Source organism: Parasutterella muris (genome assembly GCF_943193095.1).
Taxonomy (GTDB): domain Bacteria; phylum Pseudomonadota; class Gammaproteobacteria; order Burkholderiales; family Burkholderiaceae_F; genus Parasutterella; species Parasutterella muris.
Window position 1 is genome coordinate 1 of record NZ_CALPCV010000004.1, and the last position, 57,671, is coordinate 57,671.

Sequence of the window (57,671 nt, forward strand, 5' to 3'; positions counted from 1 at the left end):
AGCGGGGTTGAACCGTATTGCAAACTCCTCAGGATGTTCCAGGGCCAGAGTTCCCCGCGCGAGCGGGGTTGAACCGGAAATAATCGCTGAACGGAAGCGCAGGTATCAGAGTTCCCCGCGCGAGCGGGGTTGAACCGTATTGCAAACTCCTCAGGATGTTCCAGGGCCAGAGTTCCCCGCGCGAGCGGGGTTGAACCGGTTATATCTGGAGTACCAAGTTTAGTTTTTCTGAGTTCCCCGCGCGAGCGGGGTTGAACCGGGGATTGTGACAACTAAAACTTCGTTTAGTTGGAGTTCCCCGCGCGAGCGGGGTTGAACCGACATACATTGCCGCCAATGGTGGTCTGCCGATGAGTTCCCCGCGCGAGCGGGGTTGAACCGACATACATTGCCGCCAATGGTGGTCTGCCGATGAGTTCCCCGCGCGAGCGGGGTTGAACCGTTGACACCTGACGCCCAACGAGATAGACTAGCGAGTTCCCCGCGCGAGCGGGGTTGAACCGACAAAGCGGGGCTGATGGAATTCATCAATCTGGAGTTCCCCGCGCGAGCGGGGTTGAACCGGGGAATAATCTCGCCTGACTATGAACAGGTGTGAGTTCCCCGCGCGAGCGGGGTATATCTTATTTATCCTAGAAACGCAATGCCACAGTCGCAGAATCATCGAAGACTGTTTAACTACATACGGTAGCGCAGTCGTGAAAAAAACTAGTTCTCAACATCTAGAGAGAGCGGGCGGTAATCGGAATACCGACAAGAGGTTCTAATCTGATCGATTCAAAATCGTCTACTCTGGAAAGCTAAACGTTAAACGAGCTCACTAAAAAGAAAACCCGCCTCAAAATGATTGGCGGGTTGGATGTCTAAGGCGTAATCGGATTAGCCGACTTTGTCCAGAACCAGTTTTGTCAGAACTTCAACGCCGTTGCGCAGAGATTCCGGATTCATGGTCATGGTCGGGTTGTGCAGACCCGGTGTAACACCTGTGCCGACGCCAATGTAAGCAGCGTGGATGGAGGGTTTCTTCTGAACGAAATAGTGGAAGTCTTCGCCGCCGCCACCGCAGTCTTTAGCGAGTTTTTCTTCACCAAGGACTTCTTTAATCGTTTCTCGAACTTCTGTAACGAGATCCTCGTCATATTCCGCAGCAGGGATAACGCCGCCCGGGAAGGAGATTTCGCAGGTGCAGCCGACGCAGGCGCAGGCGTTTGTGATCGCGACCTTGAGTTTTTCAAGAAGCTCATCCATTGTCGCATTGTCCTGAGCACGGATGTCTAAGCACATACGGCCTTTATCCGGAATGATGTTGCTCGCTGTGGAACGGCAGTCGAGGGTTGTCACTTTAGCCGACCAGGCCTTATTCGGGTTGACCCAGAGGGAGTTCACCGCGTTAGTGGCCAGAACCGCAGCTTCTGCAACACTCTTGCCAAGATGCGGACGGGAGGCGTGAGCGACCTCACCGTGGATATCAACCCAGCAGAATGTGCTCGCTGTGTGGCGAACCGCTGCGCAGACTGTACCGTCGGGAATGTCCTGAATCGGACGAACGTGAGCGCTGAAAGCGTAGTCGACGTCATCAAGGACACCGTCTTCGATGCACTTAAGCGCACCAAAAAGTGTTTCCTCAGCCGGTTGGAAGAGTAGTTTTACACGGCCTTTCTTAACATTTCCAACGAGACGAGCAGCTGTGGCAAGACCCATAGCAGTGTGGGAGTCGTGGCCGCAGGCGTGAATGCAGACGTCTTTGCCGTCGATTTTGAAGGGCAGCGCGTCCATGTCGGCACGCAACATCACTGTGGGGCCGGGCTCTGTACCGTCGATGTAGGCCACAACGCCTGTACCGCCGACATTGCGGATTGGTTTAAGGCCAAGTTCGGTCAGTTTGGCAGCAACATAATCGCTGGTCTTCTTCTCCTGAAAGCCAAGCTCCGGAATTTCGTGGAGCTCAGTTCTCATGGAAACGACATCAAAATCATTAGGTTTCATGAAATCTCCTTTATTCAGATTTATTGACTGAGTCTTGTGTTTTTGTATCCTCTTTTCTGCGATTGGACCCCGCTGTCATATTAAAGCGGAAGAAGCGGCATTCAAGAGGGCCGTTGAAAAATACGATTTTTCTGGATTCGGACAGACGCATCTGTCTCGGAAGCATTCGGTCACTGGTCAGCATCCAAACCGTCCAGCCTGAGAAATGATGCTTCAGGTTGTCTGCGACGTCTTTCATCATGGAGGCGACACTGGCGGATTTCGGATTCGATTGTTCGCCATAAGGCGGATTGGCAACGATCAGTCCGGGTGTCTCTGATGAGGGAAGCACTTCGCGCGCGTCACAGGCTGAGAAACGAAGTTTGCCTTCAGAGAGCCAGCGGCCAAGTCCCGCTAGTTCGGCATTTTTTCCTGCACGATCGACAATCAGCGTGGAAATATCGCTTCCAGAGATATTGACGTCAGCATCCCAGTTAACAGCCATTCGGGCTTCTTTCTTCATCTGCTGCCAAGCGTTGGAATCAAAACCGACAAACTTCTCAAAACCGAAGCGGCGGTTAATGCCCGGAGCAATATTGGCGGCGATCGTCGCAGCCTCGATTAGAATGGTCCCCGAGCCGCAGAACGGATCCTGAAGCGCAATAGAGGGCTCCCAGCCGGCGAGACCGAGAAGGCCTGCGGCAAGGTTTTCTTTAAGGGGAGCTTCGCCTTTGGCTTCACGCCATCCGCGCTTAAAGAGCGACTCGCCGGATGTGTCAAGATAGACGATGCAGCTTTTTTCATTCAGATGGACATAGATCTGGATGTCCGGATTGTGCTTATCTACGTCAGGGCGTTCGCCGTCCTGGTCCGTGAAGTAGTCACAGACGGCGTCTTTTACGCGCAGCGTTGCGAAATTCAGGCTTCTAAGCGGGGAGTGACGTGCAGAAACTTCCACTTTGATGGAATTTCGTGATTTAAAGTACTGCTCCCACTTGATCGCCTTTACCTGACGATAGATGTCGTCTTCACTGCGGTAAGGCGATTCGGAAAGTTTAAGGAGAATGCGGGACGCATAACGCGTCCAGAGATTCACCTTCATCATTTGGTTCATTTCCGCGCCAAACCAGCATCCGCCTTTTTGTACACGGAATTTTTCAATACCAAGTTTCTTGAGCTCTTCAGCGAAGAGTTCTTCCAGTGATAACGGAATGACCGCGTAAAACGGTTTCAATAGTGTATTCACGAGACTTCTCAATAAGACTTTGACGAGATTTTAAGCTTTCCCGCCAAGAAAAAAATTAGTAGGAACACTTGCAGAATAAGAATTATTTTCTTAATTCGCCGTGTCCGTAAACAACATATTTCAAACTTGTCAGACCTTCGATTCCAACCGGGCCTCTGGCGTGAATCTTGTCAGTTGAAATACCGATTTCCGCACCGAGACCGTATTCAAAACCATCGGCAAATCGAGTCGAGGTATTCAGCATCACGCTTGAGGAATCCACCTCACGCAGGAATTTTTCCGAGTGCTGAAGGTTGTTGGTAATAATGGCGTCGGTGTGGTGTGAGCCGTAGGTGTTGATGTGCGCGATCGCTTCATCAATATTCCTGACGACCTTTACCGAGAGAATTGGCGCGTTGTATTCGGTACTCCAGTCCTCTTCTGCTGCGTCCTTGATGCCGGTGAGGCCTTTGGCGTTCAGAATAGACTTGGACTGAGGGTCACAGCGCAGTTCAACATTCTTCTTCAGATACAGCGCGCACATGACAGGCAGGAACTCCTGCGCGACGGACTCGTTCACAAGCAGCGTTTCCATCGCGTTGCAGGGCGAATAGCGCTGAGTTTTAGCGTTGTCGCAGACTTTTACGGCAAGCGACAGATCAGCGGTTTCGTCGACATAGGTGTGGCAGATGCCTTCGAGGTGCTTGATCATCGGCACGGTCGCTTCGCTCATCAGGCGAGAAATCAGACCTTTGCCGCCTCTCGGGATTAAAACATCCACATAGTGGCGGCAGCGAATTAATTCACCAACCAGATCGCGGTCCGGATCGGCAATGATCTGAACTGTGTCTGAGGGAAGTCCGCAGGCTTGAAGCGCCTGGGCGATCAAAGAAGCTAAAAAGGCGTTGGAGTGCTTGGCGTCAGAGCCGCCTCTGAGGATTGCGGCGTTGCCGCTCTTGATACAGAGCGCGGTGGCGTCAATGGTCACGTTCGGACGGGATTCATAAATAATCGCCACAACGCCGAGCGGTGTGCGCATTCTGCCCACTTCAATGCCGGAGGGCTGAGGACGGATGTCGACAACTTCGCCGATCGGGTCTCTGAGCGAGGCGATTTGGCGAAGTCCTTCAACCATCTGAACGACGACTTTATCTGTGATCGCAAGACGATCAAGAAAAGCGTCGGAGAGACCGGCCTTTGCGCCTGCATCCAAATCCAGCGCGTTGGCCTTCATCAGATCTTCCAAATTGTCGCCGAGAAGGTCCGCCAATTTGAGAAGGACAGCGTTTTTCTGCTGGGTAGACGCGTTTGCGATTTGGAAAGAAGCGGCTTTAGCCGCCCTTCCGATGACCGCGATTTTATCTGCGGCGCTAAGTGTCTCGGTCATATTAATTACCTCTTTTTAGCGGCGAGCAGCAGGCAGGCGGCTTTCAGCTCCTGCCAGGCGTTTCCGTCGCTTTTTTCTACAAATAGGCCTTTGCTGAGACGATCGACCTCGCTCAGGCGATGCAGTATCAGCTCAAGCCGTTTCAGAGTGGTTCGCCCTGCAGCTTTCTTCAGCGCGAAAATGTGGTTGCTGTCGATGCCGAAGCTAGAAAATTTCCGACCCTGCTTGTGGAGAATCATTCGGCGTACATCGTCGGAGAGCCGCCAAAGGAAGGAGGGAATCTGAGTGTTTTCCGCTTCGAGTGAATCGATAATTTTAGAAACTCTGCCCGCGTCGCCCTCGAGGAACGCGATAAAAAGAGTTTCCTGATCAAAACGCGAAACATCGGAGACGGCGTCGATCACATCATTGAGATCGATTTCCGGTTTTTGGCAGAGCAGTGTGAGTTTCTGGATTTCCTGTAGTGTCGCAAGCAGGTTGCCCTCGGTTTTTTCCGCGATAAAGTCCGCGGCTTCTGCTGAGAGCGCCTGGCCGCTGACAGCCTGAATCCGTTCGGTGATCCAAAGAGGAAGCCGATTTCTCGGGATCGGCTCCGCGCTGATTAATTTCGCATTATTTTTAAGCGCAATGAACCAGTCTTTCTTCTCGGTTGTCCAATCGTATTGCAGAAGGCTGACGACCACGATTTTGGTCTCATCGGCCGCCTTAATCATTGCCTTTACCGCCTCAGGGCCGTTTCGGCCGATTGTGGAGCGGGGAAAGGTGACTTCGATGAGGGATTTTTCTCCGAAGAGCGACATATCGCCGAGCGCCTCGTAGAGTTCGGAGTAATCGGCATTGCCTTCAAACGAGAATGACTTGCGTTCGGTATATCCGTTTGCGAAAGCCGCGCGCCGAATGGAATCCTGAGCCTCGATCGCAAGCAGCGGTTCGTCTCCTAAAATAAACCAAAGCGGCGGCAAAGCGCCGCCGGCTTTCGATTTAAGTAGTTGATCGACAGAATTTCTGACGGCCATTATTTTTTGGTTTCCGTTGCGAGTCGGAACTGTTCCTCAGAGATATGCGCCATCCGCGCCACCATCTGATGGATCAGGACCTGCTGCATTTCTTCATAGAGCAGGCGCTCTTCGTTGGCGATACCGTTGTAGTCGCTTTCGTCTTTAATCAGTTCGCGAGTCGCGTAGATCTGAGTTGCGGGCAGGATCTCATTGCCGTTTTGCGCGACGACACGGAAGGTATTTGTTAAGCGCAGGCTGTAGATACGTCCCCGGCCTTCCGAGTTGTATGCGAGCACCGCGGTTCCCCTGTTCTGTCCGAGGAATTCAAAAATCGCTTCCGCTTCATCACGGACCTTGACGACCTTCACATTCGTCTGGGCTTCAATGTTGCGACGGATTGTCGCCGCGATCAAAGAATTCTCGCCCATTGCGATGTAGAGCGTTGAAAAGGGCAGCGTCTGTCTGCCTCTGAGATGCCAGCCGCAGCCGGAGAGCGTGAAGAGACCCGCCGCGCCCGCGGCGATAAAGGCTCTTCTGCTGAGTGCAGCCGAGTGTGAGGATTCTGTTCGTATTTTAGCCAAAATTAAACCTTCGGTTAAGACGGGCCGGGCCGGTATCGACCGGCTCGGCCGCGCTGCGGGTTAAACGACGATATTCACCAGTTTGTTGGGAACAACAATGATCTTGCGCGCGGGTTTGCTGTCCATGAAGCGCTGTGCGTCAGGATTGGCAAGGGCCGCAGCTTCGACTGTCGCTTTGTCGGAGCCTGCAGGAACATTGATTTCTCCGCGCAGTTTACCGTTGATCTGGATCACGTATTTGATCTCATCGGCAATCAGCGCGTTGGTATCCACTTCCGGAACCGATGCGTCAAGGATAGAGGTGCCGATACGATCCTGATAACCGAGATCTTCGAAGAGCTGAGCTGTAATATGCGGAGCGATCGGGTAGAGGGTTCTCAGAAGAACGGAGAAGCATTCATTAATGACCGCTTTCGTTCCCTTGGCGTCTCTCTTTTTGATGCCTTCAAGCGTATTGAGCATCTTCATTGCGGCGGAGACCACGGTGTTGTACTGCATGCGGTCCAAATCGAAGAGAGCCTGTTTGAGCGAAGTATAGATATCGCGTCTGACAGCTTTATCTTCGTGGGACAGCTCGTTCACATTCAGCGGAATGTTTTCCGCGATGATGTCTCTGCAGCTGTAGCCGAAATTCCAAAGTCTGCGCATGAATCGGAACGTTCCTTCGGCGCCGGAATTGCTCCATGCGGCGCTCTGATCGGGAGGTCCTGCAAACATAACGAAGGCTCGGGCGGTATCGGCACCGTATTTGCCGATAATGACGGAGGGTTCCACGACGTTGTTCTTAGACTTGGACATCTTTTCGATGCCGCCGCTGATAACGGGCAGACCGTCTTCTTTGGCTGTAATCTTAATCGGGCGTCCCTTCGGGTCGTATTCAATATCGAGCTCGCTCGGATAGAACCAGCGCTTTCCTCCGCCCGGAAGTTCGCGATAGTAGCATTCGGAGGTGAGCATACCCTGAGTAAAGAGGCGCTTAAACGGCTCGTCGAACTTCACGAGACCGAGATCGCGCATGACCTTTGTCCAGAAGCGCGCGTAGAGCAGGTGCAGAACCGCGTGTTCGATACCGCCGATGTACTGATCCATCGGCATCCAGTAATCGTTGCGTTCATCGACCATACCGGTTTCGCAGTCCGGTGAGCAGTAGCGCATGTAATACCAGCTGGAATCCACGAAGGTATCCATGGTGTCGGTTTCTCGTTTCGCTTCAGCGCCGCACTTCGGGCAGGTGCACTTGAGGAATCTTTCGTCCTTATCGAGCGGATTGCCTGAGCCGTCAGGAATCAGGTCGTCCGGCAGAATAACCGGGAGATCTTTTTCCGGAACCGGAACGGGGCCGCAGTGCGGACAGTTAATGATCGGGATCGGAGTGCCCCAGTAGCGCTGACGGGAGATGCCCCAGTCGCGCAGACGGTACTGAACTTCAAGTCGGCCGAGTCCGAGCGCCTCGAGATCTTTAGCGACCGCTTCTCTGGCTTCTTCAAAATTCAGTCCGTTGTACTTGCCGGAGTTGATGCAGTAGGTGCCTTCCTTATCTGCATACCAATCGTGCCAGACGGTATTGTCGTACTCATGGTCTTCTTTAGCGATGACCTGTGTGATGGGCAGACCGTACTTGAGCGCGAAAGCGAAATCGCGTTCGTCATGAGACGGTACGCCCATGACAGCGCCTTCGCCGTAGGACATCAGGACGTAGTTGCCGATCCAGACTTCAACCGGTTCTCCGGTGAGCGGATGCTTCACAAAGAACCCGGTTCTGACGCCTTTCTTTTCCATTGAAGCCATATCGGCTTCGGAGACAGGGCCTTTGCGGCATTCTTCAATAAAGGCCTGCAGTTCGGGTTTGTCTTTTGCGAGTCTTTCCGCAAGCGGGTGTTCCGCGGCGATTGCGGCAAAGGTGACGCCCATGATGGTATCGGGGCGGGTGGTGTAGACACGGAGTTCTTTCTTTTCGCCGTCGATTTCATAGGGGAATGCGAAATTGACGCCGTAGGATTTTCCGATCCAATGTTCCTGCATACGGCGGACCTGTTCCGGCCAGCCCTCGAGTTGATCGAGGTCCTTGAGCAGTTCTTCGGCGTACTGAGTGATACCGAGGTAATAGCCCGGGATTTCACGCTTTTCCACCGGAGCGCCGCTTCGCCAGCCTTTTCCGTCGATCACCTGTTCGTTGGCGAGTACGGTATGGTCAACCGGGTCCCAGTTAACGATCTGAGTCTTGCGGTATGCGATGCCTTTTTCGAGCATCTTGAGGAACATCCACTGATTCCAGCGGTAGTAATCGGGCTTGCAGGTGGTCACTTCACGGGACCAGTCAAAAGCGAGGCCGAGCGGCTCCATCTGCGACTTCATATCCGCGATGTTGCTGAAGGTCCATTTGGAGGGCGCGACTTTTTTAGCAATCGCGGCGTTCTCAGCGGGCAGGCCGAAGGAGTCCCAGCCCATCGGGGTCATGACGTTCATACCGCGCATACGCAGATAGCGGTACATGACGTCATTTAACGTGTAGTTACGGACGTGTCCCATGTGCAGCTTGCCGCTAGGGTAAGGAAGCATGGAGCAGACGTAGAATTTTTTCTTAGGTTTGCCGTTGGCGTCTAATGCGTTTTCAACCGCTCGATAGACATCGTTCTTGCGCCAATGGGCTTGTTGTACGGATTCAACCTCCGCGGGATCGTATGTTTCTCTCATGAGACTCATTAACTTGTCGAACTAGAAAATGAGTCAATTATAGGTTATCCGTCTCGTCCATAGAGGACTTGCGAAGTCAAAGAAGCGTGTGCCTCTAATATATAGATACCGCTCGTTACATACCCGGAAAAATGGTTCCTCAGCGCGGAATTCAGGGCTAAGCGTAAAACTTGCGCGTCTTTCTCAAGGCAGTCTTCAGAATCGTTTGCTAGACTTTCGCATCTTTAAAAAAGAAGAAACGATATGAATGATCTCTTAGACTCTTTGAATCCGGAGCAAAAAGCTGCGGTGACGCTCGGTGAAAAATCAGCTTTGATTTTAGCGGGCGCCGGATCCGGGAAGACGCGTGTTCTGACGAGCCGAATTGCTTATCTGCTTCAGTCGGACATGGCTTATCCCAGTGAGATATTAGCGGTGACTTTTACCAACAAAGCCGCCAAAGAGATGCTGACGCGTTTATCGACCATGATGCCGGTGAATGTGCGCGCGATGTGGGTCGGTACCTTCCATGGGCTGTGCAACCGCATGCTGCGTCTGCACCACAATGAAGCGGGGCTGCCGGCTTCGTTCGCGATTCTTGATCAGAGTGATCAGCTTTCCGCGGTGAAGCGCATTATGAAGGCCAACGGCATTTCCGATGAAGAATTCAAGCCGAGAGAAGTCCAGAACTATATCAACCGTTGTAAAGAAGAAGGGCTCAGAGCCAAAGACGCGCCCATTAATTTCCAGCGCGGCTCTGCCTTTAGAGAGATCTATGACTTATATGAAAAGATTCTGGTTCGTGAAGGCGCCTGTGATTTCGCGGAGCTGCTTTTAAGAAGTTACGAACTTCTTAAAAACCATCCGCTGATTCTTGAGCACTATCAGAATCGGTTCCATTTCATTTTGATTGACGAGTTCCAAGACACCAACAAGCTTCAGTATCGCTGGATCAAGCTGCTTTCCGGCATTGGTGAGCCCGGGCGTCGTCCCAACAGTGTATTTGCGGTCGGCGACGATGATCAGTCGATTTACGCGTTCCGAGGCGCCAATGTCGGCAACATGCAGGACTTTGTGCGTGAGTTCAAAATCGGAGAGCCGATTCGCTTGGAACAGAACTATCGTTCGCAGGGAAATATTCTGGACGCGGCCAACGGTCTGATCGCCAACAATTCTCAGCGACTGGGCAAGAAGCTTTGGACAGAGGCCGGTGAAGGCGACAAAGTCCGGGTGTATTCCGCGCCTTCAGACGTGGATGAAGCCGCTTACGTGGTGGATACGGTAAAAGAGTATGCGGATTTAGGGACGCCCTATAAAGAGATGGCGATCCTTTATCGTTCAAACGCGCAGTCACGTGTTTTGGAAGCCGAGTTTACGCGCCGGGGCATTCCCTATAGTGTGTACGGCGGCCTCCGATTCTTCGATCGAGCGGAAATTAAGAACGCGATTTCATATATGCGTTTAGCGGAAAACACCGCGGATGACTCCGCTTTTCTGCGCGTTGTTAATCTGCCCGCCCGCGGAATCGGTGCCAAGACCATTGAAACCCTGATTAACTTTGCAGGCGACAACGGCATTTCTCTGTATGACGCCTGCGGTTATGCCAAAGGGGCGGCCGCGGCCAAGCTGGAAGTTTTCCGCGCCATTATTGAGGATCTGCGCGAGAAGAAGGACGAGCTGCCTTTATCGAAGTTTGTCGACTATACGGTAGAGAAGAGCGGACTGAAGGAAATGTATGAGCTTGATCCTAACGGTTCTGAGCGCCTAGAGAATCTGCGCGAGCTGACGTCAGCGGCGACCGGTTATGTGGATGCCGAAGCGATTGATGAAGAAGATGAAGAGGAGAGTGTTCGCGACGAGAATATGACTGCGCTTCAGGGCTTTTTATCGCACGCCAGTCTGGAAGCCGGAGAAAATCAGGCCAAAGCGGATCAGGACGCGGTTCAGCTGATGACGGTTCACGCATCCAAGGGTTTGGAATTTAATCTGGTTTTCATTACCGGCCTGGAAGACGGACTGTTCCCGCACGGGAACTCGATGGGCAGCAATAAGGATCTGGAGGAAGAGCGCAGACTGATGTATGTCGCGATCACACGCGCAAGAAAGAATCTGTACATCACGCTTGCCGAGCGTCGGATGCTGCACGGAACGACCCGATATTCTTCTCAGAGCATGTTCCTTAGGGAGCTGCCTGAAGAGAATCTCAAGTGGCTTTCCAAACCCGGGTATACCGACTCGGATGATTCTGACGACTACAGCAGCAGCGGATCCGGTTATGGTTTTGCGCGCGGAAGCAAGTTTAGCCGTCGCGGAAGCAGCGATTGGTCAAATAATAATTACCGCGAATCAGGACGCACTTACAATTCCAATATGCCTGAATGGGCAAAAGGCATACTTGGCGGAAAATTAGAAAAACAGCAAGAGAATAAAATACGAGCAAAAATCGACAATGGTTCTCCATATAAATCCGGTGATCGTCTGCTTCATGAAAAATTTGGAGCGGGAACCGTGCTCAGTACAAAAGGAGCAGGGGAGGAGTTAGTCCTTCAAATTAAGTTCGACAGCTCAGGTGTAAAAGACCTTTTATATCGTATTGCGAAGAAAAAGATATCGGACCTTTAAGTTGTAAAAATCCAGTTATTAGACGGCTTCTTGAATTAAATCAAGAAGTCATTTTTATTTATCTTGATTACTGCTCAAAGTAAAAAAAGAAGCATAGAACGTCGTTTAAGTTCACGTTGTGTAAATAAATTGTTACTAGATAAATCATTATATCTATAAGAAACAAATGATGTATACGAAGTCTTAGCATGGAAAGAATAGTGATAGATATAATGTCTACATAATTGCTAAAGTTAAAGTAAAACTTTAACTTGATGTACTCTGTTATATCTATTTGAAAACATTAGAAATAATTTGTATAAATCAGCTAAAGCACAATTGATGACTAAATGTAAATATATGTTATATTTGTATCGTTGGTTGTTATAGTCGCATATCTATAAAATACTTCACTAATACGAGTAAAATTTTATAAAATTATGTAAATTAAATAGATATACAGTTTAGAAATTTTTAACTAATCTAGTATTTTTATAAGATAATAATGAATATTTATTTAGAAAAATTATAATTATGTTATCTTATTGTTTATAGATAAATGTAGTTCTTTATGTTTAGTATTTATTGAATAACTATGAAAGCAGGATGCTGATGATGTAAACAAGAAGATAATGATTTGTACAATAGATATAAATATTAGCTGTATATTCTGTCTCATTACTATTATTTCAATATTGATTGAACTATTTCATATCAATTTATTTAATTATATAAATCAAAATTTCTATCTGTTGTATGGATAAATTTCTATTAATCTGAACAGGATAATTTATTAATCAAGATCTATATGATGAAAATTGTTTATCTACTCTGTAATTGAATGATCGAATTATTTAGATGCGGTTATTATGATATTTAGATTTCAGCGCGAGATGAGGCTGACTAAGAATAGTTGAAGAACACGAGTCCCCTCATGATAGATTTTTGATTTTGAAGCTGACTCATCGGCTGATGATGCGACTGTGATGTCCGCTCAGAATATAGTCAGGATTTTCTCATGGCCGGCGTCGACCGTCACTGTTCTCTGAACCGCTGACTTAATATGTCATTGATCTAAGCCGGCTGATAGCATGAAGGCGTTATTCTTCCGCAGGCTCTTCTTTAAGAGACTTGCGCTGTCTTCCGGGCGTGCCCTTCTGGTAAAGCGGAATAAACGGTGTAATCGCTGTCGGCAGCGGCGTAAACGAGTAATTGTCGCTTTCAAGCAGCTCTATCAAACGTTTGTTGTAAAAGACTCGATCGCGGCCGTCCTCGGTTCTGGACAGAATATTGGCGTGCGCTAAGTCATTGAGAATGTGACTTGCGACCTGTCTGCGTGTATTGATGTAGCTCGAAAGCTCACCGGTTCGGCAGGCCGGATGCATAAATATGGCCGGTAGGAAAGCAATGTGCGATGACAGACCGATATTCTTCAGATAGTCTTCCGTCTGATTGTATAAACGGTCAATACTGCGCAGCAGTTCAATACTCATCGAGGTCGCTTTCAGCAGTGTGCGAAGCATGTACTGAAGATATGGCGACCACTGACGCGTGCGCAAACCGTAAAGCCTTTCCTCAATTCCAAAATGCGCATTGGTGACGAGCGCTTTGCCAAGCTGAATGCAGGGCGCTGGGGAATTAAGATCGCGGCCCATGAGCGAAAGCTGCAGAAGAATCTGACCGATTCGTTCATTGTGACGGCTAAGCGGCGCAATCGCCATGAAATACAGATTGCACAGAAGCGAATGCACTAGCGGGTCGAGATCGTTCGGTGTGCGGCAGTAATTATCCCAGCGAACCAGTTCAAACTGAACCGCTTTACTGTCCGGGAATGGGTCCGGAGCTAAAAGACGCTCGCCGATGTCTTTATTCTGTCGCCACGTAATTTGGTCCGCCGGAAACTGGTTTGCGATCTGAATGATGGTTTTAACAGAAACCGGAGAGAAGGGCGCAGACTCCGCTCCGACGGTAAGCGCTTTAACATAATCGTCGAGAAGCACCAAAGACTCTACACCCGGATTCGGGACGATCTCCGAAAGAAAATAATCACTCAGGGAGACTTGATGATCCCGCTTCATGAGCTGATTCTTTGCCTCAACAATCGTCATCAGTCTTGATGAAGTTTCAGGGATGCGCGAAGTGGCAAAGCTGTATCTGAAATCGGAGAGTTCGCGGACAACTTTAAGGCATGTTTTTAGAATAAGTTCATTCTCCAACCCTTCCGAATTGGAGGGCGGCGGAAGACTTATCGTACCTTGAGAGGCCGCTTGTCTAATCTCTTGAAAGTGCATAGGTCCCGATTAGTTATGTTTCTATGTGTTTTTAAGTTTGGTATTGTAATTCAACCCGAGAATTAGTGGTTTGCTTCATCGCCTGAGCTTCAAAGCTCAGAGTCTCAGTCGCTCTCAAATTACCTTGTTGCAATTTGATAACATGCGAAAAAAAAACATGCTCATTTCGGCCGGAAAAAGTTTTATTATTCCGGTGTCGAAACCGGAGGATGACGTGAACAAACTTGGTACCAGACATCGTTTTCAGAAATTTGCGCCGCACAACATTACGCTTTCTTTAGAAGGCGCCCGCAGACGCTCGCTCTTCATGCTCGGCTATCAGCGTTATCAGACACGCGGAAAGCTCGACACAAGATCGCAGCCCTGGATGCAGGCGGACAAACTGAAAACGGTGATTTAACCTCAAGCTTTTCATCTCAGCAGGAGCCCGATTTATCGGGCTCCTGCTGCATCTGTTACTTAGCCAGACGAGAAAGTGCGAGTTTTGCCAGCACTGTGGAGGCAAGCGGAAGCACTTCGTCATTAAAGTCGAATTTCGGGTTGTGCAGCGGCGTTTTGTGTTCGTCGTCCACGATGCCGATACGGCAGATCGTACCAGGAATCTTTGCCTGATAGCGGCTGAAGTCTTCACTGGACATGTAAGGACCGATGGACGGGTTTACATTCTCTTCTCCCAGCATTTCAGTGACAAGCTTAATGGCGGATTCTGTCATTTCCTTGTCATTATTTACCGACGGAATAAGACGGATGTAGTCAACTTCAGCCGTGAGGCCGTGCGCCAGAGCGATTCCTTCAGCCATTCTGCGGATGGTTGTTTCGCATAAATCTCTGAGCTCGGGAAGAAATGTTCTTACAGTGCCCCCAAGCTGGACTTCTCCCGACACTACATTGTATGTGCCGACCATGCCTGCTGAGAAATAGCAGATAGAAACCACAGCGGATTCAAGCGGATCAACTTTGCGGGAAACGATGGTCTGGAGCGCCTGATAGAGTTCAGAGGCAGCAGGGATAGGGTCTACGCCCTGATGGGGTCTTCCTCCGTGCGTGCCCTTGCCTATCAGTTTGATCGCGAAGCTGTCGGAAGCGGCCTGGATATGTCCGACTTTAAAGCCGATCTGTCCCTTTTTGAGACCCGGTTCATCGTGCGCTCCGATGGTTTCTGCGACCTGATATTTTTCGAGCGCACCGCTGTTGACGATTGCAAGCGCACCCTGACCGGTTTCTTCAGCCGCTTGGAAGACGCAAAGCACGCGTCCCGCAAAATTCCGGTGAGCTGCAAGGTAGGCCGCGGCGCCGAGTAGCCAGGTCTGGTGACCGTCGTGGCCGCAGGCGTGGCAGCGCCCTTCAACTTGAGAAGACCATGGTTTGCCGCCGAAGTCCTTCATCTTGAGCGCATCAATATCGGCACGAAGAGCAACCGTTTTACCCGGCTCGCTGCCTTCAATGAGCGCAAAGAGAGAGCCTTTGCTCGTGGTCGTATCGATGTCTTTTTCCGCAACGCCGTGGCTGAGAAGGAATTCGTGAATTTTGCCAATCGTTCTTTCTGTCTCAAAGCCGCATTCCGGATGAGCGTGAATATCTCGGCGGAACTCTTTCAGCTCGTCATACATTGCTGTGATTTCCGGGAAACAGACGTCTTGTCGGACGGGGTTGTCCATGGGATTCTCCTGATAATGATTAGTTTGTAATATCGAAAGGATAGGCTTGTTGGGTAACCTTTTCAACACTTCGAGGTAATTTGTCAGTTTTTTTGAACAAAAAAAGATTTGCACAAAAATATTTTTTTATGCGGAATTTCCTGAAGATTTGTATTTTTATCGATAAAAAATGATTTTTCTAATACTACTTTTATCTAATACTGATTAAATGGGACGAGATAGAAATTATTTACACACTGATATAACCATGTGAATTTGTTAATTAAACAAACAAATTGAGATAAAAAATAAAAGGTCCCGTTTGGGACCTTTTTATTAAAATTCGGCTAATCGCCGATAATTTCTGCTAGGGAGGTTATTTTGAAATCGTCTGCCGTTTTTCCCTGCAGTTCAGCTTCCTGAAGCCAAACCGGTTTGCGGCCTCTGCCGGCCCAGGTCTGTCCGTTGGGGCCCATATATTTCGGCACAGCCGCTCCCTTGCGCATAATCCGTTTTAAACCGAGTTCGGCGGGCTGGAAATCAAATTTCTTAATAAGGTCTCTGCAGGTATTTAAAGCATCAAGGCGGTCCCTGCGTGAGACTTCTTTAATTCTCTCCTCCAGCGCTTCTCTTTCTTTCAATAAATCGTCTAACTCTGCCATTTTGGTTATCTCGCTCAATTGATTTTATAGCGGAAATATATCACATTTTTTATTAATTATTTTTAAAAATATTTTATTTTTAATTAAATATGTTTAAAAAAGTCTTTTTTGAAAATATTTTTGATAATTGTATAAAAATATCCGTAGATACCCGTTCAGGTGTCTAAAATCGCAAAAATTAACCTGATTTGTTAATCTATTCGGCAATCTGTGTGAACTGTGACTGTCGGAGGAATCTTGAAAAAAACGCTTTTATTAATTGACGGATCCAACTTTATCTTCCGTGCGTACCATGCGGTACCGCCTCTGACGACTTCCGACGGCCGCCCCACAAATGCGATCCGTGGCTTTTTATCCATGCTTCGCGTGTTGATGAAGGATGTGCCGACCGAGTACGTGGCCTGTGTGGTTGATCCGAAGGGAAAGACATTCCGCTCTGACATCTATCCCGAATACAAAGCCAACCGGCCGCCTATGCCGGAAGAATTAGCGGTTCAGATCCCTGTGATTTTTGAAGGCGTGAAAAAGGAAGGGATTCCGTTTCTTCAGGTTCCCGGTATTGAAGCCGACGACACGATCGGTACACTGGCCAAGCGAGCGACCGCCGAAGGCTTCACCGTCGTGATTGCCACAGGTGACAAAGATTATGCCCAGCTTGTTAATGAGGACGTCATCCTTATTAATACAATGGGCAAAGATAATACCTGGATGAACACAGAAGGCGTTATTCAGAAGTTCGGCGTGCCGCCCGACAGGATCATTGACTATCTTGCGCTGATGGGCGACAAGATCGATAACGTACCGGGTGTTCCTAAGTGCGGGGAGAAGACCGCTGTTAAGTGGATCAATGAATATGGTTCGATGGACGGCGTGATTGAGAACGCGGACAAAATTAAAGGCAAGATCGGAGAAAATCTTCGTAATTCACTCGAATTCTTACCGACCGCGCGCGCACTGGTGACGATTAAAACCGACGCGGATTTGTCTGAGGAGGTGCCGACCTTTGAAACGCTCAGGCTGCGGGAACCCAATCGCGAAGAGCTGATGGATTACTACAACAAGCTCGAATTCAGAACCTGGGCTCGCGAGCTGAAAAAATCTTCGGCCGCGGGCGAGGTTAAATCTCTGGACTCTGCTTCTTCAGCCTCTAAACGCGCTGTGGTCGGCGCGGCTCCGATTGAAGGCGAGACGCTGGATCTCTTTGCTTCGGAGTCTCAGGCCGCGCCCGAGCGGAAACTCACGATTATTCAGGATGAGACTCAGGCTAAAGAACTCGCTCAGCATCTAGAAAAGCTCGCAGGTCAGGAAGAGATTTCCATGTATGTGATCAGTGAAGGCGAGGGACAGCAGAGTCTTCAGCCTTTGGGCGCCGCATTCGGCAGAGAAAACGGTGAGAGCTGGTACGTCCCGATAGAAGACGGCATTCTGATGAGTGACGCGATTGCGCCGGAAGTGTTTGGCGATATTTTTAAGAATGTGCTGAATAATCCCAAGCTTGGCAAAGCGGGCTATGACATTAAGCAGACTCGCCATGTTTTTGCCAACGTCGGTCTGACGCTGGAAGGCATGCAGGACGATGTCATGCTTCAGAGTTATGTTTTGGAAGCGCATCGCTCGCACGCGATCGAAAAGCTTGCGATGAACTGGCTTCAGTATGAGCTCGCAGACGAGGAATCTCTTTTAGGCAAAGGAGCCAAGAAGAAGTCTTTCCGTGACGTCGGTACGGAAAAAACAGCTGAGTTTGCTTCTCAAAGGGCTTATGTCATAGCCCGACTGAATCGCCTCTTTAATAAAGCGCTTTCAGACGATAAGAAGCTGGAATCGATTTATCGGGATATTGAACTTCCGATTTCTCTGGTGCTCTTTAAGATGGAGCAGAACGGAGTTTTGATTGACTCCATGCTTCTCAATAAACAAACGGCAGAACTTCAGGCTCAGCTGAAAGAACTGGAAGAGAAGGCTTACGAGGCCGCAGGAGAGACTTTTAAACTTTCGTCTCCGAAGCAGCTGGGCGAAATTCTGTTTGACAAAATGGGCGTCGTGATCGCGGGCTCAAAGCCCAAGAAAACGGCTTCCGGCAACTACTCTACGAGTGAAGAGGTACTTTCCGAGCTTGCGGCGGACTATCCGCTCGCCAAGATCGCACTGGAATACCGTACATTGAGCAAGCTCATGACAACCTATACGGAAAAACTTCCGCATATGGTGGATAAGAAAGATGGCCGCATTCACACGACGTTTGAGCAGGCGGTTGCTGTGACGGGTCGTCTCTCCTCAACAAACCCGAATCTGCAGAACATTCCGATCCGCACAGAGGAAGGACGCAAGGTTAGGGAAGCGTTTATCGCCGCGCCCGGCTGCAAGCTGATCAGTGCGGACTACAGCCAGATTGAGCTGCGTATCATGGCGCATCTTTCTGAGGATCCGGGGCTGGTGGACGCTTTTAAACATAATGCGGATATTCATACGGCCACAGCGGCGGAAGTTTTTGGTAAGGCGCGTGATCAGGTAACGCCGAACGACAGACAAATCGCCAAAGTGATTAACTTTGGTTTGATTTACGGTATGAGCGCTTTCGGGCTTGCGAAGAATCTCGGCATTGATCGTCAGGACGCTAAGAACTACATTACAAAGTACTTTGCGCGTTATCCGGGCGTTCGCGACTATATGGACCGGATTAAAGCGCTGGCCGATCGACAGGGCTATGTTGAAACAGCGCTGGGCAGAAGGCTTTGGCTTCCGGACATGCGTGCGGGCGGTATGCGCAGGGCTGCCGCGGAGCGAGCCGCCATTAACGCGCCGATGCAGGGTTCAGCGGCAGACTTGATCAAGCTTTCCATGATTGCGGTTCAGAAATGGATTGAAGACAAAAAGCTCAAGAGCAAGCTGATTCTTCAGATTCATGACGAATTGATCATGGAAGTTCCTGAAGACGAAGTGGCATTGGTCACGGAAAATCTTCCGAAGATCATGGATTCCGTTGTAACGCTTCATGTTCCGCTGATCGCCGAAGTCGGATCAGGCGACAACTGGGAAGCGGCTCACTAGAGCGTCCTTCGAGAAGTCAGACAGCAAAAAGCCGAGCGTGGAGCTCGGCTTTTTGCTTTTAACTGTTTGATTAATCGCAGGCTTTAGCCTTTTCCGGCACAAGGCGGCCGACTTCTTTCTTATCGGCGTCGAGCAGGATCAGCTGCTTATCTGCTTTTTGCAGGTAGTGGGTACGGCTAAGCAGGTTAAGGAAGTTTTCTTCCTGTTCCATATATTCTTTAGCGCAGAGTTTGCGTGTCATTCCCATGCCGGACAGATCAATTTTGCCGTCCGCATCCAGCTGATATGTACCGGTGAGATAGTTGCATCCCGGTTCTCCGGAGATCTTGCCGTCTTTATGAAACGTGATCGTAGCGGGGAGTTCGCACTTAGAGGACTGTTCTTTTACAAGAGGCATCCAGGAATTTGCAGAAATATCTTCCGCTGTGATGGCAAACGCAGAAGCAGCCGTCGCGGAAAGAACCAGAGTCGCAATGATTTTATGCATTTTTATATAACCTCCATTTGTTGATTCCTAGCTTAATAGAAATCAAAAAAGCTCAGGGTTAAAGCGGATCTTTAATGTGCAACCAAATTTATCCATAGGCTGATCGCTTGAATGAAGGACGAATAAATCGACTGGCGCAGCCCTTTGGAAAATTGCCTAACCTAGATTTAGTTTGCTCGAAGACGTCAGCGAGAAGGAAGACGCGGTCTGTGGGAAGCGCATTGAAAAGAGGAAAATCAGCGAACACAAAAAGTAATCGGATCACTCAAAACGCTGTGTAATTATTTGACTATTTATCACTTTTTTAGAAAAAAGCGGATTAGCGATCTGTCAAATAACTGAGGCTGGGTGTGATGACGCGGCAGTGATATTCCGGCATCCATGCAGTATTTCTTGATTTTTACTTCGGCGATTAAGCGGCTGTCGAAACGAAAACGCTCAATTTTCACGATCACGCACTTGCGGAAGCAGGGAGGCGGCAGATTTTAGACAATCAGAGCTTCATAATTTCCAGGGAGTGGTTCTCAGCTATTTTGTTCGGGTCGCGTAGAGGATTAGGGAAAAATTACACCGGGACAGTTCTCGGATCTTTTTGTGACAGGCAAACGAATCGAATCCTATCCGCGGTCGGTACGACGAACGCTATTCGACCTTTGGCTGCAGAAGCACCTGAAACACAAGTCTTGAACTGAGCTCGAGAACAATGTATTTTGAAAATAGGGAGTTCTGCCGCCTTGAAACAGAAGGATGCAGATTCCTCAAACCAATGTCCCAATAGTAAAAGCAATAAAACACGCACCCCCGAGGAGTAAATCATGAAAGTTACTGCCGTCTTCTTCTCACCCACCTGTAATACAGAAAAATATGTCACAGAAATGGTTCAGGTGACCGGAGAAATGCCGGAAGTTATTAATGTGACGTCACGAGACAGTGAGGAACGTGTTTTTGGTCCGGATGAGCTGGTGGTTTTCGGCGCTCCGGTCCATGGAGGTCTTATTCCTGAAATCGCTGCAAGACGCTTTTCCAAGTTCAAAGGAACGCGCACTCCGGCTGTGATCGTGGCTTCCTACGGTAATCGTCACTATGACGACGCTTTGGTTCAGATGCAGGATATTTTGAGCGCCCAAGGCTTTTTACCTCAGGGAGCCGCCGCGGTTATCGGACGTCATACCTTCGGCGAAATACAGACGGACCGACCCAATGCGGCAGACCTTGAAGAAGCGCGTGATTTTATGAAAAGACTTCTTGCTTCAGAACGTAAGGAAGAAGCCTTAGCGCTGCCCGGAAATCGGCCGTACCTCGCAAAAGGCGTTAAAGGACGCTTCCGTCCCCAAACCAAAAAAGAACTTTGCGTCGGATGCGGCATGTGCGTGAGAGATTGTCCTGTAGGCGCGATTGCAGAAGACTGCGCGACAATCTCTGAGGAATGCATTTCCTGCTTCCGCTGCATTCGACATTGTCCGATGAAAGGTAAATTTGCGGACTCCGATCTTTACAAGCAAGTGGCTGCAATGATGACGGAGAAACTCGCGGTGCCTCGTCCCAACGAATTTTATCTGTAGTCTGTGACGCCTGATTATTCGACTAAACGAATCTTGTTGGTAAATTTTTGAAGAGGAAGTTCGGTTTTGCGGGACTTCCTCTGTGCTGTTTGAGTACGCGCAGCCGTATCTCGGCAGGCGGTTTTACGTTCAAATGAAACGGTGTCCAAGGCTCACAGCCTTTCTCGAAAGCGGACGAAGGATCAGGAATAAAAAAGGCCTGCGTCGGAGCAGACCTTCAGGAACATTCTTCTTAACTAATCGGCCGAGTGTCCGGCTCAAAGACAGAACGCCACATAGGATAGAGCGAACCGTAAGAAAGGGCTGTGATGAAGAGGGCCCAAATGATAACCAGCATCTCGCCGAAGCCGCCGAGTGAAGAGCAGACCACCGCGCCTCCGGTCGCCATGATGAAAAGAAGCAGGCCGAGTGTCACAATCGGACCGAGAATTCGGAAGCAGACAATGAGACTGAAGAAGAAGGCTTTAGCCATCGGCATGCCGCGCCAGGCGATCAGCATCGGAGAAAAGCAGGTGACGCCAAGAAGGGTAACGTAGAGAACGCTGCCGACAATTAAACCGGCCCAGGGAAGGTGCGAGAGGATACTAGCGGTGTCATAGACACCGTTGACCGCTTTCCATTGCTCAATCGCAGGGGCGGAAAGCGCCTGAACGATAAAGTTGATCACAATAACGCACAGGCCGTAAATCAGCCCGAGAAGAATGAGCTTATTGCGTACCGCGGGATTTTTAAAGCCTTCGGCATAACAGCCGATCGCGGTCGGGATGCGTCCCTGAGTCAGCTCTCGTCCGCATCCTGCGAAGGCGAGAGCACTGAAGGGCGTAATAATCGAGCTGATTAGAATGCCGACATAGGGAATTTTGAGATATTCGCCGGGAATGTTGGCGATGAAAAGCAGAAGAATATAAATGCCGAGTACACCGAAAATGGCAAGCGGAGCCTTGGCCATAATTCGGCAGGACTGCCTCAGCCATTCCATGCCCGTGCTCATGGGCAGACGATTATTGTTCATGAAATCAAAATAAAACTAAATCCAAGGAAGATCCGACGCTTTGGCCTTCCTGCGTAAAAGCAGAATCTTCTCGAAGTGAGAAGGATCATGCGGCTTAAGCAGGGAAGCAGGACGGGGCATGTAATAGTCGTACAGCCGAGAAACCCAGAAGCGAAGCGCGGCGCGTCGAAGCATATCCTGCCAGAGTTCTCGGTCGGCTTCTGTAAGCGCTCTGACAGAGTTGTAACCATCTATAAGCGCCTGTGCTTTAGGCATATCGATTTCACCGGTTTCCAGATTGATGCACCAGTCATTGAGTACGACGGCAAGATCGTAGAGGAAAGGGGCATTGCAGGCAAAGTAAAAGTCGATAATTCCGCCGAGTTTTTCTTCTTTACCGTTCACTTCGATCAGTGAGTTGTTGCGGAAAAGGTCGGCGTGGACTGCTCCGTTGGGAAGCGCTTTATAAGCGGGAGAGTTTTCCAGATCAACCTGGTAGGAAACTTCTTCTTCAAGAAGTTCATAAAGGCGTTCGGGAAGATAAGGCTTTAATCCCGGCATCACGGAGAGCCAGAATTTGGATCCTTTGGTATTTTCCTGAACCAGCGGAAAATCTTCTACAGCCGAGTGCATCTGAGCTAGAACGGCGCCAAGCTCTCCGCATACCTTCGCCGAAGGAAGCTCAACGTATTGTCCGGGGATGCACGCTGCGATACAGCAGGGTTTGCCGCAGACCTCTGAGGAAAGACTGCCGTCTTTAGCGGGGATCGGCGCGCTGACATTTAATCCTTTCTTACCGAGGTGATGCGTGAGCTCTAAATAGTAAGGAACCTGCTCCTTATTCAGTCGCTCAAATACGGTAAGTACGTATTTGCCTTTATCCGTGTCGAGATAGAAATTGGAATTCTCGATTCCGGAAGAGATGCCTTCGAAACGCTGAGCTTCTCCAATGTCATATTGATTCAATAGACGGTTCAGCTCTTCTCGGCCGATCTCCGTAAAAACAGCCATCTTTACTCTCTCAATTAAAATCCGAAATTAATAAATTTAGGTACCGTCATATCACCGTCTTTGTTGCCGCTCGGAGTCTTGTTGGACGGCACTTCACGTGTCATCACGTAAGGAATCTGAGTGGACATCGGCGTCACTTTAACTTCCGTGACCTGATTATGATTGTTCACGGTTTCTTCGATCTTTGTCTTCGGCCACATCGAGGTATCGGAAGTGCGGACTTTCGCTTTGTCGAGGTCCGATCTGGCTTTGTCCATGTTTTCCTTGGCGACTTCTTTTTCCTCGTGCTTGTTGGCACGCTGATTCATGTCCGTAACGCGTTCTTCAACGGTTCTTGCCTTAGCGTTGGGATTCTGAATATTGTCCGGCGCGTCATTAATGGCGGGCGGCGGAGCGTCGAGCTGACCGGCGGACGCGGTAAACATAAAACCGGCGCTTAGCAGGACTGAAAGAAGGGTTGTCGCTTTCATAATAGTTTTCCTTTTAAAGCATTGTTGCAAATTATTTTAGAGGATTAAAAATCCTCCGTCAGCAAATTGGTGTGTAGTTTGGGCGGCTTGCGGCGGCGCATGCCGCCGACGGGATTGTGCTTTTTATGTAAGATTTTCTAATTCATTGAGCCTTAAACGAAATATTCGTTCGTTAGAATTCGTGCACATCATCAAATAAATCTTCTGCACCAACCCTTCATAACGGAGTCTTTATGTCGACGCTGACCTCCTCAGAAATTCTCGATGCAACAGTCCGAATAGGCGCTTCTAAAGCGGGGCAGAGTCCGCTCTCGAGAGCTGCCAACACTTTTTTAGCGGGTATGTACATCGCAATAGGCGGCTTTTTAGCGATTCGCGTCGGTCTGACGCTGCCGTGGGAAACCTGGGGTGGGTTTGGCAAATTTATGTTTGGTGCGGTTTTCCCGCTCGGGCTGATGCTGGTCGTTCTTTGCGGCGCGGACCTTTTTACCGGCAGTTGCATGACGCTGACCACCGCCAGAGCTCGGAATCAAATTACCTTGGGTCAGGCGCTCTTTACAGGGGCGAGTTCCTGGATTGGAAATTTCGCGGGCGCGCTTTTTGTCGCGTATTTCATTGCCTACCTTTCGGGTCTGATTTTTGATGCCGCGGGCGGCACGCTTCCTTATGCGAGCGCGGCTGTCAACCTTGCCAATGCGAAGAGTTCTTTAGGCTTCACGGAAGCTTTTCTGAGAGGCGTGGGCTGCAACTGGCTGGTTTGTCTTGCGGTGTTTGCGGCGGCCGCCTCTACCGAGACCGCCGGCAAGATCGCCGCTCTGTGGTTCCCGACGATGGCGTTCGTCGCGCTTGGCATGGAGCACTGTATCGCCAATATGTTTTTTATTCCCCTGGGTATTCTCACAGGCTCCGATCCTCGCTACACAGCGCTTGTCGAGGCCGGGAAGGCGCTGCCGCTTAAAGCGGACTTCTATTCTTTCTTTGTATCGAACCTTCTTCCGGTGACGCTCGGAAATATTGTAGGCGGCGCCGTACTGGTCGGCATGCTTTATTTAGCCGCCAACAAGAAGTAGCGCTTGCCTCTTCGCGGCAGAACGAATGGATCTTTGCCGAGCTGATCGGCGAAAGAGAAGACAATTAGCTGAGAAGAAGAGGGCGCAGCGTAACGCACTGTTTTGTAAGATCGGCCCCTATAAACGATAAGCCTCCGTGCATTTTGCGGAGGCTTTCGTTCGTCTAGGCGGAGAGTAAGCGCACGAAAAGGCACACGAGAGCTTTTATCGCACCGCGTCCTTAATTGCCTCAATATTCATTTCGCAGCAGCGATAACCGGCATTAATGGACTCTTCTGCGCGGTATGTTTCCAACAAACCGATGTCGGCGACTTTCGGGCAGAGGATTACTTCGGGAGGGTCGCCCGCCAGACGGGTTTTAGTGATTCTGTCCTGCGCAATATTAATAGAGCGGGAAATCGTTTCAAAGAAATCCGGAGGCTGAGGTCCGATCGGTTCTTTATTTTTTTTCGGCAGAAGCTTTTTAGCCTTAGCAACAAGTTTTGCGATTTCTCCCGTTTTTTTCTCTTCATGCATGACATCGACTCTGCGCAGCAGATCGTTATTCAAGTTCACCGCGATCACGATGTCCGCGCCAAGCGCGCGGCAAAGCGATACCGGAACCGGATTGACGATGCCCCCGTCAATGAACCAGCGGCCGTCCGGTCCCTCTACCGGAGGGAATACGCCCGGCATGGCCATGGACGGCCATACGGAATCAAAAACCGACCCCTTGGTGATCCAGATTTCCTTTCCGGTCATTAGGTCGCAGGTAACGGTGCCGAAAGGGATCTGAAGCCCTTCGATCTTTTCTTTGCGGAGCACGCCGCTTTTAAGCAAAAAGAGCTGCATTTGCTTCAGATTAATCCAGCCGTCGATGGAGAAACTCGGATTAAAGAAAGAGGTCCAATTCAGCCGATTAATCGCAAGCGCCTGACGGCGAAGATTTTCCAGATGACCACTGGCGTAAGCGGCACCGACGATCGCTCCGATCGAAGTTCCTGCAACCACGCTTGGAATAATGCCGTTATCAAGCAGACAGTCAATGATCCCGATATGCGAGAATCCTCTTGCTGATCCGCTCCCTAACGCAAGTCCGAGTTTCATTTCTTTCCTCCGTTTTTCCCTCTTGATTCTATCTCCTATAAATCTGTTTTCTTTGAACAAAAGTTCTCTATTCGGGGACAATTAGGGGCTTATTTTTGTAAAAGTCCTGATTCTCAGTTCTATCTGATGCATTTTTGAGAATATTTCATAATGCAAAAAGATTTTTTATATAGGGAAAACATAAATTCAAATTCTAGAAGGCTTCGGCTCTCCGATTTAAAATACAACCGAACAACAGATCAACCCATCATTTGCTCAAGGAACCTAAATGCGTCTCTACTACGGAGTTTGGGACGGTGTCGTCTACGACAACCGGGAAACTGAGGAGTATTTCGAGCCTGAAGGTCTCGACATAAAGAATCTTCTTCAGTTCAATAACGGCAATCCCGTGATGACGTTTGTGTCTCATCGGGGATTCTTGGTTTTTCATCCGCATGCCAATCTTCTTTTAGCGTTAAGAAATTACTACAAGCGTGTTGAAGAGGATTCATGCGGAAAATGTACGCCGTGCAGAAGCGGTTCGATCATTATTTCCGAGATGCTTGAAAAAGCGGCTTCGGGAGAAGAAATTGACTGGGACGCGCTGATTGATGTGGCCCGTATGATGCGCAATACCAGTTTCTGCGGCGTTGGGCAGACTTGTCCGGTTGCGCTTATTGAAGCGATTAAGACGTTTCCTAATGATCTTAAAAAAGCGCCTAATCCGAATAACGCCTTCGGTCATTATGAAGTTATGACCGCTCCGTGTATTGAAGCGTGTCCGGCACATGTGAACGTTCCCCGATATATTGACTACATTAAGATGGGACGGACTGATCTTGCGACTGGAGTTGTGCTTCGTCATTATCCGCTTGTCGGTTCCTGCGGCCGTGTCTGTGTTCGTCTCTGCGAACATGCATGCCGTCGTCAGCAGCTAGAGGGGCCGGTTGACATTAAGAATCTGAAGCGTTTTGCCGCAGACTCTCTGAACTACACCGTCGAAGAAATGTTTGAGGGGGCGGCTGCTCAACCCAATGAATTTTCGCCGAGGATCGCGGTTGTCGGTGCCGGGCCTGCGGGTCTGACCTGCGCCTACCATCTGCTTCTGAAGGGCTATAAAGTCGAAGTCTATGAAGCTCAGCGCAAAGCCGGAGGCATGGCGCTTATCGGCATTCCTCAGTATCGTTTGCCCAAAGGTATTCTTTTAGAAGAAGCCAAGGTTATTGAAAAGCTTGGCGGTAAATTCCATTACGGACACCGTCTGGGGAAGGATTTCACGATAGACGATCTCTTTAGCGAAGGCTTTAACGCGGTATTTATCGGAGTCGGATGCTCAAAGGGCATGCTGCTCGGATTCCCGGAAGACGCTCAGAACATTGAAGGCTACAGCAACGGCCTTAATTTCCTACTTAAGGTCGAGCGCGGGGTGGTGGAAGGCGAGTGTCCGACATTTTCCGGAGACTTTGTAGTTGTCGGAGGAGGCAACGTCGCCATGGACTGCTCACGCTCCGCGGTTCGAATGACCGATGGGAAGGTTCACGTTATTTATCGGCGCACAGAGAAGCAGGCGCCTGCGGATCCGGCAGAAATTCATGCCGCTAAAGAAGAAGGCATTGAATTTCATTTTCTCACTGCTCAGAAGCGCCTCGTTGTTGAGGACGGCAAGGTTGTCGGTCTTGAATGCGTCAAGCTGAAAGAGGGTGAGCGCGAGCCTAACGGACGTTCTAAGCTGATTGAAATTCCGGGAACGGAATTTATCATTCCGTGCTCGAACGTCATTAGCGCGATCGGACAGCGCATTGATCAGAGCATTTTTGAAGATAAGGATGAAATTCAGTTTGATAAGCGCGGAAATATTTCCGTAACGGAATCCCTGGCGACGAGTCGTCCGGGAGTATTCGCGGGCGGAGACTGCGCGACAGGGCCTACCACATTGATCGGCGGTATGGCTCAGGGTCAGACGGCAGCTGAATCCATTCACGAGTACCTTACCCGCGGTTCGGTCGGTTTTGAACCGAGAGCCCGCATGACGCAGATGATTAAGAGGTGCGCGCTTTTGACAGACACTGAGAATTGTCTTCCTTCCATGCACAGAGAAAGAGTTCAGATGTGGGAGCTTAACCCCGCAATCCGCCGCAAGAATTTTGAAGAGGTTGAACTGGGATTAACGGCCGAGCAGGCCAAGAAAGAAGCTGAGCGCTGCATGCGCTGCTATCGTTTGTTCTCGGTGGTGACACAGCTTCCGATTCCTGGTTCCGATCATTGGGCTCAGAAGCAAGGAGAATAAAAATGAGAGCGTATATCAACAATAAGCCCTTTGATTTTGATGAAGAGATCACAATTCTTGAAGCGGCGCGCAAGATGGGATTTTTTATTCCGACGCTTTGCGCCTTCCAGCCTCTGAATCACACCCCGGGCACCTGCGCGGTTTGTATCGTGCGAGTTATCCGTGCTGACGGACAGGAGCTGACGCTTACCAGCTGCAAAACGCCACTTGAGGACGGCATGCATGTGGACACGATCTCGTCGGCTGTGAAAAAGCTTCAGAGAAAGCAGGTTGAGCTTTTATTTGCCGATCATGAGCAGGACTGCGTGACTTGCGGACGCTACGGCAACTGCGAGCTGCTTCAGCTTGCGAGAAACCTTGGCGTTAAGAGCGCTCAGTACACCGGCAAATTTACCGCGAAGCGCACCGTTGACACTTCCGATTTAGCGATCCAGCTTGACGGCAACAAGTGTGTGCGCTGCATGCGCTGTGTTGAGGTATGCAACCAGCTTCACGGTATTGGCGCGCTGCGCATAGACAATATCGGCACCTCCGCGGGCGTCTGTGTTAATCAGGCGGACAAGTGGATTGATTCGAATCTATGTGTCCGCTGCGGACAATGCATTATGGTCTGTCCGACCGGGGCTCTGATGGCGCGCGACAATGTCGAACAGGCTCGTGAGCTGCTGGAAGATGAGGAGGTCATTACAGTTGTCCAGTTTGCTCCTGCTGTTCGCGCGACGCTTGGCGACGCGTTTGGTCTGCTTCCAGGAACCAATGTCGAGAAGCGCATCATTACCGGTCTGAAGATGATGGGCGCCAATTATATTTTGGACACCAATTTCTCTGCTGACATGGTCATTATGGAGGAGGGGACGGAGCTGCTCGGACGACTGAATGATCCCCAGGCCAAGCTTCCGATGTTTACTTCCTGCTGTCCTGCCTGGATCAACTATGTTGAGCAGCACATTCCGGAGCTTTTGGATCACATTTCTTCTACTCGTTCTCCCCAGGCCGTGATGGGTTCAATGGTCAAGACCTGGTTTGCCGAGAAGATCGGTAAGGATTCCTCCAAGATCCGCATGATTTCGATCATGCCGTGTACCGCCAAAAAGGTTGAAGCGGCTCGTCCGCAGTTGGCTAAGGACGGTGTTCCCGATACAGATCTGGTTCTGACTGTGCGTGAGCTTGCGCGTCTTTTCCAGAGCCGCGGCATTGATTTAAAGACGATTCCGGACGGTGAGTTTGACACACCGTTCATGAGTCAGGGTACGGGTGCAGCGGTGATATTCGGCAAGAGCGGCGGTGTTGCGGAAGCCGCAGCGCGTACGCTCTATCATGTTCTGACCGCTGGAGAGGTGAATTCCATTCCTTTCCATGCGGCCAAAAATCCCCACGCCTTTAAAGAAGCGGAGCTTGAGCTTGGCGGCAAGACGCTGCGGATCGGCGTAGTTTATGGTTTAGCGAATGCTCGTGAAGTCGCGCGTCAGGTTTTAGACGGAACAAGTTCGTATGACTTTATTGAAGTGATGACCTGTCCCGGCGGCTGTGTGAACGGCGGGGGCACCTTCCGCAAGAGAGGCAAGTACCTGAACTTTACCGAGCAGCGATTTGAAGCGCTTGAAAAAGCGGACGAGAACTGCGTATACCGCCAGTCACACAATAACCCGATGGTTCAGCAGGCGTATCGCGAGTTCTTTGGCGAGCCCAACTCGCACAAGGCGCACAAGCTGCTGCATACGACCTATGACAATCGGAAGAAAGAACCGGCAGTTCCTTCGATCCGAGAGGTGTGGCAGAAGATAAAACTCGGCTAATTCGAAACTGCGCAAACATGGGCTCCCGAACAAAGTGCATTTGTTCGGGGGCCTTTTACTATAGTTGGAAGAATCAGCGTAACTGTCGGATGGAAAGGGAAAAATTCTTCAAAAACAATCTCTGAATCATCCTTTGCCGAATGGCTGTGAGGGAAGCGGGCAGGCCGGTTTAATTTAGTTTTAGCAAGGGGATAAAAAAATTTTAGTGCTCCGGACATAATCTTTTACAATAAGCAGTAAACCCCGAGAAGAGTGAGCTAAGAAGATTAAGTATTACGTTCATGGAGCGATAAGCTTGAGCGCCAAAGGTTACTATCCAAAAATTCCGTATGAAGAAATTTATTTTGAGGATTTTGCGTTCGAGGTAACCGCAAACACAGAGTACGAGTGCGATTATTACGCTAGTTGTATCGTTAGCGGTACTCAGCATGACCACGACGACAAATATACAGAGCTCATGCTTGAGGATAGGAAGCTGACACAACTCTGAATTTTAAGAGAGTGTCATTTATGGCGCGATGATTATTCGCTAAGGAGGGCTTCTCTTTATCCATTACTGTGCGTTTGAAAGCTGCTATTAAAATTAGGAATGTCGGCTGAAGGACAAAGCCAATTAACTATTAGGGCGATAGCAAGAGATGAAGACTAAAGAATTATTGTTTGCCGCACTGTTCAGTTTCTCCTCGATAGCATCAGCCGAGACAGACACCGGCATTGGATCCAATGAAGTTAATACCGTAGGCGGTAAATTAACGATTAGAACATTTGAAACAGATCCGAGTCAGCTCGTTCTTAATTCTTCCAATTTGCCGATTGCGGAAAATTACTATCTTGAGCTTGTCGGGAAGGTTCATTTTTCCGATGAAGCTGATTTTGTTCTAGTTAGGTCCAATCCCGGCGGGAACGCTACACCCAACCAGTACTACGTCGTCCGGGTCGGCAAAGATAAAACGTGGAGGCTTACCGACATATCGTGCACGAGCTTTAAGTCTGTTGAAGGCGACGGCTCAAAGTTTTATAAGGACGGTGAGACTGTAAAGGTTGTTTTTCCTGAGTACCTGGGGCATCGGACTTTTAAAGTGACAGCAGAGCTTGATCCAAACGGAGAACTGATACACGAGGAGAAGAAGATTGAGAAGGACACACTGATGTCGACGATCACTTCTTTTGATGACGTTGCCGGTAAAGAACTGCCGCCCGTAGCTCTTATTCTCATACCGGCAGTGAGGGATGACTTGCTTAAGAAGGGAACTTATAGCTTTACTTTTAACTATCTGGACGGACTTGGCAGCCCATTGCTTAATACTTCGGACAGCGGTGATGTAATCTATTTAAGTGCACACGGTTCACATGCTGAATCGTGGCAGGAAATTGATATGTGGACCAATACCAAGGGTAAGTATTGGATTTTATATCCGACTTCATGCTCAGGTGAAGAGTGCAAATTTTTAGTGTTTACAAACCTCACATATCTTCAAATAAGAACTTATTTAGAAGCTCTTTTAAATGATCACAAGTATCCATGGTTTGAAGGAAAATACATGAGCAAGTCAAGCTTTACTATTAACGGCCAAAACGTTTCCGCATCAGAGATTTTTAAATAAACGGCCGTATTCAAGATAAACGTCCATAGGAAAAAGTCAGGGGTCATCTTCTGGAAAGAAGATGACTTTCTTATGAGGAGAAAAACACGGGACTCGACCTGCACTAGCCGGTGCGGGAAGAGTCCCAGTAAATAAGGAGGATAGTCGTATGACGTTTGAAAGTACACGACTACTTCTGCTCCTTATCGTGTTAGAGGGATTATCCGTCAATGGTGACATTGTTGTCAACATTGAAGGCTCTATTTCTCTTGCGATAATTGGAGCAGCGGCGCTATTGCTTATTCTCAGACGATAACGCCGATCGGTGCCGGAATGAGTTTTTTGTTCCGGCATTTTTTACTGCTTGAAATTAGAGAATACCTCCTTAACGTCATGCATACATCCTACTGCGAACGCCCGGTGCGCCTACAGACTCGGTTAAGGTATCGGAAGCGTAAAAAAATCAGGATCTCGATTTGAGCCCCTCAAGTTTATTTGCGGATTTGATTAGTGACCGCTTTGAACTGCTCTTTAAAGCCGGCATCATAAAGCTGGGACAGAGAAGGCGGTTCAAATTCAAAAATCTGTGCCATGTCCTTTTCCGCCTGCGAGATGCAGTCGGCTAACGAAGCGCCGATCTTCATGGTGAGGAAGGTGTTGAGCGCGATTTCGTAATTAACAGTCGCTTTTGTCTGCAGCTCAATCAGTTCCTTAGCGCGTTTATTCAGATGACGCGTATAGAACTTCACAACTTCAAGCACCTGACGGTTGATTTCTACGTTGTTCTTTAACGTTGTGCGGGCAGAATCCGCAAGATCGGGCAGGGCAAGCTTTTCCTCGGCCTTGTTGATCTGACGGAATGCCTGCTGCTCGATGCCGGCGATCTGCTTCAGGTAGACCTTGCCGATTCTGTCGAGTGCGCGATTGATGGCTTCCAGATAAAGTCTGGAACACATCATGTAGAAACCGGCGTAGGTCTTGGAGAGTTCCGGAGTTGCGCTGCTTTCAGAGAGCTGCGCTTCCAAACGGCTGAAGATTTGGCTGACCACGTCGGCAACCGACAGAACGGATGCAATATCTTCTCCGTCCACGCTTTCAAGCAGACTCTCAAGCTGACCGCTTTCCATCTTTACGCCCCGGGCGTGCAGAGAGTTAAGCGCTTTCTTGGAAAGTTCGGCAATACGGCTCTCGTCGGATGCGATCTTCGCCTTTCCCTGTGAGATTTTTTCTTTCAGCTTGTTCTGAGAAAAATTAAGCGGGTTCCAGCTTTTTTTAGGAGCGGCGATTAAATCCTTTTCCCACTCAATGATCTGTTTCTGTCGCTTGCTAATGTCTTTGCGAATTGAGGAAACCTGAGTAAGAAGCATCATTACTTCGTTGGAAAACATCTCGTGGAAGCATTCGGTGCAGATTCTCTTGATCGCAGGTTCCTGATAGACATAACGTCTGACGAAGCTTCCGCCCTGCGGATGAACTTCCTGAGCGATCAGATCGACGCCTCTCTCAAGCTTGGGCCTTAAATTAGACCAAGTCTTCTCGAACGTCTGGGAAGAGAAAACCGCTCTTTCCAAAGCAAAGTAGAGAGGATATGTAACTATCATTCGAACAGGTGCCAGCATCGTTATTCTTTCATCATTTGCTCGAGACTCAATCAGTCCCGATACCAACAATATGCCTATCTTAACTGATCGTCAGCTTAAAAAACTTCAGGCGGGTGGAATTTGCATTGATACCGGAGAAGTTTCATAAGACAAACTTTTGAGCTTACATAGCCTTTAAATAATAAGAGCATTAAAAGAAGCATGTGCATGCCAGGGGGTTTAGCTTTTTTTACAGGCCTAGTAGAATGCCTGCATAACCGGTATTTACTAAGGAGGAACAATGCCGATGAAATATACCTTATTGGCCTCGCTGCTGGCGGCCGCGTGGACGGTTCAGGCCGCCGTGCCTGAGGTGAGCCCCCAGGCCGAGCAGTCAGCCGCTCAGATCAGCTCTGATCCGATTATGCAGAAAATATTAAAAGAGGCGATGAGCCCCGAGGGTCAGAAGTGGCGCTTTAACACGCAGATGGAAATTACGCGAATTGCTTCTCCTTCACGCAGCGAAATGCGTCGCCAGAAAGAAATCATGCGCCGCTTTGTTGAGGAGTGGGGCTTTACGCCTGAGGAAGTTGTCACACGCCTTGACGGTGTATTGCCAGGCGCGGGACTTCAAAAGGTTGACGGGCTTCCTGTGTACAACGCCTGTGTCCGTATCCCGGGTACCTACGCCTCTCAAAAGGATGCGCAGTCCTATAAAGGACAATTTCCGAAAGTTCTTCTTGAAGGCCACATTGATACGGTAAATCCGCCGGTTCTTCCGCCGGAGTCCTCGCCTTATATGCCGGTAAAGCTGCAGCCTTCTGCTCAGCAGCTCGTTAAGACGCCCAAAGAGCTTGAAGCGCTTGCGGATGAACTGCACTTTGATGAGAAGGGCAGAATCATTGAAGATGAAAACTACCGCAAAGCCTATAAGCGCTATCAGGATTACGAATCAGCTCAGAAAGAGGGCGCCTACAGAATTTATGTGCCGGGCTATAACGACGCGATGATCAACACCGCCGCTGTCATGCAGATGGCGTATCTCATGCACAAATACGGTGTTAAGCCGGTTTATGACGTTTGGGTCTGCGGGACCGTGGGTGAAGAAGGCAAAGGCAATCTTGCGGGCATGAAGCAGCTCTACGGCTATAACCAGGACACGGGCAAAGGCAATAATGCCCTTAACTTTGTAGCGAACGTGGGTGCGGACAGCACTTCTCCAAAATCGGGTACGGTCAATTATCTCGGTTCTTACCGTTTTGAAATCAAGTACACGGAACCGGCAGGCCTCAAAATTGACGCAAAAGGTCCTTCGGCAATGATGGCGATGTCACGTGCGATTGAGAGAATTTCGAATCTCAAAACATCGTGGGATGCCGATAAGAAAGCGGAAAGAACAACCTACACCGTGGGAGTCGGCAGCTGCGAACAGGCAAAACCCGGCGAGCGCAGTCAGTCCTGCACGCTGCTTGTGGATATGAGAAGCCCGACACCTGGACCGTTAAACGACATTCGCGCCAAGATCGAACCGGTCTTCCAAAAAGCGAGGGACGAGGAAAACGCTAAATTCGGGTTGAAGAATACGGATCCGAAAGCGGTGAAGATGGAACTGGTCTGGTTCGGAGATCGTCCCGCGCATCAGAGAAAGAACTACAACGACGGTGTAATGCAGGCGTATTGGCAGTCAGCTAAAACGGTCGGCATTGATGAAAGAAAAAAACTCAACGAGAGAGCTTCTTCTTTGAATGACAACGTTCCGGCCGCGGTCGGCGTACCCACCGTTAATATCAACGTCGGCACGAACGCAGGCGGTGGCGGCGGGCATGCCTGGTACGAATGGGGAATCCCCGGAAACGGCGAAGATGAAGGCAAACGTGTTTACCGCATGATTCTGATGGGACTGATGAACGCGGGCTTTAATACTTCTGACGGCAAAGTGGTTCAGCCGCTTGTCGGACCGATCGGAAACAGAACAACCGAAGACATTTATAAGTAGGAGACAGTTATGAAAAAATCTCTCATTCTTATCGCGCTCGGACTTTTTAGCGCGGGCGCTTCGGCTGCGACCTACGAAGTCTCGATCACAGGCCCCGGCGGACACTCCAACGGAAATTATGGCAACACAAATGCAGTCCATGCGGGCAGCAGAGCCGTTCTGCAGATAGAAAAACTGCTTCCATGCGCGTCGATGAGCAGCTTTAAAGGCGGCGCGACCGTAAACGCGATCGCTGCCGACGCCGCTTTTTTAGTGAACACCGACGGCTGCGGCGCAAACGTGCTTGAGACACTGACTCAGGCGGTTAAAGCGGGCGTTGATCTCGAAAACAATTTCCGAGGTGTTAAACCGGGCGACATGGTCCGCGGATTCCCTGCCGACATCAAGTTCAGCATTAAAGAGCTGAAGTAAGACCTTTAAAAGTCTTGCTGACGAAAGGCGAAGGCCCTAAAAAAGTGGGCTTTCGCCTATTTAGTTTGTAATGAAGGTCTAAAATTTCCGCTGAGTTTCATAGGAGTATTTCATCGTGAAAGCAGTAGTTCTGAGCAGCGGCGGAGTGGACAGCACAACATGCGTCGCAATGGCGGTCAACGAACTCGGTTCCGCAAATGTCGTCACACTTTCCTTCAAGTACGGTCAAAGGCACGAGAAGGAGCTGGAAAGTGCGCAAAAGATTGCCGACTTCTACGGTTTGGCGCATTACGTATACGATTTAACGTCCATTTTTGCTTACAGCGACTGCTCGCTGCTTTCTTCGAGCAAAGAGAAGCCGGAGCATATGAGTTACGCCGATCAGATCGCGCGTGACGGAGAAGGCAAAGTCTCGACTTATGTACCGTTTAGAAACGGACTGATGCTGTCGGCGGCAGCCGCGCTGGCCCAGTCGCTCTATCCGGAAGAAGAATGCGGCATCTGGATCGGCGCGCATGCCGATGATGCGGCGGGCAACGCATATGCGGACTGCTCTGTCGCCTTTAACGAGTCCATGGGACGCGCGATCAGCATCGGCACCTATGAGCTGGTGAAGCTTCATGCGCCGCTTAATCGTCTGAACAAAGCTCAGGTGGTCGCTGAGGGCTTAAAACTCGGCGTTCCGTATGATCTTACCTGGTCCTGTTATGAAGGCGGGGAGAAGGCGTGCGGCAAATGCGCGACCTGTATTGATCGTCTTGCCGCGTTCCGTGCCAACGGATGTGAAGATCCGATTGACTATGAGGACTGATGAGTTCAGCAGCGCTTGCCTTGGTGGTTCTGGCCGCGGTGCTTCACGCGCTGGAACTTCGTTTCTAAAAAGAGCGCAGCCGGCTCTGAATTTGTTCTTCTGTACGAAATCTTTGCGCTTCTGATTTACTTTCCGCTTTTGTTTTTTGCGGACTTCAATAAGCTCACACGCCTGCCGATCGAAGGGTGACTGCTGATTGTATTAAGCGCTTTGCTGCATGTCATATACACGGTTGTGTTGCAGACCGGCTACCGAAAGGCGGATTACTTCGTGGTGTATCCGACCGCGAGAGGGACGGGACCCGCGCTGACGGCTTTAGTGGCGGTCTGTGTTTTTGGAGAGGAGCTTTCCGCGCTCGGCGTCATCGGGATTTGCGCAGTCCTTGCCGGTATTGTGTTTTTAGCGATGCCGAACAAGGACAAGACGATTAAAGGCGGTTTGGGAAGCGGTGTGTTCTGGGGGCTTTTAACCGGATTCTTCATCGCTTCTTATTCCAGTCTGGACGGGTTTGCGATTCAGCTTCTCGGAATGGCGCCCCTTATCTATTACGTGCCCGGAATGTTTGTCCGTCTGCTTTTTCTTGGGCCGCCGGTTTTACTGCGCCTGTCTGCTAGAGCGGCCTTTAAGGAAGATCTGCAGAAGCGCTGGAAATACGCGCTCTTTATCGGCGCGGCTCATCCTGCCGCATACCTGCTGGTACTCTTTGCGCTGCTGTATGCGCCGCTGGCTTATGTCGCACCGACTCGAGAGATTTCGATGCTGCTTGCGCTTTTCATTGGCGCGGCGGCCCTAAAAGAAAAAATCACCGCGCATAAGATTTTTTGGGTGGTCTGTATGCTTGCGGGCGTCATTCTGCTCGCGCTCGCGAAGTGAGCGGCTCCGGCAGCACCGATAGACGCTTAGAAGGACGATTATTTTTTTGTTGTCCTGTTCCCTGATTGTCTGCGAGATAATTGAGCCAATTTTTTGCAGGTCGAATGAGCGGCTGACAGACTTTGAATCGGCAAAGATCTGCGGTGTGAACTGATAGAAAAAAGTTAAGGCGCTGAGCGGATTTGAATGACTAAAGCGCAGACCAAACTCGGATAAACGCTCATACACTTGTAAATAAAGTGATTCGGTGTGTACCATAACGCAGGTAGATTGATGAAAATCCAATACCTCAAACGCATGGGAAAAGGAGCAGCGGATGCCAAAGCTTTATCTCGGATTTGACGCCGGTACACAGAGTGTGAAAGTCTCGGTGTATGACGAAAACCTCAATAATCTGACCTCTCAGAGTCTTCCTACGATTCTTCGCTATCCGAATCCCGGCTGGGTAGAAATGGATCTGGATGAATTTCTGGATATCACCATTCGATGCATCAAGCGCTGTACGGAAGACATTAAGGCGCTCGGCTACGATCCCAAAGACATTCGGGCCGTGATGGGCGACGGCATTATCTGCGGTATTGCGGGCGTTAATGAAGAGGGCGACGCGATCACGCCTTACGTGAACTATCTGGATACCAGAACCGAAGAGGACGTTCGCTATATCAATTCTCTGGACTTGGATATTTGGAATAAAGAAACCGGCAACCCTCAGTCCTCGACTATGTTCCCGGCAATGTTTGCGCGCTGGTTCCTGAAAAACAGCACCAAGTTCCAGCAGCAGGGCGTTAAGTTCATGCACAACGCGCCGTATATCCTCGCGCATCTCGCGGGGCTTAAGGGCAAGGACGCGTTTATTGACTGGGGCGCCATGTCCGGCTGGGGTATGGGCTACAACGTCATGAAAAAAGAGTGGTCGGACGAGCAGCTTGAGATTCTCGGCATTGATAAGCGCTATATGCCGCGTATTGTGAAGCCCTGGGACATCATCGGGCATCTGACGCCCGAGATGGCAGAAAAAACCGGTCTTGCCGCGGGTACACCGATTTGCGGCGGCGCGGGCGACACCATGCAGTCCATGATCGGCTCCGGCAACTACGAAGCAGGCAAGGGCGTGGACGTCGCAGGTACCTGCGCGATGTTCTGTGTCTCTACAAAAGGGATTATTCCGGAGCTCAGCCAAAAGGGTATGAATCTCATCTTTAATTCCGGATCTCTTCCCGATACCTATTTCTATTGGGGCATGATCCGCACCGGCGGTCTTGCGCTCAGATGGTTTAAGGATTCGGTCTGCCACAAGGCGAACGACGCGGTCTATTACACGGATCTGAGCGAGCGGGCAGCTAAAGTCCCCGCCGGTTCCAACGGTGTACTCTTTGTTCCGTATCTGACGGGCGGACAGGATGAGAACGCGAAGAAGTGCGGATGTTTTCTCGGACTGACGCTTGAAGACGATCAGGCGGTGATGTGGCGCTCTGTTCTGGAGTCCATCGGATACGACTACATGGAGATCTGCGACTACTACAGAGCGGCCGGTGTCAATCTTGACCGTATTACCGTGACGGAAGGCGGAAGCCGCGACTCGCTGTGGAATCAGATTAAATCCGACATGCTGGACGCGGAAGTCGTGCGCTATAAGAACAAAGGCGGCGCGGTCGTGACGAACTGCCTCTTTGCCGCTTATGCCGCCGGAGACGTGAAGGAGATTATTACGGAACTTGAGAAGATTCTGGTGGTTGATGAAGAATATGCGCCGCGCGAAGAAAAAACCAAGCTTTACAGAGAAGTTTACGGCGTTCAGAAAAAGCTCATTAAGGAAGAAATGAATGAAGCTTTTGCTGAGCTGTGGCGCGTTAAGAAGATTCTGAAACCGGAATAACCGCTTTTTTGAATTTCTGATTAGAATCCCGCCGAGATGAAAGTCTTTGGCGGGATTGTCTTATTCTTCAGGACTTTTAAGGATTTCGATTGCGCGGATATGCTGCGCGTAAATCTTTAGTCCGCTCTGTAGTGTGACGACGCCTGTGTATTCATCAAACTTTTTGATTTGCCCGATGAGTTCTTCGGTGACGCCGCCTTCTTTCAGGGGGTCAGGCCTAAAGATAGTGAAGCGCACACGGCTGCTCGGATCGGAAAGCGTGTCGCTCAGGCGCTGATTCAGCTCTTCCAACGCCTGCTCATCGAGTTCGAGCGGTTTATCGACAAATCTGGACGCTTCGCTGATGCAGTCATCGTACCCGGTCAGAGCCGCAAACGGCGCGAACTGTGCCGCGCGTTTGGCGCGTTCCATCGGCCGATGACGTTTAGAGACAGGCCGATCAAGATGAATGATGTCGTCGTAGGGGCCGCTCACGCTTTATGTCCTCCGATTTGGTTGTTGCGCAGCTGTCCGGTCGCGCCTTCTTCGAGGTTCATGCCCTTAATCAGCGCGTTTTTACCGAACTTCTCCCGCACAGCGAGGATGGCTTTGCGGACTTTATCTTCTTTTTCTTCCTGAGCACTGGTCTTTTGCGGCGCCGGTCCTTCGTCGAAACTTCCGAAAAGATCGAGCTGAGCTTCCGAGTCCTGTGTTTTTTGTTCCGACTCTTCCGTGATGACAGCCGATATGTTGATTCTGCGCACCAGGAGGATCGGATTGACAATACGATTAAAGAGATCTTCGGCCGCTTTACGGATGAGAACCGAGGAAGAGGTCGCATAGTCCAAATTAATAGTTCCGTGCGTAGCCTTCGGGACACTCCTTCCATAGTTATCGGTTTTAATTTCTCCGTGATAGCGGGAGCGGATGCTCGGATTGGTCAGATTTTCGATATCGTAGCCGACGGTTAAGACGAGCTTTGCCGTTTTAAGGTTTTTGGCGAGAAGATCGAATCCGAGCGAATCAGCCATTTCCCTTGTGACAAGGAGCGCTTTTTCGTTCGTATAAGGGTCTTGGAGCACTTGCCCCGAGCCCACGCTTTTTCCCTCAGGCCGATACGCTTTGATTTCCGCGATCGTGCACGGTTCATAACCCCAGGCATGATCAATGAGAAGTTCGGCGTTAACGCCGAAGAGCCGGTAGAGGAGTTCTTCATTTGCGAGAGAGCAGCGCGCGATATCGCCCATCGTGAAGATGCCGTATTTTTCGAGCGATCGGGCGTAGCCCGCGCCGACGCGCCAAAAATCTCTCAGCGGCCGATGAGACCAGAGGTTTTGTCTGTAGCTCTCAACCGTGAGTTCCGCGATACGCACTCCGTCCTTATCCGCTTCGATATGCTTTGCCATGATATCCATCGCGATCTTAGCGAGATAGAGATTGGGGCCGATGCCGCCCGTCGCGGTGATCCCGGTACGGGCAAGCACACGCCGGATAAGTTTCATTGTGAGGTCGTGTGCGCTCAGGGCATAGGTTTCCAAGTACGGCGTAATGTCGATAAACACTTCGTCAATAGAGTACACATGGATATCTTCGGCCGCGATCAGTTCAAGGTAGGTCTCATAGATTTTTGTACTGGTTTTAATGTACTGCGCCATTTGCGGCGGTGCGATCACAAATGAGAGTTCCTTTGTCGGGTCGGAGGCGTACTCTTTAAAGCTTTCGGTTTTGCCGCTGAAAGGTTTGCCTTTAAGCGCGGCTCTGCGCTGAGCGTTAATGGCTTTGACTCTGGCTTCTACTTCAAAGAGGCGGGGCCTGCTGCTGACGCCTAATGATTTTAGGGCCGGTGAGACAGCTAGGCAGATAGTTTTAGAAGTGCGGGTCGGATCCGCGACAACCAGCATCGCATCCAGCGGATCTAAGTTTCTTTGGAAACACTCGACGGAGGCGTAAAAGGACTTCAAGTCAATGGCGGCATAGACCTTTTGGCTGTGTTCCTTCATTTTCTGCTCCGATAGTGGTTTGAATTGATTATATCTGCGGAGCAGAAAAAGGCGATTAGGGAATTAGATCCAAAGGCATACCGCGCAGAAGATTAAAGATACTGCGAGGACGGTGTTGATGAGTTTGGTGTATTTGGCGAAAAGGGAGGCCGCGATTGAGCCGAATCCCGACCACACCAAGTTGCAGCTTGTTCCGCAGATTGCGATGAATGTCGCGAAGAAAACCAAAGCTTCCCAGGACTGGTAATAGGGCAGAACAAACATCTGCAGCGACATAATGGCAGAGACAAAGACCTTCACGTTAACGAACTGCAGGAAGAGGCCGGAGAAGTAAGCCTGTCCTTTTTTGGGTTCTACGGCGTTGGTGTTATAGGTTGCCTGACAGATTTTCCAAGCGAGCCAAAGCAGGTACAGAGTACCGAGGATCAGCATCGGCATCATGATGCCCGGGATCAGCTCATTGAGTTTTGCGCAGAAAAAAGCGCACAGGTTGGTAATGATGCAGAAGCCTGTGAGTACGCCCGCATTAAAGAAAAGCGTCTTCTTAAAGCCAACTCTAAGTCCGAGCGACATCGACATGATGTTGTTCGGTCCGGGCGTGATAGAAGTCACGAACGTATAAAGAAGAAAAGAGGCCCAAGGGAACATGGCAATGAGGTTTTAAAAGTCTGTAGTTTAATTAGCAGGCTTTATGCCCATTTCTGTCGAAAATTATACGGGCTCCAATCTCAGATTTTTTATACTTCGAAGAATCAATTAAGGAGCTTTAACGATGAGCGACAGAATCAGTTATAAGGAAAAGGAAGAGCTTCCGGACTCTGTTTTCGGGCTTCCGGAAAGAAGAGAATATCCGATGCCGGATGCGGCGCATGTACGCGCCGCGGAAGCGTATTTCAGATATTGTCCCGAGGAGCTTAAGCCTAAGCTTGCCAAAGCGATTCTCAAGCGTGCCAAACAGTTTGGCGTCGACATTGAAAGTCCGACAGTTCTGAGTTACGCCTCTGAAGCCTGATGAAAGGGCCGCATAAGTGCGGCCCGAATCGTTTTAGTGATTTTTTCCTGCAAGGTACTCTTTGAGTTTTTCCGCGACTTCGACGTCAGCGGGGAGCCAATCCACGGTTTCCAGTTCACTAGGCAGCAGCCACTTAGCCGCTTCATGCTCGGTGAGGAGGATGTGTCCAGAGACGATAGACGAGATAAAGCAGTGCATGGTTAAGTGGAATTTCGGGTAATCGTAATCCACGGTGACCAGCAGTTTTTCGGGTTTGATTTCTACCTCGAGTTCTTCTTTGATTTCGCGGATGATTGCGTCTTCAGCGGTTTCGCCCGGTTCCATTTTGCCGCCGGGGAACTCCCAGCCGTCTTTGAATTCACCATAGCCACGTTGTGTGGCTAGAATCTTGCCATCGTGATGGATGATCGCGGCAACTACTTCAATTGTCTTCAAAACTATTCTCCAGTGATGTAGTCGTAGATATCACTTCTTACGGCTGTCTCTAACTTGTACCTGATTTTAAACGCATTGTCCTTTTTTCTGGTTGAGATTTGCTTTGAAGTAGGATCTTCTCAGGTTGACCTTCAGCTTCAATTTCACCAAGGAAATAGAACAATTTTGCCTCTTGATCTTCTTTGTTCTTCCTAACGAACAAGAAAATCCGATTATCCTTGTTTTCTGGCTTTCTCTTGTAAATGCGATCCGCATCTGGGGAGTCTACCGATCGTTTTGTCTTGGAGATCGCTACCAGTAGCCGATCGGATTCGAAATGATCTTCGTAGGCGATTGCATCGTCATCTTTGCGATAGTTGACGAATACGGGGAAAGTTTTAGTGGCGGCATCGTACTTATAGCCACCGATGTTTTGACCATTTAGGTTCTTTGGCCAATTTAACAAGCGGCAAGTATCTGCATATGAATAGGTTTCATAGAGGACCAGACTTGTATCTTTGTAGCGATACTTAAATTTAGCCAAATAACGTTGCTTGGCAAAGTCGATTATCTGCTGGATTTGATCATTAAACTCTTTACTTTGCTCTAAGGCTCGCCTGAATTTCTCAGTTACAGAAAAATCATCAGAACCCGTTCGTTCAACGACAGCCCAATTAACAGTTTGGTTTCTTTCGGCTTCTGTAATCGCAAACTGACCAGAGAGCACAAGAAATACGTTGTTGATTAGATCGTCGGATGCGTCAATTTTCCAGAGATCTTTTAGCTTAGACGTTAATCCTGAGCGTAACTTCTCTCCTGGCTTGGCTTCAACTACAAGTTCAAGAAGAACAGCTTCGGCGATGCGTTTTGCGTCGGCTACACGGATGGACAAGAAATTTAAGAACTCGATTTGTTCCTGATCCAGCACAAAAGGAAGATTTTCTTTCGCTGCGTGGACAAGGAAGTTGTAATAAGACAGCAACTGCTTATTTTGAAAGATTTTTAATGGAGTGATTGCGTTATGCTCGGCAAATTCAACAAGACGAGGAATTCGACCGAGCTTATGGCGCAGAATGTTGTAGGATTCTTTTATCAATCCAATTGAATTTGTTTTGGCTCTATCAATTGAATTGAGAATTTGTTGTTTGACTTGCTCTTCGAATTCTACGGTTGAGGCACCAGGGATGATCTTTGTACCACTACCAATGTATTTGCGCATTGACTCTTTCTGATAAGAGTTATCACCAGAAAGTGCGATGGGAATGAGGTAGTTCTTTTCGTAGTTTGCGATGAAGTCGATAACGACAACATAATCTTTATCTTTCGCCTTTCTCAATCCACGACCTAATTGCTGGATGAAGATAATTGAACTTTCGGTCGGGCGTAACAGCAAAACTTGGTTGATTTCAGGAATGTCGATACCTTCGTTGAAAATATCGACAGTAATAATGTAATCCAGCGCTAACTGGTCATCTACATCACTTACCAGTCTCTGAATAGCAATATCGCGTTCTTGCTGCGAGTTTTTCCCCGAGAGTGCAAGGGTTCGTTTCCCTTGTTTATTCAGTTCAATTTCTAGGGCTTTTGCTTCATCGTTTCTGGAACAGAAAATTAGCCCTTTAACTCGTTTTCCGGAGAATCCGTAGTCGTGCGCAGCTCGTAGAACATGCTTAACTCGCTCCTTAAATTCGAGACAATTAAATTCGGAGAGCTCTGAGAAAGGTTTGTTATTAACTGTGAGATCCGATATTCCGTAGTAGTGAAAGGGACATAGGAGATCTTCGTTCAAGGCATCTTGCAGACGAATTTCATAGGCGATGTTGTGATCAAACAGACTGTAAATATCTTCACCATCAGTTCTATCAGGACTTGCAGTCATGCCTAACCAAAATTCGGGCTTAAAGTGCTCCATGATTTTTTTGTAGGACTTAGCGCCAGCTCTGTGAACCTCATCAATGATGATGACGTCAAAATAGTTAGCATCGATATTTTTATAAACAATATCCTGACTTATTGTTTGGATGGTAGCGAACGTGAAATCGTTGTCTAGCTTTTTCCCATTGCCGGTTAACAAGCCATATGTCTTATTGGCACCGTTTATTCTTTTGAAGCTCCGCAACGCTTGCTTTGCAATTTGTTCTCTATGCACGACAAACAATATTTTTTTGGGAGACTTACGGATAACGGAATCTTTTGGCCAATCTGAAGGTTTCAAGTTCATTAAATGGCGAATCGCAAATGCCGCTGCAAAGGTTTTACCCGTGCCTGTGGCAGAAATGAGCATGGCTCTGGTTTCGCCGTGGATGTAGTAGTTGGTTAGGTTCTTAATGAAAGGCTTCTGCATTGTATTTGGATAAAGCCGAGTCGTAGGCTCAGCATTTCCAGAATTTTTCAGCAATTCGCGAGCTGCGCGTTCGTCCTTTTTCTTTTTTTCGTATTCGACCGTGTAGTCGTCTAACACCTTTTCAAGGTCATGGCTTTGGGAACAGTTCCATAACTCATTAAATTCGTGCTCCAAGCTGCTGATAAACTCGCCGTCCTTTTTAGATACCAGTCGAACGTTCCATTCTTTTGTTGAAGATAAAGCGTCCTGGGTAAGGTTGGAGCTTCCAATAATGGCTGTGGTTTTATCTTTATGGTGGAAGATAAAGCCTTTTGTATGGAACTTTTGTTGCTCCTCGCATCGGAACATTTTTATTTTTATATTCTTGAATTCGGATAGCCTGCCTAGGGCGGATGGTTGTGTAAAGAGGTTATAGTCCGTTGTGAGAATTCTCCCAGGCACTCCCTTTTCTTCAAGAGTTCTCAGAGTTTTATAAAGAAGTTGCCTTCCGGCATCCGTGATGAACGCTACGCTGAAGTCAAAAGACTCGCAGCCCTCAAGTTCTTTAATGATTTCAGAAACTATTTTTTTTACAGAATGAGTCTGATCACCTTTTTGGTTAAACAGTAATTGAACGCGTAAAAGGGGATCGGAATCAATAAATCCCTTTGAGATAAAAGAGGTCTTAAGTGCCTCTACTAAATCATTGTCGGATAGTTTGATTTTTGGCATACGAAGGTCTTTCAGCTTTTTTCATATCTTAACCGGAAAGAGGTGGTAAAACCCCGATGACAAGGTTATTGGTGGCTTTTTAATTGGATAAAATGAAGTCGCCTTAATAGTCTAAAAAAGCTATGAGACTAGAATTGTATGATCCGCTGGGTGGGATATTTTGCATATAAGATCCTTGAGGAGAGCCTTTTAACAGAGGTGTTTTGCATTGAAATAAAAGAGATACTCTCAAATTCCTGTTGAATGGTTCGACGTGAGAAGTGTATCTAAAGATGCAAATCTTAAAATGTAACGGAACGATTTATATTGGTCCCTTAAATTGGAGAAAGAATATGAAGAGGTTTACTGGTAGAAGAACTCTCACTATTTTGGAAGGGGAGCAAATTGTTGAATTCCTCTATAAGAGGGATACTCTTTAGAGAACTTAACAAATTATCAGAGTTTAGAGGGAAAGGTCTCCCATCGTTGTCGATTGAAAACAATGGGAAAAAAGCAGCCCCGTATGTAGGAAAGTGGCAAAAAAATCGTAACGCTAAGATTGTGTTTGAATTTTTAACTAATTCAGTCTATTTTCAACCAATTTTTTTGATATAAGAAATGAGTTAAATACCTTGCAGTTCGTAGATGAGCTGCGCTTGAACTCTAACCTTGTGGATTTTCCTGTCAAACCTGGGCACTCATCAAATTGTGGTGCAAAAGCTAAATTTTCAGATGTCGAAGCTTTTACACGAGGACTGGATAAATCACTTGAATTATTTTGTCATCAAGCTGAAAAATCCAGTCAAGAGAAAAATACAAGAAATGTAGTTAATGGGAACGTTACTTCTGGAAGCAAAGGAATCGAAGAAAAAGAAGATTTAAACTTAAACCCCAGCGACGACTATGTGACAGCAGTAGTAGAAGGAGGAAAAAAGAAGCTATTCACTTATAGTTATGAAAGGAATAACCAGCTTCGAAAGCAAGCGCTGAGAAAGTATGGCTATAAGTGTGCAGCCTGCGGTTTTAGTTTTGAATCGTTTTACGGACCAGAGCTCGGCGAAAACTTCATTGAGGTTCATCACATTGTTCCGGTGTCAGAAGGTGAACGTGAAAATGACTACACAAATCTGAGACCTATGTGTTCGAACTGCCACCGAATGATTCATCGCCTTTATCGTGAACTTGAGCCTAAGGACTATAAGCGCGCAATTGAAATCCTGACTTCAAAAATTAAGAAACCTTAATAGTCTCAATTAAATAGAGTACATCGGCAGATATATTCAATTTGTCGACAGAAGATGTGCGTCAGAGGCCGTAGTGCCTTTCCGACGCACTCGCTTATCAGAGTAGATTCAGCACAGCCGGTCGGTTTGCCGCATATCGCACATCGGGTCTTTGAACACATTAAAGCCCGCTTTAACCGATCAAAAAATACAAGAAGAAACTGCGTGACCAAAACGGTAAATTCCAAATCTGAGAGCCTCGGATTCCTGTAAAAATAAAACAGCAATATTGGAGGTAGGAAGAACATGAGTAATGCCTTAATTGTTATTGGTCATCCGTATTGGAAGGATTCTGTTGCCAACCGTGCCATTCTTGAAGAACTTCAAAAGCTTCGTCCGCAAATTAAACTCTCGAACCTGATTGAACTTTATCCGGATTTCGATATCGATATAGAGGCGGAACAACGCAAGCTCATTGAGGCGGATACGGTGGTCTGGCAGTTCCCGCTCATGTGGTACAGCTGTCCGTCCATTATGCGCAGATACCTCGAAGGCGTGCTTAGTTACGGCTTTGCTTATGGTTCCTCCGGTTCAAAGCTTGAGAATAAACGTCTTATCGCATCGATCACGACCGGAGTAAAACAATCGGTGTACGAGGGCGGAATACTTGGATTCAGCGCAGAGGATTTATTTAAGCCGCTGGCGCAGGTCGTAAAAATGTGCTCTATGCTCTGGGAACCGCCTCAGGTCACTTTTGGTTTAAATTCAGCCGGAGCCAAAGGCGACGAAATCAAGCTCGAAGAGATTCGAATCAGGTGTCGGGAACACGCTCGCCTGCTGAGTGAGCGTCTCTGACAGGGTCTCCCGGTGCTCACACTGCGCAAGTGGGATATTTACTTGCGGGGTGTTTGAGCCTAGCATGGTTAAGTATAAAAACACCCGATGGAAGCGCTATGAAGCCTCAGCATATATACATCGAACTCTCCGGAACATCCCGGGAAATCGGACTGAAATACGGTCGTGAAGCCAAGGAAATGATTCACCGTAATTTGGCTTTCTACAGAACATTTTTTAAAGAATATGCTCGAATGGAATGGATTGAAGCGAAGCAGCTTGCTCAGAGTTTCATCTTTCTGATCCAGAACAGCGCACCTGATTTGCTTGATGAAATGCATGCCGTGGCAGAGGGCGCCGGCGTATCTTTTGAAGACATTCTCACGCTTAACTGCCGAAGCGAGGTGATTTTTGCAAGACCGGACGGCTGCAGTTTCGTCGGCTTCCTTAGCGAACACGGAAAAGACGGCCATGTATACATGGGTCAGACATGGGACTGGCTGATTCCTGCCGTTGAAAATGTTTGCGTTTTAAAAATCCAAAAAGAGGGCAAACCTGATCAGTTGATTGCGGTTGAAGCGGGCATGATTGGCGGTAAAGGCCTTAACTCTCATGGAATCGGTGTTTGTTTAAACGCCCTGAGTGTGGGCAAAGGCAAAATCGGTATGCCGCTTCATGTTCTGTATCGAATGATTCTCAATACGAATAAAGCGAGCGACGCTATCGAAGCCGTTGCACAGTGCGATAGGGCAGGCGCCAGTAATTTTGATATCGGTACGGCCTCGGACTATCTATTTGCGCTGGAATACACACCGGATAATTTCGATGTGATCATGAGCGAGGGAGAGCCGCTCTGCCATACGAATCACTATCTTTCTCCGCTCTTTGCGGCGCAGGATACATTCAAGCGTGACTTGACCGATACCTTCATGCGCTACAACACGCTGAGAAGAGAAGTAAAAAAAGTGAACTATCCGGTGGACGAGAAGACCTTATTTGGAATTCTTTCGTCTCACCAGAATTTCCCGGATTCAGTTTGCTCTCATGAAGATCCGAGAGATCCGAAGTACAAACGCTTCTGCACAATTTACGGCATCGTCATGGACTTAACCGCCCGCAGAATTTGGATTACGGACGGCCGTCCCTGTGAAGGCAAAATCGCTACATACGCACTGACAAAAGAAGTCTGACCCTTTGTTGTCAGAAGTAAAAAGCCGGGCTCGTCCCGGTTTTTTATTAGGGCAGAGGTTGACAACTAATTGATTATGATTATCATTTGATAAATATTCAGTCAAGCGAGGCGGTTATGTATAGAACAACGGTAATCATCGACGGCATGCATTGCCCTATGTGTGAGTCACAAGTTAAGGGACTGATTAGAAAGCTCTATCCCAATGCCTCTCTTTCTGCCGCTCATAAAAAAGGACTGCTTAGTATCGAATATCCGTTTATTCCGAGTCAGGCGGAAATTAAGAAAGCTTTGGAATCAGGAGGTTACCAAGTAAAGAGCTTCAGTACGGAGAAATTTGAGAAAAAGCCGAGTTTGTTCGCAAGACTGTTCCATTCATTTAAAACGGCCTGATCTTTAATTTTCAGTCCTCTTTCGGGAGGATTTTTGATGTTTGACTATAATAGGGGGGCAGTTCTTTTTCTTTATTGAGTGTCCTTATTAGGAAACCTATGTAATTATCTAAATGAGTTGTTAGTCCACTCAATAGGGTGGTGGTATTTACTCTCGACTCATTTAGAGCAGGGATGATGTTTCAGCTTTAAACCCCATACAGAAGTCAGCTCAGCGACACCAACACCGCGAAGGATCAAGTAAAAAACGGACCCAACAAAAAGACTTGAGATCACTTCAAAAATGAATTCCCCGATGTTGAATGGCTTTCCTTCAATGAGCTTCTGAGCATGCCGAAGAACACCGCTGATCCCAAAGAGAACAAGGGATAGCACAGTGTGAAATACACTTAGGTTTTGAGGATCTTTTTCAGGCATTTTTTACCCATTAGTGCGTTTAATTGGTAATTTTACGACATGCAATTACTTAAATATATTGATAAGTAAACGCCTGCATACATCTAAGGGAAAACAATGAGACTAACTATTTTGATAAAATGCTTGCCGCTTACAGGAGAAGGTTAAGAGCAAAGAGATTTTAGGTGTTGCTGGCGCAGTTTCTATGAAAGCAGAAAACTACCCTTTAAACACCTCAGTGTTATACTGAGGATGAATAATATTGTGAAGGCGTTGAACAATGTATGATACGGAGCTTACCACTCAAATAATCGGCTACTTCCTCTGGAAGGCCGGTGGAGCAATGCCTTATTTGAAGATCCTAAAATTGGTGTACCTTGCAGATAGAAAAGCACTTCTGGATATTGGAGAAACGCTTACAGGCGATGCTTACTCTGCAATGAAATTAGGACCTGTTCCTTACTATACCTATAACAGCCTAAAGCAGGATAAATTTGACAGCCAGTGGCTCGAACATAAAAAATTCGATGTTCGTTTAAAAAAGGAAGTAAACTCCAACGACCCTTTGGATACATTTGAACTTTTGAGCCCGATAATGCAAAGCATTCTTGACAGCATTTGGGATCAGTATGGAAATAAAAGGAAATACGATCTTGCCAAGCTTACGCACACCATCTGCCCCGAATGGGAAGCTTGTAAGGATGACTCTATTGAATTAGCTGATATTTTGAAAGCAGAGGGATATACATCAGCTCAAATTCATGCAACCTTGGAACGAGTCGCTGAACTTAATCGGCTCAAAGAATTCTCGAAGGAAATGCAATGACACTGTCCCTCTTGCGGGGAGGAACAGTTCTTGCGTCCACTGGTTCTATCAATCATCTTCACATAATCTGCTCTGCCCCTCGCTTTTATCCCCAGATCGGCGGATTAGGGGTTCTGGTTGTAAACATAAGTTCTGTCAAACCCGGCACCACCTACGACTCTACTGTCATTCTTCACCAAGGAGAGCACCCCTTCATAACTCATGATAGTTATGTTTTATATGCACAAGCTGTAGTTTGGAAACTTGAATCTATTGAGAGAAGAATTGAGTCTGGAGAAATACTCCCGCAAGACCCTTTGGCCGAGCCATATATTTCCAATGTAATCGCCGGCTTTTTCAAATCTCCTTATGTCCCTCGTAAGATTCTAAAATTTTGTGAGAAGTCAAATCTCTCCTAAGCGCTGCGTTTTCTATATACCTTCCCAGGAAAGCCCGTAAAACGTCCTGCCGTTTCCTGTTATATCAGCCGGATGCTATAAATTTGGTAGATGAAATTAGTTATCTACACCACGTTTATCCCCATTGATTTTGCTAGGGCCAAAAACAGTAGACTATTCTTATAAGCAATTTTTACAAGAAGATAAAGATGAACGCCGCCCCCATTACTTTTGAGGACCTTTCTCATTTACCAAGAGAAGTTATTCTCAGACGAGCTGAGCGATACTATAAAGTCGCAATAAAAACAAGAATAAACTGTCAAGAATCTTCTCGACATTCTGTCAGAGCCAGCCCTCTTCCAAATCAGGGATTTCCGCCCGTCCTCAATGTTTGCTGTGGTACTACCCTTAGGGAGTCAAACCCTCCGGGGTCTGTTTTTATAGTATGGGCAAAACTTTGCTTTGATGAAAGAAACGACGCATATTATTTATTTACAGACTATCGATGGAAAGTAGAGCGTACAGATGAGGAAACCGCAAAGGAGCTTATAAATCAAAAGAAAATTGGGATTACTAACTACTACCCAAAGTCTGCAATTCCTAAGGCCTCCAAATGAAAACTCAGGGATTTTTTAAAAACCAAAGAAAAAGCTATTCGCAACCATTCAACTACTACGAAAGAAACATGACTAATAAAATTCCTGGAGCCGCTCAAACTATTTCCCCCGGAAGCCAAAGAGGATTTAGGGCTGACTCAAGTCTTACTGATCCACTAGACGAGTGGATGGCGAAAAATATTAAAAGCAAAAAGACAGCAACCCAAAACTCAAAATCTGAGGAGGCGCCTCAAACTCAGCCTGACAAATCTGTATGCCATATGAGTTTGCCTACAGAACTAGACTCCATAAATGCTAGATTAAAAAAACTTGAAGACCTCCCTCCAGGCCAAATAATAAACAAAACAGTCTATAAGGCTGACTATGATAAGGGAACTCTTAGTGCGATCGAAGCATTTAATAACTACCAAAATGTGGTTAATAAATATCATTATGAATCAGAAAAATACTTTCGTGAAACAAAAAGAATCCAAAAACTCCTGAGCACACTTACCAAAAGGGTACGGGAACTGGAAAGACGGCCCGTCGTAGAGCGATCTGTTATAGACGCCCTAATGTATAGGGTACAACAACTGGAACAGCAGATACCCCAGGGGAAGGTATATTCTGAACACTCAACAGCCTCAGACAAAAAGTATCTAGATGATGCAATTAACCAATTTAATTCCAAAATTGCAGCATTAGATGCAGAGCAATTAAAACTAGAGAAAAATGTTAAATCTGTTCAGGACAGCCTCGAACCTTTTGTGACTCAAGTTGCGAACATCATAGAAGAAAAGATAAATGAAAAAGCTTCCATAGGAGATTTAGACGTTGTGTTATCTTCTATTTCAAACATAGAATCATCCGTCCAGACACTAACTGATAAGCTCAATACTTCTTTGGAAAACCTTCCAAAAGAAGTACAAAACAATATAAAAACAGAACGTAAAGAGAATATATCCTCTCTCGTTTCCAAACTCCTCGGATAGTTTTCAGCCCGCTTCTTACAGCGGGCTTTTTGTTGGGTTAAAGAAGAGGCGTAAGTTCAGTATAAGTCTGACCTCCAAACGAGCCATAACCTTCAAAACTAACCCAGAACACTGTCTTCTCTTTCGTTATAACTAAGGTTTTACATGTCTTAATCCCTTCAAAACAGGGAAGATATTCTGACTATCTTATGTGATTTTATAACATAAATTCAAAAAGTTAAAAATGAATAAATTTAAAAAAAATAATACACGATTTTGCTGATTTAACCCACCTTTTAGGAAGGAAAATAAGTTTTCCATCTCCTAATCTCCGTTTAGAAAGTTTTATCCGAAAAATTGTTAAAGAACAGTAAGAGGTAACAATGGATAAGTCTATCTCGCAGTGTGCAGTCCCTCGGATATTGAGAAGTTTAGCGAAAAGTTTGTAAGTTAGTTGAAGGTAATGTTGCTAGTGACGAGAACATTTAAATTGAAAACCTTTTCTTGAAATATCTTGTCTGGCTTGTTGGTTTCGAAGTACTGAAGGTCTGTAGAACAGAAAATCTCTGAATTAAGTTTGCAGCTCTCATGCAGCTGTTGCGAATTACGTCCCGCAGCAGTGCAGGTCGAGACCAAAATGATTACGCTTCAAGCAGGTTTCTTTACAACGAATATTTCTATCTCGAATAATGTCGGATCAAGACTATCGGAATTCAGCGATTTCGGTTAAAGTGGTGACCTATCCGTTTAACTCAGGAAAGTCCGATTGACCAAAAGTTAAGAGGCCTAACAATATGCTGAATCCGTCTGTACGTCGTCAAATCATTAAGCTGATTAAAAGAGAAGTTGTTCCCGCACTTGGCTGCACTGAACCGATTGCTGTTGCGCTGGCAGTAACAAAAGCACGGGAAATTCTGGGAGCGCTTCCCGATAAGATTGAACTCGGATTAAGCGGCAATATTATTAAGAATGCCATGGGCGTCGGTATCCCGGGGACCGGGATGATCGGTTTGCCGATTGCGGTAGCGCTTGGCGCTTTAATCGGTCGCTCAGAGCTGGAACTTGAAGTGCTGAGAGATGTCTCTGAAGAGTCGGTCGCTGCCGGTAAAGCTTATATTGACGAGGACAGGATTGAAATCCTTCTTGATGAAAATGCGCCTTCCAATCTTTACGTAGACGCCAAAGTCTTTAAAGACGGCCATACCGCAAGAGCCATTATCTCCAGAGAGCACACAAAATTTATTTATCTTGAAAAGGACGATGAAGTTCTTTATCAGGAAGCTGAACAGCAGGGCGATGAGGAAGAGGGCGATGATGATATCAAGCTCGATATGAAAACCGTCTATGAATTCGCTATTGAGAGCCCTCTGGATGAAATCGCTTTTATTCTGCAAGCAAGAGATCTTAATAAGCGCGCTGCGGAACTGGCGCTTTCAGGAGACTATGGTCATTCATTAGGCGCCATGATTAAAAATCGCGGAGCCCGATATTTCGGCGATACAACGGTTGCCCATATGATTGCTTACACTTCTGCGGCATGCGACGCACGTATGGGCGGTGCGACGATCGCGGTTATGTCAAATTCCGGAAGCGGAAATCAAGGGATTACCGCGACGCTTCCTGTGGTCTCCTATGCGGAAGACTGTGACGCTTCAGAAGAACAATTGATCCGAGCGCTTACGCTGAGTCACCTCACCAGTATTTACATCAAGCAGAATCTCGGAAGGCTTTCCGCTTTATGCGGATGCGTCGTGGCATCCACCGGCGCTTCTTCCGGCATTACTTGGCTGATGGGCGGCAAGTTCCCGGAGGTCTGCGCAGCAATTAAAAACATGATCGCTAACTTGGCAGGAATGCTTTGCGACGGAGCAAAGCCCGCATGTTCACTTAAAATTTCTTCCGGCGTATCAACGGCAATGATGTCTGCGCTGCTCGCCATGAATGAACACTGCGTTTCCGAGATGGAAGGCATCGTGAGTGACGACATTGATCAGACCATTAGGAATCTGACATCCATTGGCAAAGAATCCATGATGGAAACAGATAAGCAGGTTCTGCAGATCATGATCTGTAAATAGCTGACTTATTTTCCACTATTAATAGAGCGAATAGACTGGAATCCGCCGTTGCGTTTCCGGTCTTTCTGATTATTTTCATCCTTATCGCTGATGAATTTAAGGAGCCCGCTTTTAATTAAGCCGATTGTTTTGCTGCGCACTATCGCTAATTGAGCAGTGATCTCTATATGCTGGAAACCGCGGCGCTGAGGCAGCTTTTTAGCGCTTTTGAAGTTATTGCAAAATTTTCGAGCAGCTCGGCGTCTTTTTCATCTTCGTATAAATCTCTTCTGGTCTCAATCATGACTGAAGAAACTCTCGGATCGCTTAGATAGAAGGCCTGCGGTACCAATGCTCCGCTAAAAGGTGCATTTAGCCCGGTATCAAAGGTTTTATTAAAGGATTGATAAAACGCTTCAGAGATTTCGGAAGATGTGTGATAGGGGTCTGTACCGATACACACTTCCGGACGATCTTTTAACAAGGGACCTTCATAAGGAAGCTGCTCAGAGGAAAAACTATGTAGATCGATGATGAGGACCTTCCCGTAACGGCTCAGCGCGTCTTTAACTTTACGCGTTAGCGTGTAGTGATGCGGATAAGTAGTACTCTCTCAAAAGACGACTTCTTTCAGCCGCAGAGAGTTCCCGCCTTAATGTCTTGAGATCGTGAGTTTTTTGATAGATGACGCCCATACCAATGCCGGACATGCTTTCCAGGCTGTCGTCAGCGAAGCGCTCAACATCTACCACTAAACGACTGATCGGACTGACAACTGTTTGTTCGACAGGTATTCCGTTTGAGTATAGTGCGAGGGTCCAAAAATCAGTCATCTTGACGAACTCTTTCTGGAGCAACTCCGTACTTAATATAAACTGGTTCCGGATGTCATATGGAATATGAGTTGAATCATGCGGAACATGGAAAATAACCCATTTGGGAAAATTAAATTTCATTTTTTTCTTCGAATCAAAAATAAAACTTATGGGTCTAGAGTGTAGATGCCGCTGATGAAATGATGATTAATAATGCTGAGTTTTAATATATTGAAGAAAGGCGGTATCTGAGGCTTGAAGTCCGTAACAGATTGGAGAAACTTACTTAGAGAAAGAAGTTTAGTGTTTCAAATACAGCGAAGGCTGGGATGCATATTCCCGGCAATGGTTTGGTAAGGCAGGTATATGCTGCAGATAAGAGCAGAGATTAAATGTTTTGGGCTTTTTTATGGGGATTCGGGCAGGCTGAAGAGGATAGATCGGTATCAAAGACGTGAAGTGTTGATTTATAAAGCGCTGATGTGATTATTCGACAGCTTTTAATTCTCAAAGTTTATTTTGTAGTACTTAGAGGCAGACTCTAAGGCAGACTCTACATCAAGTTTAATTAGGCTCTATATTTTCTGCCGCAGCGATTGAATGAAATCGCAGACCGATAAAAATCCCGCCGAAGCGGGACGAAACGAGGGCCTTCTACTTTCGAATTTTATATCCGATCTGCATTAGATACGTCGCAAAGCCCGCGGATAAGATGCCGAAAAAACTGACGATAAAAAGACTGACCCAAGGATTAAAGTCGCTCTGCGAGAAAAATCCATATCGGAACCCGTCAATGATGTAGAAAAACGGATTGAATCTAGAAAGCGTCTGGAAAATCGGCGGCAGCTGGTGAATCGAGTAAAACACTCCGGAAAGAAATGTCAGCGGCAGAATCACAAAACTCTGGAACGCTCCGATCTGATCAAATTTGTCTGCCCATAATCCTGCGATCAGTCCGAGAGAACCCATCAGCATCGCGCCCATAAACGCAAAAATTAAAATCCATAAAACATGCTGCATGGGAGGCGCTGACCAAAACACCGAAGCCAGCAGCACGCCGCCGCCCACGATCAGCCCTCGCACCACAGAAGCGCCGATCATCGCAAGAGAAAGCTCCCAGCCGGAAAAGGGCGGAAGCTGAATAAATATCAGACTCCCCATGATCTTGGACGACAGCACCGAAGAGGAACTGTTGCCGAATGCGTTCTGCAGCAGCGTCATCATGACGAGACCCGGAACTAAAAAGTGCAGATAATTAACGCCGTCAAAGGTCGGCATGCGGCCGGATAAAACCTGACCGAATACTGTCAGATATAAAACGCCCATCAGCACCGGCGCAAAAATCGTCTGCAGCGCAATCTTCTTAAACCGCAGTATTTCCTTTTCCAGCAATGTCAGGAAAGAGGCGCCGGGACGATACGGCTGCGGTTCGATCTTGTATTGGGTCATTCGTCGGTAATCCTCAAAAATACTTCTTCTAAGTTCGCTTTTCCCAGCTCCAGACCTTCGGGCTTGAGGTCGACAGCTTCCAGAGCCTCTAAAAGACGGCGAAGCTCTTCAGGTCCGCTATAGGACATGGAGTAAAACCCGTTAGGGAGCTTCTCGCAACGGAAGGGAAAATCTTTTGGCAGCGGTGCGGAAAGCGCGAATATCACACGATCTTTGGAATATTCTTTTAAAAGTACCTGTGTATCTTCAAGCGCTGCGACCTGCCCGTGATTAAGGAGCGCGACTCTTCGGCAAAGCCGCTCGGCTTCTTCTAAGTAATGCGTCGTCAAAATAATCGTATGCCCCTTTCGGTTGAGATCTTCCATAAATTCCCAAAGGCGGTGACGCAGCGCAATGTCGACTCCGGCGGTCGGTTCATCAAGAACAATTAGAGGAGGGCGGTGTACCAGAGCTTGAGCGATCAGTACGCGTCGCTTCATGCCGCCGGAAAGACGCATTACGCTGTCTTTTTTCTTGTCCGAAAGATCGAGAACCTCTAAAAGCTCATCAATCCATTTGCCGTTGTCTCTCAAACCGAAATAGCCGCTCTGCTGCCGAAGTGTCTCGTAAACGGACAGGAACGGATCAAAGGTGATTTCCTGCGGAACAATGCCGACGCACATTTTAAAATTTCGCCAGTCCCGATGAATGTCGTATCCAAGAATGGAAATTTCTCCGCAGTCCGGATTAACCGTCTTGGCCAGCACGCCGATAAGCGTGCTCTTGCCGGCTCCGTTCGGGCCGAGCAGCCCAAAGAAATCTCCTTGTTCAATAGAAAAGGAAATGTCGGTCAGAGCTTTTTTCTCACGGCCGCTCTGATGAAAGGTTTTCGAAAGGCCCTTGATACAGAGAGCCGCCGGGTTGCTGGTTGCCAAATTAAACCTCCGCGTCGTTCAGCTAAAAGGTTGAAGAGAGTGGGACAGAAGCGGGAAGAAGCTCTGCATCCGTCCCAAGCGTTTCAATTAAAGAAGATGCTATTTCCTCGGAACGCCGTCAAGCCACGCCTGACCCTGATTGGGCGAATACACACTCTGCTCAATCAGATCTTCCGTACGCACAGATCCTTTAGAGAGCACTCCTGTCAGCGCTTCCGTGAGAAGCTGCGCCATCGTGACGTACCAGAACTGTCCC

49 protein-coding genes and 1 CRISPR repeat array (1 of these 50 running past the window's edge) are annotated in these 57,671 nt (G+C 48.1%); of the genes, 23 read left to right on the forward strand and 26 right to left on the reverse strand.

The window, feature by feature from the left end; genetic code table 11:
- Nucleotides 1-47: 47 nt before the first annotated feature.
- Nucleotides 48-625: direct repeats of the CRISPR family, unit length 29 nt; unit sequence GAGTTCCCCGCGCGAGCGGGGTTGAACCG.
- Nucleotides 626-879: 254 nt separating this feature from the next.
- The 6 genes from NFR90_RS02325 to leuS all read right to left on the reverse strand — a co-directional run bounded on the left by NFR90_RS02325 (nucleotide 880) and on the right by leuS (nucleotide 8,850).
- Nucleotides 880-1,986, reverse strand: a complete 1,107-nt coding sequence (locus NFR90_RS02325) for a M20 peptidase aminoacylase family protein (RefSeq protein ID WP_251450319.1) — start codon at nucleotides 1,984-1,986, stop codon at nucleotides 880-882.
- Between the two features lie 10 nt (nucleotides 1,987-1,996).
- Nucleotides 1,997-3,211: a THUMP domain-containing class I SAM-dependent RNA methyltransferase gene (locus tag NFR90_RS02330; protein ID WP_251450327.1), complete on the reverse strand. Its 1,215-nt coding sequence runs from the start codon at nucleotides 3,209-3,211 to the stop codon at nucleotides 1,997-1,999.
- Between the two features lie 82 nt (nucleotides 3,212-3,293).
- Nucleotides 3,294-4,577: a glutamate-5-semialdehyde dehydrogenase gene (locus tag NFR90_RS02335; RefSeq protein WP_251450330.1), complete on the reverse strand. Its 1,284-nt coding sequence runs from the start codon at nucleotides 4,575-4,577 to the stop codon at nucleotides 3,294-3,296.
- Nucleotides 4,578-4,582: 5 nt separating this feature from the next.
- Entirely contained in the window at nucleotides 4,583-5,593 is a 1,011-nt protein-coding gene (holA, locus tag NFR90_RS02340) for a DNA polymerase III subunit delta (protein WP_251450339.1), read from the reverse strand.
- The gene (locus NFR90_RS02345) at nucleotides 5,593-6,156 is read right to left on the reverse strand and encodes an LPS-assembly lipoprotein LptE (protein WP_251450342.1); all 564 of its coding nucleotides are present in this window, start codon (nucleotides 6,154-6,156) and stop codon (nucleotides 5,593-5,595) included. Before NFR90_RS02345 ends, holA begins: the two co-directional genes overlap by 1 nt.
- A gap of 60 nt (nucleotides 6,157-6,216) precedes the next feature.
- Nucleotides 6,217-8,850, reverse strand: coding sequence for a leucine--tRNA ligase (gene leuS, locus NFR90_RS02350; protein WP_251450549.1), 2,634 nt, complete (start codon nucleotides 8,848-8,850; stop codon nucleotides 6,217-6,219).
- Nucleotides 8,851-9,093: 243 nt separating this feature from the next.
- On the opposite strand from leuS, the gene NFR90_RS02355 reads away from it, so the two are divergent.
- Nucleotides 9,094-11,451, forward strand: coding sequence for an ATP-dependent helicase (locus NFR90_RS02355; RefSeq protein ID WP_251450344.1), 2,358 nt, complete (start codon nucleotides 9,094-9,096; stop codon nucleotides 11,449-11,451).
- 1,079 nt (nucleotides 11,452-12,530) lie between these two features.
- On the opposite strand, the gene NFR90_RS02360 is transcribed toward NFR90_RS02355, so the two are convergent.
- Nucleotides 12,531-13,646, reverse strand: a complete 1,116-nt coding sequence (locus NFR90_RS02360; RefSeq protein ID WP_251450346.1) for a Fic family protein — start codon at nucleotides 13,644-13,646, stop codon at nucleotides 12,531-12,533.
- A 289-nt stretch (nucleotides 13,647-13,935) separates the two neighbouring features.
- Here NFR90_RS02360 and NFR90_RS02365 point away from each other — a divergent pair, with 289 nt between their 5' ends.
- Nucleotides 13,936-14,121: a hypothetical protein gene (locus NFR90_RS02365; RefSeq protein WP_251450348.1), complete on the forward strand. Its 186-nt coding sequence runs from the start codon at nucleotides 13,936-13,938 to the stop codon at nucleotides 14,119-14,121.
- A 55-nt stretch (nucleotides 14,122-14,176) separates the two neighbouring features.
- Here the strand turns inward: NFR90_RS02365 and NFR90_RS02370 are convergent, their stop codons facing one another.
- Together NFR90_RS02370 and NFR90_RS02375 are read right to left on the reverse strand one after the other, a co-directional pair.
- Nucleotides 14,177-15,379, reverse strand: coding sequence for a M20 metallopeptidase family protein (locus tag NFR90_RS02370; RefSeq protein WP_251450350.1), 1,203 nt, complete (start codon nucleotides 15,377-15,379; stop codon nucleotides 14,177-14,179).
- Nucleotides 15,380-15,705: 326 nt separating this feature from the next.
- Complete coding sequence (locus tag NFR90_RS02375) at nucleotides 15,706-16,020, reverse strand: H-NS histone family protein (protein WP_160335953.1); 315 nt, start codon at nucleotides 16,018-16,020, stop codon at nucleotides 15,706-15,708.
- 237 nt (nucleotides 16,021-16,257) lie between these two features.
- Here NFR90_RS02375 and polA point away from each other — a divergent pair, with 237 nt between their 5' ends.
- Nucleotides 16,258-19,068, forward strand: a complete 2,811-nt coding sequence (gene polA, locus NFR90_RS02380; RefSeq protein ID WP_251450352.1) for a DNA polymerase I — start codon at nucleotides 16,258-16,260, stop codon at nucleotides 19,066-19,068.
- 70 nt (nucleotides 19,069-19,138) lie between these two features.
- On the opposite strand, the gene NFR90_RS02385 is transcribed toward polA, so the two are convergent.
- Nucleotides 19,139-19,555 carry an META domain-containing protein gene (locus NFR90_RS02385; RefSeq protein ID WP_251450354.1) on the reverse strand — a complete coding sequence of 139 codons (417 nt, stop codon included), beginning with the start codon at nucleotides 19,553-19,555 and terminating at the stop codon, nucleotides 19,139-19,141.
- Between the two features lie 815 nt (nucleotides 19,556-20,370).
- Here NFR90_RS02385 and NFR90_RS02390 point away from each other — a divergent pair.
- Nucleotides 20,371-21,117, forward strand: coding sequence for a 4Fe-4S binding protein (locus NFR90_RS02390; RefSeq protein WP_251450356.1), 747 nt, complete (start codon nucleotides 20,371-20,373; stop codon nucleotides 21,115-21,117).
- A gap of 232 nt (nucleotides 21,118-21,349) precedes the next feature.
- Here the strand turns inward: NFR90_RS02390 and NFR90_RS02395 are convergent, their stop codons facing one another.
- The 3 genes from NFR90_RS02395 to NFR90_RS02405 are packed head-to-tail and all read right to left on the reverse strand — an operon-like array spanning nucleotide 21,350 to nucleotide 23,589.
- The gene (locus NFR90_RS02395) at nucleotides 21,350-22,129 is read right to left on the reverse strand and encodes a BPSS1780 family membrane protein (protein ID WP_251450358.1); all 780 of its coding nucleotides are present in this window, start codon (nucleotides 22,127-22,129) and stop codon (nucleotides 21,350-21,352) included.
- A gap of 15 nt (nucleotides 22,130-22,144) precedes the next feature.
- Nucleotides 22,145-23,119 (reverse strand): homoserine kinase, encoded by a 975-nt coding sequence (locus NFR90_RS02400; protein ID WP_251450360.1) that lies wholly within the window; start codon nucleotides 23,117-23,119, stop codon nucleotides 22,145-22,147.
- Between the two features lie 14 nt (nucleotides 23,120-23,133).
- Complete coding sequence (locus NFR90_RS02405) at nucleotides 23,134-23,589, reverse strand: hypothetical protein (RefSeq protein WP_160336268.1); 456 nt, start codon at nucleotides 23,587-23,589, stop codon at nucleotides 23,134-23,136.
- 233 nt (nucleotides 23,590-23,822) lie between these two features.
- Here NFR90_RS02405 and NFR90_RS02410 point away from each other — a divergent pair, with 233 nt between their 5' ends.
- Nucleotides 23,823-24,659, forward strand: coding sequence for a formate/nitrite transporter family protein (locus NFR90_RS02410; RefSeq protein WP_251450362.1), 837 nt, complete (start codon nucleotides 23,823-23,825; stop codon nucleotides 24,657-24,659).
- Between the two features lie 204 nt (nucleotides 24,660-24,863).
- Here the strand turns inward: NFR90_RS02410 and NFR90_RS02415 are convergent, their stop codons facing one another.
- Nucleotides 24,864-25,745 (reverse strand): patatin-like phospholipase family protein, encoded by an 882-nt coding sequence (locus tag NFR90_RS02415; protein WP_251450364.1) that lies wholly within the window; start codon nucleotides 25,743-25,745, stop codon nucleotides 24,864-24,866.
- Between the two features lie 268 nt (nucleotides 25,746-26,013).
- On the opposite strand from NFR90_RS02415, the gene NFR90_RS02420 reads away from it, so the two are divergent.
- The 3 genes from NFR90_RS02420 (at nucleotide 26,014) to NFR90_RS02430 (ending at nucleotide 31,411) form a co-directional block, all read left to right on the forward strand.
- Nucleotides 26,014-28,011 (forward strand): FAD-dependent oxidoreductase, encoded by a 1,998-nt coding sequence (locus tag NFR90_RS02420; RefSeq protein ID WP_251450365.1) that lies wholly within the window; start codon nucleotides 26,014-26,016, stop codon nucleotides 28,009-28,011.
- A 2-nt stretch (nucleotides 28,012-28,013) separates the two neighbouring features.
- Nucleotides 28,014-29,807: a [FeFe] hydrogenase, group A gene (locus NFR90_RS02425; protein ID WP_251450367.1), complete on the forward strand. Its 1,794-nt coding sequence runs from the start codon at nucleotides 28,014-28,016 to the stop codon at nucleotides 29,805-29,807.
- Between the two features lie 638 nt (nucleotides 29,808-30,445).
- A complete protein-coding gene (locus tag NFR90_RS02430; protein WP_251450369.1) occupies nucleotides 30,446-31,411 on the forward strand; it encodes a hypothetical protein in 966 nt (321 codons plus the stop codon).
- A gap of 470 nt (nucleotides 31,412-31,881) precedes the next feature.
- Here the strand turns inward: NFR90_RS02430 and NFR90_RS02435 are convergent, their stop codons facing one another.
- Nucleotides 31,882-32,991, reverse strand: coding sequence for a hypothetical protein (locus NFR90_RS02435; RefSeq protein WP_251450372.1), 1,110 nt, complete (start codon nucleotides 32,989-32,991; stop codon nucleotides 31,882-31,884).
- Between the two features lie 286 nt (nucleotides 32,992-33,277).
- Here NFR90_RS02435 and NFR90_RS02440 point away from each other — a divergent pair, with 286 nt between their 5' ends.
- The 6 genes from NFR90_RS02440 (at nucleotide 33,278) to NFR90_RS02465 (ending at nucleotide 38,937) form a co-directional block, all read left to right on the forward strand.
- Nucleotides 33,278-34,966: a zinc-binding metallopeptidase family protein gene (locus NFR90_RS02440; protein WP_251450374.1), complete on the forward strand. Its 1,689-nt coding sequence runs from the start codon at nucleotides 33,278-33,280 to the stop codon at nucleotides 34,964-34,966.
- 9 nt (nucleotides 34,967-34,975) lie between these two features.
- Nucleotides 34,976-35,377 (forward strand): peptidase dimerization domain-containing protein, encoded by a 402-nt coding sequence (locus tag NFR90_RS02445; RefSeq protein WP_251450376.1) that lies wholly within the window; start codon nucleotides 34,976-34,978, stop codon nucleotides 35,375-35,377.
- A 115-nt stretch (nucleotides 35,378-35,492) separates the two neighbouring features.
- Entirely contained in the window at nucleotides 35,493-36,188 is a 696-nt protein-coding gene (gene queC, locus NFR90_RS02450; RefSeq protein WP_251450384.1) for a 7-cyano-7-deazaguanine synthase QueC, read from the forward strand.
- A 15-nt stretch (nucleotides 36,189-36,203) separates the two neighbouring features.
- Nucleotides 36,204-36,377 carry a hypothetical protein gene (locus NFR90_RS02455; protein WP_251450386.1) on the forward strand — a complete coding sequence of 58 codons (174 nt, stop codon included), beginning with the start codon at nucleotides 36,204-36,206 and terminating at the stop codon, nucleotides 36,375-36,377.
- Nucleotides 36,378-36,398: 21 nt separating this feature from the next.
- Entirely contained in the window at nucleotides 36,399-37,061 is a 663-nt protein-coding gene (locus NFR90_RS02460; protein ID WP_251450388.1) for an EamA family transporter, read from the forward strand.
- A 316-nt stretch (nucleotides 37,062-37,377) separates the two neighbouring features.
- Nucleotides 37,378-38,937 carry an FGGY-family carbohydrate kinase gene (locus NFR90_RS02465; protein ID WP_251450390.1) on the forward strand — a complete coding sequence of 520 codons (1,560 nt, stop codon included), beginning with the start codon at nucleotides 37,378-37,380 and terminating at the stop codon, nucleotides 38,935-38,937.
- A gap of 60 nt (nucleotides 38,938-38,997) precedes the next feature.
- Here the strand turns inward: NFR90_RS02465 and NFR90_RS02470 are convergent, their stop codons facing one another.
- From NFR90_RS02470 to NFR90_RS02480, 3 genes are all read right to left on the reverse strand, one after another.
- On the reverse strand, nucleotides 38,998-39,411 hold the full coding sequence (locus tag NFR90_RS02470; RefSeq protein WP_251450392.1) for a YolD-like family protein: 414 nt from the start codon (nucleotides 39,409-39,411) through the stop codon (nucleotides 38,998-39,000).
- Nucleotides 39,408-40,916: a Y-family DNA polymerase gene (locus tag NFR90_RS02475; RefSeq protein WP_251450394.1), complete on the reverse strand. Its 1,509-nt coding sequence runs from the start codon at nucleotides 40,914-40,916 to the stop codon at nucleotides 39,408-39,410. The genes NFR90_RS02470 and NFR90_RS02475 overlap by 4 nt, the downstream gene beginning before the upstream one ends.
- Before the next feature lie 63 nt (nucleotides 40,917-40,979).
- Nucleotides 40,980-41,564 (reverse strand): LysE family transporter, encoded by a 585-nt coding sequence (locus NFR90_RS02480; RefSeq protein WP_160335160.1) that lies wholly within the window; start codon nucleotides 41,562-41,564, stop codon nucleotides 40,980-40,982.
- A gap of 124 nt (nucleotides 41,565-41,688) precedes the next feature.
- On the opposite strand from NFR90_RS02480, the gene NFR90_RS02485 reads away from it, so the two are divergent.
- Complete coding sequence (locus NFR90_RS02485) at nucleotides 41,689-41,928, forward strand: hypothetical protein (RefSeq protein ID WP_160335161.1); 240 nt, start codon at nucleotides 41,689-41,691, stop codon at nucleotides 41,926-41,928.
- A gap of 33 nt (nucleotides 41,929-41,961) precedes the next feature.
- Here the strand turns inward: NFR90_RS02485 and NFR90_RS02490 are convergent, their stop codons facing one another.
- Together NFR90_RS02490 and NFR90_RS02495 are read right to left on the reverse strand one after the other, a co-directional pair.
- Nucleotides 41,962-42,363, reverse strand: coding sequence for a (deoxy)nucleoside triphosphate pyrophosphohydrolase (locus NFR90_RS02490; RefSeq protein WP_160335162.1), 402 nt, complete (start codon nucleotides 42,361-42,363; stop codon nucleotides 41,962-41,964).
- 49 nt (nucleotides 42,364-42,412) lie between these two features.
- Nucleotides 42,413-45,397, reverse strand: coding sequence for a DUF3427 domain-containing protein (locus NFR90_RS02495; protein ID WP_251450396.1), 2,985 nt, complete (start codon nucleotides 45,395-45,397; stop codon nucleotides 42,413-42,415).
- Nucleotides 45,398-46,008: 611 nt separating this feature from the next.
- On the opposite strand from NFR90_RS02495, the gene NFR90_RS02500 reads away from it, so the two are divergent.
- The 4 genes from NFR90_RS02500 (at nucleotide 46,009) to NFR90_RS02515 (ending at nucleotide 49,015) form a co-directional block, all read left to right on the forward strand.
- Nucleotides 46,009-46,620 (forward strand): HNH endonuclease, encoded by a 612-nt coding sequence (locus NFR90_RS02500; RefSeq protein ID WP_160335164.1) that lies wholly within the window; start codon nucleotides 46,009-46,011, stop codon nucleotides 46,618-46,620.
- A gap of 285 nt (nucleotides 46,621-46,905) precedes the next feature.
- Entirely contained in the window at nucleotides 46,906-47,454 is a 549-nt protein-coding gene (locus NFR90_RS02505) for an NAD(P)H-dependent oxidoreductase (RefSeq protein WP_160335165.1), read from the forward strand.
- A gap of 98 nt (nucleotides 47,455-47,552) precedes the next feature.
- A complete protein-coding gene (locus NFR90_RS02510) occupies nucleotides 47,553-48,623 on the forward strand; it encodes a C45 family autoproteolytic acyltransferase/hydrolase (RefSeq protein WP_251450398.1) in 1,071 nt (356 codons plus the stop codon).
- A 116-nt stretch (nucleotides 48,624-48,739) separates the two neighbouring features.
- Complete coding sequence (locus NFR90_RS02515; protein WP_160335167.1) at nucleotides 48,740-49,015, forward strand: heavy-metal-associated domain-containing protein; 276 nt, start codon at nucleotides 48,740-48,742, stop codon at nucleotides 49,013-49,015.
- 158 nt (nucleotides 49,016-49,173) lie between these two features.
- On the opposite strand, the gene NFR90_RS02520 is transcribed toward NFR90_RS02515, so the two are convergent.
- Entirely contained in the window at nucleotides 49,174-49,431 is a 258-nt protein-coding gene (locus tag NFR90_RS02520; protein ID WP_251450399.1) for a hypothetical protein, read from the reverse strand.
- Between the two features lie 259 nt (nucleotides 49,432-49,690).
- Between NFR90_RS02520 and NFR90_RS02525 the strand changes: the two genes are divergently transcribed.
- From NFR90_RS02525 to NFR90_RS02540, 4 genes are all read left to right on the forward strand, one after another.
- On the forward strand, nucleotides 49,691-50,236 hold the full coding sequence (locus tag NFR90_RS02525; RefSeq protein ID WP_251450401.1) for a Panacea domain-containing protein: 546 nt from the start codon (nucleotides 49,691-49,693) through the stop codon (nucleotides 50,234-50,236).
- Complete coding sequence (locus NFR90_RS02530) at nucleotides 50,233-50,634, forward strand: hypothetical protein (RefSeq protein WP_251450403.1); 402 nt, start codon at nucleotides 50,233-50,235, stop codon at nucleotides 50,632-50,634. The genes NFR90_RS02525 and NFR90_RS02530 overlap by 4 nt, the downstream gene beginning before the upstream one ends.
- A gap of 592 nt (nucleotides 50,635-51,226) precedes the next feature.
- On the forward strand, nucleotides 51,227-52,201 hold the full coding sequence (locus NFR90_RS02535; protein ID WP_251450405.1) for a hypothetical protein: 975 nt from the start codon (nucleotides 51,227-51,229) through the stop codon (nucleotides 52,199-52,201).
- A 773-nt stretch (nucleotides 52,202-52,974) separates the two neighbouring features.
- Nucleotides 52,975-54,258 (forward strand): L-cysteine desulfidase family protein, encoded by a 1,284-nt coding sequence (locus NFR90_RS02540; protein ID WP_160335172.1) that lies wholly within the window; start codon nucleotides 52,975-52,977, stop codon nucleotides 54,256-54,258.
- A 163-nt stretch (nucleotides 54,259-54,421) separates the two neighbouring features.
- On the opposite strand, the gene NFR90_RS02545 is transcribed toward NFR90_RS02540, so the two are convergent.
- The 5 genes from NFR90_RS02545 to hutW all read right to left on the reverse strand — a co-directional run.
- Entirely contained in the window at nucleotides 54,422-54,796 is a 375-nt protein-coding gene (locus NFR90_RS02545) for an N-formylglutamate amidohydrolase (protein ID WP_251450551.1), read from the reverse strand.
- Nucleotides 54,797-54,809: 13 nt separating this feature from the next.
- Nucleotides 54,810-55,193: an N-formylglutamate amidohydrolase gene (locus NFR90_RS02550; RefSeq protein WP_251450407.1), complete on the reverse strand. Its 384-nt coding sequence runs from the start codon at nucleotides 55,191-55,193 to the stop codon at nucleotides 54,810-54,812.
- Nucleotides 55,194-55,706: 513 nt separating this feature from the next.
- Nucleotides 55,707-56,501, reverse strand: coding sequence for an ABC transporter permease (locus tag NFR90_RS02555; RefSeq protein ID WP_251450415.1), 795 nt, complete (start codon nucleotides 56,499-56,501; stop codon nucleotides 55,707-55,709).
- Nucleotides 56,498-57,415 carry an ABC transporter ATP-binding protein gene (locus tag NFR90_RS02560; protein ID WP_251450417.1) on the reverse strand — a complete coding sequence of 306 codons (918 nt, stop codon included), beginning with the start codon at nucleotides 57,413-57,415 and terminating at the stop codon, nucleotides 56,498-56,500. The genes NFR90_RS02555 and NFR90_RS02560 overlap by 4 nt, the downstream gene beginning before the upstream one ends.
- A 99-nt stretch (nucleotides 57,416-57,514) precedes the next feature.
- Nucleotides 57,515-57,671 carry the final stretch of a heme anaerobic degradation radical SAM methyltransferase ChuW/HutW gene (hutW, locus tag NFR90_RS02565; RefSeq protein WP_251450419.1) on the reverse strand. The gene runs 1,307 nt beyond the window's last position, so only the last 157 of its 1,464 coding nucleotides appear in the window; the start codon falls outside the window, past its right edge; its stop codon occupies nucleotides 57,515-57,517.

Bases quoted from the DNA above. Each gene is read 5' to 3' on its own strand.
- NFR90_RS02510 (WP_251450398.1), top strand. From the start codon at position 47,553: ATGAAGCCTCAGCATATATACATCGAACTCTCCGGAACATCCCGGGAA.
- NFR90_RS02415 (WP_251450364.1), bottom strand. From the start codon at position 25,745: ATGAAACTCGGACTTGCGTTAGGGAGCGGATCAGCAAGAGGATTCTCG.
- NFR90_RS02375 (WP_160335953.1), bottom strand. From the start codon at position 16,020: ATGGCAGAGTTAGACGATTTATTGAAAGAAAGAGAAGCGCTGGAGGAG.
- NFR90_RS02325 (WP_251450319.1), bottom strand. From the start codon at position 1,986: ATGAAACCTAATGATTTTGATGTCGTTTCCATGAGAACTGAGCTCCAC.
- NFR90_RS02400 (WP_251450360.1), bottom strand. From the start codon at position 23,119: ATGGCTGTTTTTACGGAGATCGGCCGAGAAGAGCTGAACCGTCTATTG.
- NFR90_RS02535 (WP_251450405.1), top strand. From the start codon at position 51,227: ATGAAAACTCAGGGATTTTTTAAAAACCAAAGAAAAAGCTATTCGCAA.
- holA (WP_251450339.1), bottom strand. From the start codon at position 5,593: ATGGCCGTCAGAAATTCTGTCGATCAACTACTTAAATCGAAAGCCGGC.
- NFR90_RS02430 (WP_251450369.1), top strand. From the start codon at position 30,446: ATGAAGACTAAAGAATTATTGTTTGCCGCACTGTTCAGTTTCTCCTCG.
- NFR90_RS02480 (WP_160335160.1), bottom strand. From the start codon at position 41,564: ATGTTCCCTTGGGCCTCTTTTCTTCTTTATACGTTCGTGACTTCTATC.
- NFR90_RS02370 (WP_251450350.1), bottom strand. From the start codon at position 15,379: ATGGACAACCCCGTCCGACAAGACGTCTGTTTCCCGGAAATCACAGCA.
- NFR90_RS02420 (WP_251450365.1), top strand. From the start codon at position 26,014: ATGCGTCTCTACTACGGAGTTTGGGACGGTGTCGTCTACGACAACCGG.
- NFR90_RS02440 (WP_251450374.1), top strand. From the start codon at position 33,278: ATGAAATATACCTTATTGGCCTCGCTGCTGGCGGCCGCGTGGACGGTT.
- NFR90_RS02335 (WP_251450330.1), bottom strand. From the start codon at position 4,577: ATGACCGAGACACTTAGCGCCGCAGATAAAATCGCGGTCATCGGAAGG.
- NFR90_RS02355 (WP_251450344.1), top strand. From the start codon at position 9,094: ATGAATGATCTCTTAGACTCTTTGAATCCGGAGCAAAAAGCTGCGGTG.
- NFR90_RS02530 (WP_251450403.1), top strand. From the start codon at position 50,233: ATGACACTGTCCCTCTTGCGGGGAGGAACAGTTCTTGCGTCCACTGGT.
- NFR90_RS02390 (WP_251450356.1), top strand. From the start codon at position 20,371: ATGAAAGTTACTGCCGTCTTCTTCTCACCCACCTGTAATACAGAAAAA.
- NFR90_RS02405 (WP_160336268.1), bottom strand. From the start codon at position 23,589: ATGAAAGCGACAACCCTTCTTTCAGTCCTGCTAAGCGCCGGTTTTATG.
- NFR90_RS02495 (WP_251450396.1), bottom strand. From the start codon at position 45,397: ATGCCAAAAATCAAACTATCCGACAATGATTTAGTAGAGGCACTTAAG.
- NFR90_RS02395 (WP_251450358.1), bottom strand. From the start codon at position 22,129: ATGAACAATAATCGTCTGCCCATGAGCACGGGCATGGAATGGCTGAGG.
- NFR90_RS02520 (WP_251450399.1), bottom strand. From the start codon at position 49,431: ATGCCTGAAAAAGATCCTCAAAACCTAAGTGTATTTCACACTGTGCTA.
- NFR90_RS02540 (WP_160335172.1), top strand. From the start codon at position 52,975: ATGCTGAATCCGTCTGTACGTCGTCAAATCATTAAGCTGATTAAAAGA.
- leuS (WP_251450549.1), bottom strand. From the start codon at position 8,850: ATGAGAGAAACATACGATCCCGCGGAGGTTGAATCCGTACAACAAGCC.
- NFR90_RS02385 (WP_251450354.1), bottom strand. From the start codon at position 19,555: ATGCATAAAATCATTGCGACTCTGGTTCTTTCCGCGACGGCTGCTTCT.
- NFR90_RS02485 (WP_160335161.1), top strand. From the start codon at position 41,689: ATGAGCGACAGAATCAGTTATAAGGAAAAGGAAGAGCTTCCGGACTCT.
- NFR90_RS02435 (WP_251450372.1), bottom strand. From the start codon at position 32,991: ATGATAGTTACATATCCTCTCTACTTTGCTTTGGAAAGAGCGGTTTTC.
- NFR90_RS02550 (WP_251450407.1), bottom strand. From the start codon at position 55,193: ATGAAATTTAATTTTCCCAAATGGGTTATTTTCCATGTTCCGCATGAT.
- NFR90_RS02475 (WP_251450394.1), bottom strand. From the start codon at position 40,916: ATGAAGGAACACAGCCAAAAGGTCTATGCCGCCATTGACTTGAAGTCC.
- NFR90_RS02505 (WP_160335165.1), top strand. From the start codon at position 46,906: ATGAGTAATGCCTTAATTGTTATTGGTCATCCGTATTGGAAGGATTCT.
- NFR90_RS02465 (WP_251450390.1), top strand. From the start codon at position 37,378: ATGCCAAAGCTTTATCTCGGATTTGACGCCGGTACACAGAGTGTGAAA.
- NFR90_RS02525 (WP_251450401.1), top strand. From the start codon at position 49,691: ATGTATGATACGGAGCTTACCACTCAAATAATCGGCTACTTCCTCTGG.
- NFR90_RS02555 (WP_251450415.1), bottom strand. From the start codon at position 56,501: ATGACCCAATACAAGATCGAACCGCAGCCGTATCGTCCCGGCGCCTCT.
- NFR90_RS02445 (WP_251450376.1), top strand. From the start codon at position 34,976: ATGAAAAAATCTCTCATTCTTATCGCGCTCGGACTTTTTAGCGCGGGC.
- NFR90_RS02425 (WP_251450367.1), top strand. From the start codon at position 28,014: ATGAGAGCGTATATCAACAATAAGCCCTTTGATTTTGATGAAGAGATC.
- NFR90_RS02410 (WP_251450362.1), top strand. From the start codon at position 23,823: ATGTCGACGCTGACCTCCTCAGAAATTCTCGATGCAACAGTCCGAATA.
- NFR90_RS02515 (WP_160335167.1), top strand. From the start codon at position 48,740: ATGTATAGAACAACGGTAATCATCGACGGCATGCATTGCCCTATGTGT.